Annotated in this window: 73 protein-coding genes and 2 other annotated features (1 of these 75 only partly in view); of the genes, 71 read left to right on the top strand and 2 right to left on the bottom strand. The window is 38.4% G+C overall.

Going from position 1 to position 56418, the window contains the following annotated elements:
- The 69 genes from disA to GKP30_RS18990 all read left to right on the top strand — a co-directional run.
- Positions 1-685, top strand: the 3' portion of a protein-coding gene (disA, locus tag GKP30_RS19330) for a DNA integrity scanning diadenylate cyclase DisA (protein WP_216831108.1). The gene continues 389 nt to the left of window position 1, outside the view; 685 of the gene's 1074 nt are visible here — the last part of the coding sequence; its start codon lies beyond the left edge, outside the window; it ends in the stop codon at positions 683-685.
- A gap of 214 nt (positions 686-899) precedes the next feature.
- Entirely contained in the window at positions 900-1994 is a 1095-nt protein-coding gene (locus GKP30_RS19325; protein ID WP_216831107.1) for a PIN/TRAM domain-containing protein, read from the top strand.
- Between the two features lie 37 nt (positions 1995-2031).
- Entirely contained in the window at positions 2032-2721 is a 690-nt protein-coding gene (ispD, locus tag GKP30_RS19320) for a 2-C-methyl-D-erythritol 4-phosphate cytidylyltransferase (RefSeq protein WP_216831106.1), read from the top strand.
- On the top strand, positions 2721-3206 hold the full coding sequence (gene ispF / locus GKP30_RS19315; protein WP_216831105.1) for a 2-C-methyl-D-erythritol 2,4-cyclodiphosphate synthase: 486 nt from the start codon (positions 2721-2723) through the stop codon (positions 3204-3206). Before ispD ends, ispF begins: the two co-directional genes overlap by 1 nt.
- 151 nt (positions 3207-3357) lie before the next feature.
- The gene (gene gltX, locus GKP30_RS19310) at positions 3358-4818 is read left to right on the top strand and encodes a glutamate--tRNA ligase (RefSeq protein WP_216831104.1); all 1461 of its coding nucleotides are present in this window, start codon (positions 3358-3360) and stop codon (positions 4816-4818) included.
- Between the two features lie 9 nt (positions 4819-4827).
- Positions 4828-5048, top strand: a binding site (T-box leader).
- 79 nt (positions 5049-5127) lie between these two features.
- A complete protein-coding gene (cysE, locus tag GKP30_RS19305; protein WP_216831114.1) occupies positions 5128-5784 on the top strand; it encodes a serine O-acetyltransferase in 657 nt (218 codons plus the stop codon).
- A gap of 21 nt (positions 5785-5805) precedes the next feature.
- A complete protein-coding gene (gene cysS, locus GKP30_RS19300) occupies positions 5806-7206 on the top strand; it encodes a cysteine--tRNA ligase (protein ID WP_216831103.1) in 1401 nt (466 codons plus the stop codon).
- A 4-nt stretch (positions 7207-7210) separates the two neighbouring features.
- Positions 7211-7621: a Mini-ribonuclease 3 gene (locus tag GKP30_RS19295; RefSeq protein WP_216831102.1), complete on the top strand. Its 411-nt coding sequence runs from the start codon at positions 7211-7213 to the stop codon at positions 7619-7621.
- Positions 7622-7628: 7 nt separating this feature from the next.
- Positions 7629-8384 (top strand): 23S rRNA (guanosine(2251)-2'-O)-methyltransferase RlmB, encoded by a 756-nt coding sequence (gene rlmB, locus GKP30_RS19290; protein ID WP_216831101.1) that lies wholly within the window; start codon positions 7629-7631, stop codon positions 8382-8384.
- A gap of 1 nt (position 8385) precedes the next feature.
- The gene (locus GKP30_RS19285; protein ID WP_216831100.1) at positions 8386-8898 is read left to right on the top strand and encodes an NYN domain-containing protein; all 513 of its coding nucleotides are present in this window, start codon (positions 8386-8388) and stop codon (positions 8896-8898) included.
- A gap of 75 nt (positions 8899-8973) precedes the next feature.
- Entirely contained in the window at positions 8974-9624 is a 651-nt protein-coding gene (sigH, locus tag GKP30_RS19280) for an RNA polymerase sporulation sigma factor SigH (RefSeq protein ID WP_328703184.1), read from the top strand.
- Between the two features lie 209 nt (positions 9625-9833).
- Positions 9834-9983, top strand: coding sequence for a 50S ribosomal protein L33 (gene rpmG / locus GKP30_RS19275; RefSeq protein WP_216831098.1), 150 nt, complete (start codon positions 9834-9836; stop codon positions 9981-9983).
- A 68-nt stretch (positions 9984-10051) separates the two neighbouring features.
- Positions 10052-10249 carry a preprotein translocase subunit SecE gene (gene secE, locus GKP30_RS19270; protein ID WP_216831097.1) on the top strand — a complete coding sequence of 66 codons (198 nt, stop codon included), beginning with the start codon at positions 10052-10054 and terminating at the stop codon, positions 10247-10249.
- A gap of 67 nt (positions 10250-10316) precedes the next feature.
- On the top strand, positions 10317-10853 hold the full coding sequence (nusG, locus tag GKP30_RS19265; protein ID WP_216831096.1) for a transcription termination/antitermination protein NusG: 537 nt from the start codon (positions 10317-10319) through the stop codon (positions 10851-10853).
- A 280-nt stretch (positions 10854-11133) separates the two neighbouring features.
- The gene (gene rplK, locus GKP30_RS19260) at positions 11134-11559 is read left to right on the top strand and encodes a 50S ribosomal protein L11 (protein WP_139313924.1); all 426 of its coding nucleotides are present in this window, start codon (positions 11134-11136) and stop codon (positions 11557-11559) included.
- 71 nt (positions 11560-11630) lie between these two features.
- Complete coding sequence (rplA, locus tag GKP30_RS19255; protein WP_328703185.1) at positions 11631-12371, top strand: 50S ribosomal protein L1; 741 nt, start codon at positions 11631-11633, stop codon at positions 12369-12371.
- 59 nt (positions 12372-12430) lie between these two features.
- Positions 12431-12563: a sequence feature (ribosomal protein L10 leader region), on the top strand.
- A 35-nt stretch (positions 12564-12598) separates the two neighbouring features.
- On the top strand, positions 12599-13096 hold the full coding sequence (rplJ, locus tag GKP30_RS19250) for a 50S ribosomal protein L10 (protein WP_216831094.1): 498 nt from the start codon (positions 12599-12601) through the stop codon (positions 13094-13096).
- Positions 13097-13155: 59 nt separating this feature from the next.
- Entirely contained in the window at positions 13156-13521 is a 366-nt protein-coding gene (gene rplL, locus GKP30_RS19245; RefSeq protein WP_216831093.1) for a 50S ribosomal protein L7/L12, read from the top strand.
- Positions 13522-13681: 160 nt separating this feature from the next.
- The gene (locus tag GKP30_RS19240) at positions 13682-14284 is read left to right on the top strand and encodes a class I SAM-dependent methyltransferase (protein WP_216831092.1); all 603 of its coding nucleotides are present in this window, start codon (positions 13682-13684) and stop codon (positions 14282-14284) included.
- A 245-nt stretch (positions 14285-14529) separates the two neighbouring features.
- Complete coding sequence (gene rpoB, locus GKP30_RS19235) at positions 14530-18072, top strand: DNA-directed RNA polymerase subunit beta (protein WP_216831091.1); 3543 nt, start codon at positions 14530-14532, stop codon at positions 18070-18072.
- 118 nt (positions 18073-18190) lie between these two features.
- Positions 18191-21814 carry a DNA-directed RNA polymerase subunit beta' gene (gene rpoC / locus GKP30_RS19230; protein ID WP_216831090.1) on the top strand — a complete coding sequence of 1208 codons (3624 nt, stop codon included), beginning with the start codon at positions 18191-18193 and terminating at the stop codon, positions 21812-21814.
- 88 nt (positions 21815-21902) lie between these two features.
- A complete protein-coding gene (locus GKP30_RS19225; RefSeq protein ID WP_216831089.1) occupies positions 21903-22151 on the top strand; it encodes a 50S ribosomal protein L7ae-like protein in 249 nt (82 codons plus the stop codon).
- Between the two features lie 113 nt (positions 22152-22264).
- Positions 22265-22687 (top strand): 30S ribosomal protein S12, encoded by a 423-nt coding sequence (gene rpsL, locus GKP30_RS19220; protein WP_216831088.1) that lies wholly within the window; start codon positions 22265-22267, stop codon positions 22685-22687.
- A gap of 38 nt (positions 22688-22725) precedes the next feature.
- Positions 22726-23196 (top strand): 30S ribosomal protein S7, encoded by a 471-nt coding sequence (gene rpsG / locus GKP30_RS19215; protein ID WP_216831087.1) that lies wholly within the window; start codon positions 22726-22728, stop codon positions 23194-23196.
- A 53-nt stretch (positions 23197-23249) separates the two neighbouring features.
- On the top strand, positions 23250-25328 hold the full coding sequence (gene fusA, locus GKP30_RS19210; protein WP_216831086.1) for an elongation factor G: 2079 nt from the start codon (positions 23250-23252) through the stop codon (positions 25326-25328).
- Between the two features lie 120 nt (positions 25329-25448).
- On the top strand, positions 25449-26636 hold the full coding sequence (tuf, locus tag GKP30_RS19205; RefSeq protein ID WP_216831085.1) for an elongation factor Tu: 1188 nt from the start codon (positions 25449-25451) through the stop codon (positions 26634-26636).
- Between the two features lie 674 nt (positions 26637-27310).
- On the top strand, positions 27311-27619 hold the full coding sequence (rpsJ, locus tag GKP30_RS19200; RefSeq protein WP_026673495.1) for a 30S ribosomal protein S10: 309 nt from the start codon (positions 27311-27313) through the stop codon (positions 27617-27619).
- A gap of 106 nt (positions 27620-27725) precedes the next feature.
- The gene (gene rplC, locus GKP30_RS19195) at positions 27726-28355 is read left to right on the top strand and encodes a 50S ribosomal protein L3 (RefSeq protein ID WP_216831084.1); all 630 of its coding nucleotides are present in this window, start codon (positions 27726-27728) and stop codon (positions 28353-28355) included.
- Between the two features lie 25 nt (positions 28356-28380).
- Positions 28381-29004, top strand: a complete 624-nt coding sequence (gene rplD, locus GKP30_RS19190) for a 50S ribosomal protein L4 (RefSeq protein WP_216831083.1) — start codon at positions 28381-28383, stop codon at positions 29002-29004.
- On the top strand, positions 29004-29294 hold the full coding sequence (gene rplW / locus GKP30_RS19185; protein WP_216831082.1) for a 50S ribosomal protein L23: 291 nt from the start codon (positions 29004-29006) through the stop codon (positions 29292-29294). The genes rplD and rplW overlap by 1 nt, the downstream gene beginning before the upstream one ends.
- Before the next feature lie 27 nt (positions 29295-29321).
- Positions 29322-30152 (top strand): 50S ribosomal protein L2, encoded by an 831-nt coding sequence (rplB, locus tag GKP30_RS19180; protein WP_216831081.1) that lies wholly within the window; start codon positions 29322-29324, stop codon positions 30150-30152.
- A 57-nt stretch (positions 30153-30209) separates the two neighbouring features.
- Positions 30210-30488: a 30S ribosomal protein S19 gene (rpsS, locus tag GKP30_RS19175; RefSeq protein ID WP_216831080.1), complete on the top strand. Its 279-nt coding sequence runs from the start codon at positions 30210-30212 to the stop codon at positions 30486-30488.
- 22 nt (positions 30489-30510) lie between these two features.
- Positions 30511-30855, top strand: a complete 345-nt coding sequence (rplV, locus tag GKP30_RS19170; RefSeq protein ID WP_075388590.1) for a 50S ribosomal protein L22 — start codon at positions 30511-30513, stop codon at positions 30853-30855.
- Between the two features lie 2 nt (positions 30856-30857).
- Positions 30858-31517, top strand: a complete 660-nt coding sequence (rpsC, locus tag GKP30_RS19165) for a 30S ribosomal protein S3 (RefSeq protein ID WP_216831079.1) — start codon at positions 30858-30860, stop codon at positions 31515-31517.
- Positions 31518-31519: 2 nt separating this feature from the next.
- Positions 31520-31954 carry a 50S ribosomal protein L16 gene (gene rplP, locus GKP30_RS19160; RefSeq protein ID WP_017729591.1) on the top strand — a complete coding sequence of 145 codons (435 nt, stop codon included), beginning with the start codon at positions 31520-31522 and terminating at the stop codon, positions 31952-31954.
- Positions 31944-32147, top strand: coding sequence for a 50S ribosomal protein L29 (gene rpmC / locus GKP30_RS19155; protein WP_209125354.1), 204 nt, complete (start codon positions 31944-31946; stop codon positions 32145-32147). The genes rplP and rpmC overlap by 11 nt, the downstream gene beginning before the upstream one ends.
- 21 nt (positions 32148-32168) lie before the next feature.
- Positions 32169-32429: a 30S ribosomal protein S17 gene (rpsQ, locus tag GKP30_RS19150; protein ID WP_209125323.1), complete on the top strand. Its 261-nt coding sequence runs from the start codon at positions 32169-32171 to the stop codon at positions 32427-32429.
- A gap of 35 nt (positions 32430-32464) precedes the next feature.
- The gene (gene rplN / locus GKP30_RS19145) at positions 32465-32833 is read left to right on the top strand and encodes a 50S ribosomal protein L14 (protein WP_209125324.1); all 369 of its coding nucleotides are present in this window, start codon (positions 32465-32467) and stop codon (positions 32831-32833) included.
- A gap of 38 nt (positions 32834-32871) precedes the next feature.
- Positions 32872-33183, top strand: a complete 312-nt coding sequence (gene rplX / locus GKP30_RS19140) for a 50S ribosomal protein L24 (protein WP_216831078.1) — start codon at positions 32872-32874, stop codon at positions 33181-33183.
- A 25-nt stretch (positions 33184-33208) separates the two neighbouring features.
- Positions 33209-33748 (top strand): 50S ribosomal protein L5, encoded by a 540-nt coding sequence (rplE, locus tag GKP30_RS19135; protein WP_216831077.1) that lies wholly within the window; start codon positions 33209-33211, stop codon positions 33746-33748.
- A gap of 29 nt (positions 33749-33777) precedes the next feature.
- Positions 33778-33963 (top strand): type Z 30S ribosomal protein S14, encoded by a 186-nt coding sequence (locus GKP30_RS19130; protein ID WP_216831076.1) that lies wholly within the window; start codon positions 33778-33780, stop codon positions 33961-33963.
- Between the two features lie 28 nt (positions 33964-33991).
- The gene (rpsH, locus tag GKP30_RS19125; RefSeq protein WP_209125326.1) at positions 33992-34390 is read left to right on the top strand and encodes a 30S ribosomal protein S8; all 399 of its coding nucleotides are present in this window, start codon (positions 33992-33994) and stop codon (positions 34388-34390) included.
- A gap of 30 nt (positions 34391-34420) precedes the next feature.
- The gene (gene rplF / locus GKP30_RS19120; RefSeq protein ID WP_216831075.1) at positions 34421-34957 is read left to right on the top strand and encodes a 50S ribosomal protein L6; all 537 of its coding nucleotides are present in this window, start codon (positions 34421-34423) and stop codon (positions 34955-34957) included.
- 30 nt (positions 34958-34987) lie between these two features.
- On the top strand, positions 34988-35350 hold the full coding sequence (gene rplR, locus GKP30_RS19115) for a 50S ribosomal protein L18 (RefSeq protein ID WP_216831074.1): 363 nt from the start codon (positions 34988-34990) through the stop codon (positions 35348-35350).
- A 21-nt stretch (positions 35351-35371) separates the two neighbouring features.
- Positions 35372-35869, top strand: a complete 498-nt coding sequence (rpsE, locus tag GKP30_RS19110; RefSeq protein ID WP_075388578.1) for a 30S ribosomal protein S5 — start codon at positions 35372-35374, stop codon at positions 35867-35869.
- Positions 35870-35882: 13 nt separating this feature from the next.
- A complete protein-coding gene (rpmD, locus tag GKP30_RS19105; RefSeq protein WP_216831073.1) occupies positions 35883-36071 on the top strand; it encodes a 50S ribosomal protein L30 in 189 nt (62 codons plus the stop codon).
- Positions 36072-36100: 29 nt separating this feature from the next.
- On the top strand, positions 36101-36541 hold the full coding sequence (gene rplO / locus GKP30_RS19100) for a 50S ribosomal protein L15 (protein WP_216831072.1): 441 nt from the start codon (positions 36101-36103) through the stop codon (positions 36539-36541).
- The gene (gene secY, locus GKP30_RS19095) at positions 36541-37833 is read left to right on the top strand and encodes a preprotein translocase subunit SecY (protein WP_216831071.1); all 1293 of its coding nucleotides are present in this window, start codon (positions 36541-36543) and stop codon (positions 37831-37833) included. Before rplO ends, secY begins: the two co-directional genes overlap by 1 nt.
- A 69-nt stretch (positions 37834-37902) precedes the next feature.
- The gene (locus GKP30_RS19090) at positions 37903-38556 is read left to right on the top strand and encodes an adenylate kinase (protein ID WP_216831070.1); all 654 of its coding nucleotides are present in this window, start codon (positions 37903-37905) and stop codon (positions 38554-38556) included.
- Complete coding sequence (map, locus tag GKP30_RS19085; protein WP_216831069.1) at positions 38553-39299, top strand: type I methionyl aminopeptidase; 747 nt, start codon at positions 38553-38555, stop codon at positions 39297-39299. The genes GKP30_RS19090 and map overlap by 4 nt, the downstream gene beginning before the upstream one ends.
- A gap of 18 nt (positions 39300-39317) precedes the next feature.
- The gene (locus GKP30_RS19080) at positions 39318-39623 is read left to right on the top strand and encodes a KOW domain-containing RNA-binding protein (RefSeq protein WP_216831068.1); all 306 of its coding nucleotides are present in this window, start codon (positions 39318-39320) and stop codon (positions 39621-39623) included.
- A 4-nt stretch (positions 39624-39627) separates the two neighbouring features.
- A complete protein-coding gene (gene infA, locus GKP30_RS19075) occupies positions 39628-39846 on the top strand; it encodes a translation initiation factor IF-1 (protein ID WP_003322635.1) in 219 nt (72 codons plus the stop codon).
- An 89-nt stretch (positions 39847-39935) separates the two neighbouring features.
- Positions 39936-40049: a 50S ribosomal protein L36 gene (gene rpmJ, locus GKP30_RS19070; protein ID WP_003322638.1), complete on the top strand. Its 114-nt coding sequence runs from the start codon at positions 39936-39938 to the stop codon at positions 40047-40049.
- A 22-nt stretch (positions 40050-40071) separates the two neighbouring features.
- The gene (rpsM, locus tag GKP30_RS19065; protein ID WP_216831067.1) at positions 40072-40437 is read left to right on the top strand and encodes a 30S ribosomal protein S13; all 366 of its coding nucleotides are present in this window, start codon (positions 40072-40074) and stop codon (positions 40435-40437) included.
- A gap of 21 nt (positions 40438-40458) precedes the next feature.
- Positions 40459-40851, top strand: a complete 393-nt coding sequence (gene rpsK, locus GKP30_RS19060) for a 30S ribosomal protein S11 (RefSeq protein WP_216831066.1) — start codon at positions 40459-40461, stop codon at positions 40849-40851.
- 192 nt (positions 40852-41043) lie between these two features.
- Positions 41044-41988 (top strand): DNA-directed RNA polymerase subunit alpha, encoded by a 945-nt coding sequence (locus GKP30_RS19055; RefSeq protein WP_216831065.1) that lies wholly within the window; start codon positions 41044-41046, stop codon positions 41986-41988.
- A gap of 110 nt (positions 41989-42098) precedes the next feature.
- Positions 42099-42461, top strand: a complete 363-nt coding sequence (gene rplQ / locus GKP30_RS19050; protein WP_216831064.1) for a 50S ribosomal protein L17 — start codon at positions 42099-42101, stop codon at positions 42459-42461.
- Positions 42462-42704: 243 nt separating this feature from the next.
- Positions 42705-43544, top strand: coding sequence for an energy-coupling factor transporter ATPase (locus tag GKP30_RS19045; RefSeq protein WP_216831063.1), 840 nt, complete (start codon positions 42705-42707; stop codon positions 43542-43544).
- Positions 43520-44383 (top strand): energy-coupling factor ABC transporter ATP-binding protein, encoded by an 864-nt coding sequence (locus GKP30_RS19040; protein ID WP_216831062.1) that lies wholly within the window; start codon positions 43520-43522, stop codon positions 44381-44383. The genes GKP30_RS19045 and GKP30_RS19040 overlap by 25 nt, the downstream gene beginning before the upstream one ends.
- Before the next feature lie 4 nt (positions 44384-44387).
- A complete protein-coding gene (locus GKP30_RS19035; RefSeq protein WP_216831061.1) occupies positions 44388-45185 on the top strand; it encodes an energy-coupling factor transporter transmembrane component T family protein in 798 nt (265 codons plus the stop codon).
- A 14-nt stretch (positions 45186-45199) separates the two neighbouring features.
- Positions 45200-45949: a tRNA pseudouridine(38-40) synthase TruA gene (gene truA / locus GKP30_RS19030; protein ID WP_216831060.1), complete on the top strand. Its 750-nt coding sequence runs from the start codon at positions 45200-45202 to the stop codon at positions 45947-45949.
- A 228-nt stretch (positions 45950-46177) separates the two neighbouring features.
- Positions 46178-46615: a 50S ribosomal protein L13 gene (gene rplM, locus GKP30_RS19025; protein ID WP_216831059.1), complete on the top strand. Its 438-nt coding sequence runs from the start codon at positions 46178-46180 to the stop codon at positions 46613-46615.
- Positions 46616-46635: 20 nt separating this feature from the next.
- The gene (gene rpsI / locus GKP30_RS19020; RefSeq protein WP_216831058.1) at positions 46636-47031 is read left to right on the top strand and encodes a 30S ribosomal protein S9; all 396 of its coding nucleotides are present in this window, start codon (positions 46636-46638) and stop codon (positions 47029-47031) included.
- A gap of 150 nt (positions 47032-47181) precedes the next feature.
- Positions 47182-47718: a LysM peptidoglycan-binding domain-containing protein gene (locus tag GKP30_RS19015; protein WP_236035214.1), complete on the top strand. Its 537-nt coding sequence runs from the start codon at positions 47182-47184 to the stop codon at positions 47716-47718.
- Positions 47719-48052: 334 nt separating this feature from the next.
- Positions 48053-49282, top strand: coding sequence for a S8 family peptidase (locus tag GKP30_RS19010; protein ID WP_216831057.1), 1230 nt, complete (start codon positions 48053-48055; stop codon positions 49280-49282).
- 196 nt (positions 49283-49478) lie between these two features.
- Positions 49479-50870 carry a PAS domain-containing sensor histidine kinase gene (locus tag GKP30_RS19005; protein ID WP_216831056.1) on the top strand — a complete coding sequence of 464 codons (1392 nt, stop codon included), beginning with the start codon at positions 49479-49481 and terminating at the stop codon, positions 50868-50870.
- 210 nt (positions 50871-51080) lie between these two features.
- Positions 51081-51518: a DUF2521 family protein gene (locus GKP30_RS19000; RefSeq protein ID WP_216831055.1), complete on the top strand. Its 438-nt coding sequence runs from the start codon at positions 51081-51083 to the stop codon at positions 51516-51518.
- Positions 51519-51594: 76 nt separating this feature from the next.
- Complete coding sequence (gene cwlD / locus GKP30_RS18995; protein ID WP_216831054.1) at positions 51595-52311, top strand: N-acetylmuramoyl-L-alanine amidase CwlD; 717 nt, start codon at positions 51595-51597, stop codon at positions 52309-52311.
- 82 nt (positions 52312-52393) lie between these two features.
- Entirely contained in the window at positions 52394-53440 is a 1047-nt protein-coding gene (locus GKP30_RS18990) for an Mrp/NBP35 family ATP-binding protein (protein WP_216831053.1), read from the top strand.
- A 141-nt stretch (positions 53441-53581) separates the two neighbouring features.
- Here GKP30_RS18990 and gerD read toward each other — a convergent pair whose 3' ends face one another.
- Positions 53582-54199 carry a spore germination lipoprotein GerD gene (gene gerD / locus GKP30_RS18985; RefSeq protein ID WP_216831052.1) on the bottom strand — a complete coding sequence of 206 codons (618 nt, stop codon included), beginning with the start codon at positions 54197-54199 and terminating at the stop codon, positions 53582-53584.
- Between the two features lie 145 nt (positions 54200-54344).
- On the opposite strand from gerD, the gene GKP30_RS18980 reads away from it, so the two are divergent.
- Positions 54345-54938 carry a KinB-signaling pathway activation protein gene (locus tag GKP30_RS18980; RefSeq protein WP_216831051.1) on the top strand — a complete coding sequence of 198 codons (594 nt, stop codon included), beginning with the start codon at positions 54345-54347 and terminating at the stop codon, positions 54936-54938.
- A gap of 76 nt (positions 54939-55014) precedes the next feature.
- On the opposite strand, the gene pdaB is transcribed toward GKP30_RS18980, so the two are convergent.
- Positions 55015-55773, bottom strand: a complete 759-nt coding sequence (gene pdaB, locus GKP30_RS18975) for a polysaccharide deacetylase family sporulation protein PdaB (protein WP_216831050.1) — start codon at positions 55771-55773, stop codon at positions 55015-55017.
- 126 nt (positions 55774-55899) lie between these two features.
- Between pdaB and GKP30_RS18970 the strand changes: the two genes are divergently transcribed.
- Positions 55900-56127, top strand: coding sequence for a hypothetical protein (locus GKP30_RS18970; RefSeq protein ID WP_216831049.1), 228 nt, complete (start codon positions 55900-55902; stop codon positions 56125-56127).
- Positions 56128-56418: the final 291 nt, after the last annotated feature.

The following is a 56418-nucleotide window of genomic DNA, read 5'->3' as shown; positions in this document are numbered from 1 at the left end:
CATTACATTGTACAAAGGCGAACATCAATACTCACTAAAAGATATTGGCGTGATATTAACGAAAGCAAATCAAGCCATTCAAACATTAGAAAAGTATAAAACAGTACTAGATCAAGGAATTACTAATTTAGGTGCATTGGAGTTTGAAGAGCTTGTCACTTTTCAAGAAGTCTTTCAAGTCATTCATCGCGTACAAATGGTATTACGAATTAAAAATGAAATCCTAAACTACGTGAATGAACTCGGTAGTGAAGGGCGATTAATTACAATGCAGCTGAATGAACTTGTATCAAATATTGAAAAAGAAGCGCTTCTATTAATTAAAGATTATGTGAAAGAACCAACACAAGATGCAAATGAAACGTTAAAAGATTTACAAAGGTTATCCAATGATGAGCTACTAGATGAACAACTGGTTGTTAAATTGCTAGGGTACTCAAAAAACTTTAACATTCAAGAACAAACAGTTTGTCCGAGAGGGTATCGCATTTTATACAAAATACCCCGCTTGCCAACATTAGTAATAGAAAATCTAATAGAGACTTACGGTGATTTAAGTCAAATCATGGTTGCAACAATTAAAGAATTAGATGAAGTCGAAGGTATCGGAGAAGCCCGGGCGAAAATGATTAAACATGGATTAAATCGAATTCAGGAGCAATTATTTATTGACCGTCACATTTAACACGTTTCGACAATACTACTAAGCTAGTTGTAAATTGTTGACGAATTTAGGCAGTAGAGATATAATAGATAGTTTTGAATTGACATTGAACAAGTACATCTGATACCGTTAAATGTATACTCAAAAAAATTTTATTATGTGAATTTGTGGAAAATATAGGATGATACGTTTCAAAAGAAAAAGTTTGTCTATAATAGTAAAAGGAGGTGAAATCATGCTAAAACGAATAGTTCAACTATTTTTTGTCCTAATAGGTGGGACATTAGGGTTTCTATTCATACCAGACTTAATTGAAATACTAAACTTAGGTGAACTACCACCGTGGGTTTTAAGCTCTTATGCTGGAGCCGTTTTTGGAGCAATTATTTTTTATCTTTCTACTTTTTGGTTAGCTGATTATATCGTTGGGTTGATGAGGTTGATGGAAGAGGCCATTGTCAAAGCACCGATTACAGATGTACTCTTTGGAACGATGGGACTTATTGTAGGTCTTATTGTTGCTTATTTAATTGGTATTCCGATAGATGCTATTCAAGTACCTGTGATCAGCTCGGTTTTACCGATTTTTATTACATTTTTCCTTGGTTATTTTGGTTTTCAGATTGGATTTAAAAAGCGTGATGAACTTATAAATCTTTTTTCAGTGGCCCACAAAAAAGACAAGAAGAAAGACGGAGATGTCGATAAGGAACAAAGTGGAGCAAGGATGAAGTTATTAGATACAAGTGTCATTATTGATGGTCGTATTGCTGACATTTGTAAGACAGGTTTCCTAGAAGGAACATTAATTATTCCTGAATTCGTACTTGAAGAATTGCAGCATATTGCTGATTCGTCGGATGTGTTAAAGCGAAACCGTGGACGACGTGGGTTAGATATTCTAAATAAAATCCAAAAGGAATTACCGATTAAAGTAGAAATCTATGAAGGTGATTTTGAGGAAATACAAGAAGTGGATAGTAAGTTAGTGAAACTTGCTAAATTGCTTTCAGGAATCGTAGTAACAAATGACTTTAATCTAAACAAAGTATGTGAGTTGCAAGGTGTTTCTGTTTTAAATATTAATGATTTAGCCAACGCTGTTAAGCCAGTCGTTCTCCCAGGAGAAGAACTAAATGTTCAAGTGATTAAAGATGGGAAAGAGCATAATCAAGGCGTTGCTTATCTTGATGACGGTACAATGATCGTCGTTGAAGGCGGACGAGATTACATTGGAAAGCAAATAGATGTCATCGTAACAAGTGTACTCCAAACGAGTGCAGGGAGAATGATTTTTGCCAAACCAAAATTACTTGAAAAGGCATTATAACTTTTTTATAAATTCATTAAAGTAGTGGTGAGGAGATATGAACTATTCAGTAGTTATTCCTGCTGCAGGCCAAGGGAAACGAATGAAGGCAGGCAAGAATAAACAGTTTCTGCAATTATCTAATATTCCCTTAATTATTCATACTCTTCTTGTATTTGAAAAAGATCCATGGTGTAAAGAGGTCATTTTAGTCACTAATAACGAAGAGAAAGAAATGATGATGAATTTAATCAAAGATCATGCTCTTCAAAAAGTTAATGACTTTGTTATAGGTGGATCGGAAAGACAGTTTAGTGTAGCTAATGGACTAGGCTCTATAAATGATGACACGATCGTTCTCATTCATGATGGGGCCAGACCATTTATCGAGCAATCGAAAATTCATGAGTTAGTTCTATGTGCAAAAGACACGGGAGCAGCTGTTCTAGCTGTTCCTGTAAAAGATACGATAAAAAAAGTAACTGAAAGCAAAGTCGAAGAAACGATGGAGCGTTCAAGCTTGTGGGCTGTTCAAACCCCACAAGCTTTTCGTCTGTCACTTATAAAAAAAGCACATGAACTAGCGAAAAAACAGTCTTTCCTAGGAACAGATGATGCAAGTTTAGTTGAAAATATGAATGAACCTGTTGCAATTGTTGAAGGCGATTATTTAAATATGAAGTTAACAACACCGGAAGATCTATTATTTGCAGAAGCAATTCTTGCGAGTCGAAAGGGGAAACAATAATGATAAGAGTTGGACAAGGCTTTGATGTTCATCAATTAGTAGAGGGACGGCCACTTATTATTGGTGGAATTGAAATTGACTATGAAAAAGGCTTACTCGGACATTCAGATGCAGATGTTTTGTTACATACAATTGCTGATGCTGCTTTAGGAGCAATCGGTGAGGGGGATATTGGAAGACACTTTCCTGATACAGACCCTGAATTTAAAGATGCCGATTCAGCGAAGTTGCTTGAACATGTCTGGGGCATTGTAAAAATGAAGGGTTATTCACTGGGAAATATTGATTGTACGATTATTGCCCAACAGCCAAAAATGGCGCCGCACATTTCGCGAATGAAAGAACGAATTGCCCAACTACTAGAAGGTAGTGTAGACCAAGTAAATGTAAAAGCAACGACAACAGAAAAACTTGGATTTACTGGTAGAGGAGAAGGGATTGCAGCCCAGGCAGTCATTTTACTAACGAAGACAGAGAATAAATAATATAGAAAAGGTTATGTAAGTCTCTTTTTTTCAAAGATTGTTACTTTGTGCTATTAGCCTGTTTTCTTAAAATGCTTGACCGCGTAGCGTGATTTCGTAATAATATGTTACAGAATAACTATGCGAAACGAAAGAATGGGAAGGTGTCATTATGTCAAATGAAGTACGAGTACGTTTTGCCCCAAGTCCTACAGGACATTTACATATTGGAGGAGCAAGGTCTGCTCTTTTTAACTATTTATACGCTAGAAACCAAGGCGGCAAGTTTATTTTACGTATAGAAGATACAGATCAAGCTAGAAACGTTGAAAATGCTCAAGAAAAGTTATTAGAGAGCTTAAAGTGGCTCCAGATCGATTGGGATGAAAGTGTTGATATTGGTGGTGAATACGGCCCATATAGCTGTATGGAAAGATTGGATATTTATAAAAAATATATCCAACAGTTAATTGATGAAAAGAAAGCATATTATTGTTATATGACTGAAGAAGAGCTTGAAGCGGAACGTGAAGCTCAAATTGCTCGTGGGGAAAATCCTAAATATAGTGGACGAGATCGTGATCTATCAGAAGAGCAAAGAAAATCATATGAAGAAAAGGGCTTAAAACCAGTCGTTCGTTTCCGTGTACAAGAAGGAAAGACATATGTAATTGATGATGCTGTTCGTGGTGAAGTTCGTTTTGAGTCAGAAGGCATCGGTGACTTTGTCATTGCGCGAAATGACGGGATACCAATGTATAACTTTGCGGTAGTCATTGATGATCATTTAATGAAAATTACTCATATTATTAGAGGAGAAGAGCATCTATCTAATACACCACGTCAAGCTATGCTATATGAAGCATTCGGCTGGGAATTACCGAAGTTTGCTCATGCTTCACTCATCTTAAACCCTGACCGTCAGAAAATGAGTAAACGTGACGAATCGATCATCCAATTTGTTGAGCAATACCGTGATTTAGGATATCTTCCAGAAGCGATCGTTAATTTCCTTGCTCTATTAGGTTGGTCACCTGTAGGAGAAGAAGAAGTGTTTACTAAAGAGCAGTTAATTGAGCAGTTTAGCCTAGAAAGAGTAGCGAAAGCTCCAGCTGTGTTTGATACAGATAAGTTGGCATGGATGAACAATCAGTATATGAAAGAAGCCGAATTAGATCGTGTCGTCGAACTAGCATTGCCACATTTAATTCGTGCTGGAAGATTACCAGAAAATCTGTCGTCTGATCAAACGGAATGGGCTAAGCGCCTGATTGGACTATATCAGGAACAGATGTCTTACGGAGCAGAAATCGTTGAGCTTACAGAGTTGTTTTTCAAATCAGAAATCGATTATAATGAAGAGGCAAGAACAATTTTAGCTGAAGAGCAGGTTCCTGAAGTATTACAACAATTTATTAATGAACTAGAAGAAATTGAAGTATATACTGCTGAATTTATTAATAAGGCAACAAAAGCGACACAAAAAGCAACAGGTCATAAAGGTAAAAAGTTATTTATGCCAATTCGTGTAGCGACAACAGGACAAACGCACGGACGTGATTTACCAGATACTTTAGAATTACTTGGCAAAGAATTAGTCATTCAACGTCTTAAGCAAGCATTACAATTTTAACTAAAATAAGTTAAAACGAAGACAAGGTAGAGTAGGAACAGAGCTGTCTTTTCAGAGAGAACCACCATGGCTGAAAGTGGTTTAAGATGAGTCGTTCTGAAGTTGCGCCTTCGAGTCTCTTATTGAAATTATAGTAGGTAAGAGCGGTTACGCCGTTATCGTAGTAGAGGAGAAGCAATAAACAATACATTGCTTAAACAGAGTGGAACCGCGCTAAAAGCGTCTCTGTGCAAATGCACAAAGACGCTTTTTTCTATGCGCTAGAACAATTCAGTCAACAAGGCGATGGGGGAGGAAAGTATGAGAAAGGTGTTTCAAACATTAAAAAATGATATTGATGTTGTTTTTGAACAGGATCCAGCAGCGAGAAGTCGTCTAGAAGTTATTTTTACTTATTCAGGTGTGCACGCAATATGGTCTCATCGACTGGCGCATTGGTTTTGGAAAAGGAAAATGTATTTCTTTGCACGTTCAATTTCACAAATAAGTCGTTTCTTTACTGGAATTGAGATCCATCCAGGAGCTAAAATAGGTCAGCGTCTATTTATTGACCATGGAATGGGAGTAGTTATTGGGGAAACATGTGAAATTGGTGATAATGTAACTATATATCAAGGTGTAACTTTAGGTGGAACTGGTAAAGAAAAAGGTAAGCGACACCCAACACTTGAAGATAATGTACTTATTGCTTCAGGCGCAAAGATTTTAGGATCATTTACAATAGGAGAAAATGCGAGAATTGGAGCAGGTTCTGTTGTATTAAAAGAGGTCCCTAAAAATTCTACGGTCGTTGGTATACCAGGCAAAGTAGTGCTTCAAGATGGGGTGAAAGTAAAGGGGAATTTAGATCATCACAATTTACCGGATCCAATCTCCGATAAGTTTCGTGAGTTAGAAGATCAGATTGACGCACTTCGAACTGAAATTGAATATTATAAGCGAAAACAGGTAATAGAAAAAGAATAGGATCAGGAGCTGATTAGTTCAATGACAATTACTTTATATAACACACTGACACGAAAAAAGGAAAAATTTGTGCCGATTGAAGAGGGGAAAGTAAAAATGTATGTTTGTGGTCCAACAGTCTACAATTACATTCATATCGGAAACGCAAGGCCAGCGATTGTCTTTGATGTTGTTCGCCGTTACTTTCAATATCGTGGATTTGAAGTTTCATTTATTTCAAACTTTACAGATGTAGATGACAAACTAATTCGTGCTGCCAAAGAATTAGGAGAAGATGTTCCAACCATTGCAGAAAGATTTATTCATGCCTACCATGAGGATACATGTGCATTAGGGGTAGAAAAAGCAGATCACCATCCAAGAGTGACAGAGACGATCCCAGAAATTATTGATTTTATTTCTGCTTTAATTGATAAAGGTTATGCCTACGAAGTTAATGGCGATGTCTATTACCGAACTAGAAAATTTGATGGCTACGGAAAGCTTTCTGATCAATCGATTGGAGATCTTCAATCAGGTGCTCGTATTGAGGTAGATCTTGGGAAAGAAGATCCGTTAGACTTTGCCCTCTGGAAAGCAGAAAAAGCTGATGAAATTTCTTGGGAGAGTCCGTGGGGTAAAGGTAGACCAGGTTGGCATATTGAATGTTCAGCGATGGTAAAAAAATATTTAGGAGATACGATTGATATTCATGCAGGTGGGCAAGATTTAACTTTCCCTCACCATGAAAATGAAATTGCACAATCAGAGGCATTAACTGGAAAAACAATGGCAAATTATTGGATTCATAATGGATATATTAAGATTGATAACGAAAAAATGTCGAAATCACTCGGAAACTTTGTTCTTGTACATGACATCATTCAACAACATTCGCCAGATGTCGTAAGGTTTTTTATGTTACTTGCCCACTACAGAAGTCCAATTAATTTTAGCAGTGAATTGTTAGAAAGTGCCAAGAACGGTCTGGAGCGCCTTCAAACGACAGTTGAAAACCTCAAACATCGTTTATCCGAAAGTGCAGACTTAGGAAAGGAAACTGAAACTTGGCTTGAAAAAGTCAATAGCTTTAAAGACCGTTTCATTAAAGAAATGGATGATGATTTTAACACAGCAAATGCCATCTCTGTATTGTTTGATCTTGCAAAAGAAGCGAATGTTTATTTACGTGAAGAACAAACGTCTAAGAATGTTTTAGAAGCTTTCCATAAGCATTTAACTGAATTAGGTTCAGTATTAGGGATCAAACTAGAAGTACAACAGGAATTACTAGATGAGGAAATTGAACAGTTGATTGAAGATCGTACAAATGCTCGAAAAAATCGTGATTTTGCCTTAGCAGATCAAATTAGAGATGACTTAAAAGCAAAAGGAATAATTCTTGAAGATACTCCACAAGGCGTTCGTTGGAAGAGGTCATAATTCAATGAAAATTAGTGATCATAGAATTGATGCTAAACAGTTAAATGCATTAGCACTAGCGTACATGGGTGATGCAATCTTAGACACCTATGTGCGCTACCATTTAATTGCAATTGGAAAAACAAGACCTAATAAGCTCCATCATGAAGCAACTCGTTATGTTTCAGCTAAGGCACAAGCTAAAGTAATTGGCGCGTTACTAGAAGAAAACTTTTTTACAGAAGAAGAACAGAGTGTCGTTATGAGAGGTCGTAATGCTAAATCAGGAACCATTCCTAAAAATACAGACCATAACACGTATCGATACAGTACTGCGTTCGAAGCGCTACTCGGATATCATTACCTATTAGAAAATCAAAGTCGGCTAGATGAAATCATTCAAAGGATGTTTCTTTTAATAGAAAGAGAGGGCTAGTTCGGTCATGAGTAAAGAAGTAGAATTCATTATGGGAAAAAATCCAGTTATAGAAGCACTTAAAGCAGCACACCCGATCAACAAAATTTGGATTGGTGAGGGTACTCAAAAGGGACAAGTTTCCAAGGTGCTTCAACTTGCTAAAGAAAACGGAGTTATCGTCCAACACGTGCCTAAACGAAAGCTTGAACAGCTTGTTGATTCACCTAATCATCAAGGTGTAGTTGCTTCAATTGCAGCTTATCAATATGCAGAAATGAGTGATTTATTCGCTCGCGCAAGAGAACGGAATGAAGAACCCTTTTTCTTAGTTCTCGATGAAGTGGAAGATCCACATAATTTAGGTTCCATCCTAAGGACAGCCGATGCGGCAGGAGCCCATGGTGTTATCATTCCAAAGCGGAGAGCTGTAGGGTTAACTCAAGCGGTTGCTAAAGCATCAACGGGGGCTATTCAGCATGTACCTGTTGTACGAGTAACCAACATAGCTCGGACCATGGATGAACTAAAGAAAGAGGGCTTATGGTTTGCGGGTACTGATGCCCAAGGAACAGAAGATTATAGGCAAGCAAATTTTAATATGTCGATAGGTCTAGTAATCGGAAGTGAAGGTAAAGGAATCAGTCGCCTTATAAAAGAAAAATGTGATTTTCTCGTACAGATACCAATGGTTGGTCAAGTAACGTCCTTAAACGCTTCTGTAGCGGCAAGTCTTTTAATGTATGAGGTTTACCGTCAGCGTAGTCCAATAGGCAGGGGCTAAAATGAAAGATATATTATTAGTTGATGGCTATAACATCATTGGGGCATGGCCAGAGCTAAGGGTATTAAAAAAGAAAGATTTAAACCTAGCTAGGGATCATTTAATTGAAAAAATGGCAGAGTATCAAGCCTATACAGGGATTAAAGTTATGCTTGTGTTTGATGCCCATATGGTACCTGGTGTCGGAAAAAAGTATAAAAACCATCGTATTCAAGTGATTTACACTCGTGAAAATGAAACAGCAGATGAGAGGATAGAAAAGCTGGTAAGGGAATTAAAGAACGTAGTAACACGTATTTATGTAGCAACCTCCGACTTCACCGAACAGTCTGTCATCTTCGGAAGTGGCGCCCTAAGGAAGTCTGCGCGTGAACTTCTTGTTGAATTAGAAACGGCTGAAAAAGGAATTAAAAAGGCTGTCGAACATAGTCGAAAACCAGCATCTTCGACAAAAATCTCGCTTTCAAAGGAAATGGCTGAAATTTTTGAAAAATGGCGTCGAGGCGGCTCTTGAGTGGTTGACGCTTCCAAAAAAGGTACTATATAATAATTTTATATCTAAACATCAGTCATGGTCGGAGGGATTTTTGTGAGCATTCAACTCAAGGAGACGGTAAACCCTAATATAGGACAAACTGAAGATGAATTACTAGTGGAGAAGGTTAGAGAGGGAGATAGTGCAGCATTAGAGTATTTAATTAATAAGTATAAGAACTTTGTTCGTGCAAAGGCGAGGTCTTACTTTTTAATTGGTGCTGATCACGAAGACATTGTACAGGAAGGCATGATAGGTCTATATAAAGCAATACGTGACTACAAAGAGGACAAGCTCTCTTCTTTTAAAGCATTTGCTGAATTGTGTATTACGAGACAAATTATTACAGCTATTAAAACAGCAACCCGTCAAAAACATATTCCGCTTAACTCGTATGTTTCCCTTGATAAACCATTATATGATGAAGAATCAGACCGAACGCTCCTTGATGTCATTTGCGGGACACGAGTGACTGACCCAGAAGAATTGCTCATAAACCAAGAAGAGTTTGATGATATTGAACTTAAAATGGGTGAAATTCTAAGTGAATTGGAACGAAAAGTCCTTATGTTGTATTTGGATGGTAGGTCATACCAGGAAATATCAGCTGACTTAAATCGCCATGTTAAATCGATAGATAATGCACTGCAAAGAGTAAAGAGAAAATTAGAACGATACGTAGAGTTGAAAGGCATTAGTTTATAGTAGAAAACAGGATACATAAGGTTGACTTATTTTATGTGACAAGCCTCTTAAACCATGGCTAGTAACAAGAGTTAACCTTATGTTTATTTTTTTATTTATATGTACATAATGGAAATGGACACCAAATGCTTTGTTGACACTAAAAAGCCGTTATGATAGAGTTTAAAAGAATGTAAGCATTTCTTAATTGTTTTTTTCGGAGGTACTCGATGCGGAAAAAAGCTGTACTAGCCTGTTCAGAATGTAAATCAAGAAATTATACAACAGAAAAGAGTATGCAAGATCAAGCGATCCGCATTGAAATGAAGAAGTTTTGTAAAATTTGCAAAACCCACACACTTCACCAAGAAACAAAATAAAAAGATAGCGGTCTTTTTTATTAAATAAATGGTTGCTTACTCAATGATGGGTGCTGGAGGTGTCATGATTGGCTGACCGTGAGAAAAAAAGCATTTTTAAGTTTTTACGTGAAGTAATGGCTGAATTGAAGCGAGTAACTTGGCCGACACGCAAAGAGTTGACACGTTATACGTTAGTCGTACTCGGAACAGTTGCTTTTATTTCAGTCTTTTTTGCAATAGTTGACCTAGGGATTTCAAGTTTACTCCGTTTAATACTAGGCTAAAAGTTGAACGAGTTAGTCTTGGAGTTTATCCATAGAGGAGGGAAGGACAAGTATAGTCCTAAGATGTATGGAGAAAAACTGGTATGTAGTTCACACTTATTCTGGCTATGAAAACAAAGTGAAAACCAATCTTGAAATGCGAGTAGAAACAATGGATATGACAGATAAAATTTTCCGTGTTCTTGTTCCAGTTGAAGAAGAAACTGAGATTAAGAACGGAAAAAGCAGATCTGTTACAAAGAAAGTATTCCCTGGTTATGTACTCGTTGAAATGGTTATGACTGATGATTCTTGGTATGTTGTACGAAACACTCCTGGAGTTACTGGGTTTGTAGGATCAGCGGGTGCTGGTTCTAAACCGACAGCTTTATTACCAGAAGAAGTAGAAGGTATATTGAAACAAATGGGCGTAGACGAGCCTAAAGCTGATATTGACTTTGAGATTAAAGAGTCAGTAAGAGTTATTGAAGGACCTTTCGCTAACTTTATTGGAACAATTGAAGAAATTCAAGCTGATAAGAGGAAAGTTAAGGTTCACGTCAACATGTTCGGTCGCGAAACTCCAGTTGAGTTAGAGTTTACTCAAGTTGAAAAAGTAATCTGACCGTAAGCCCTTAATGAGTCAGGGGCTTTAATTTTTCTGTAGCGTCGTCAAAGCTGGTGCTTGCGCTTTCTTTGTCTGGCTGCAGGTGTTTTTACTGATAAGTGAATTTCTTATAATCGCTAACTGGATATAAATAGTTTTTAAAAGAACTTGATATCTCAGTTTTAAAGTGATAATATTGTTTTGTTTGATATGAGTATTCAAAATTGAGATACTCATTCAATGAGTGGGAGGGTAAAAAAACCCGGTTACCACATCACGGACTAAGGAGGTGTGTCGCGTGGCTAAAAAGGTTATTAAAATGGTTAAGTTACAAATCCCAGCAGGGAAAGCAAACCCAGCACCACCAGTTGGACCTGCATTAGGACAAGCTGGAGTAAACATTATGGGCTTCTGTAAAGAATTCAATGCTCGTACTTCTGATCAAGCTGGTTTAATCATTCCGGTTGAAATTACGGTGTTTGAAGACCGTTCTTTTACATTTATCACTAAAACTCCACCTGCTGCAGTTCTTCTTAAGAAAGCAGCTGGAATTGAGTCAGGTTCTGGTGAACCAAACCGTACTAAAGTCGCAACTGTTAAGCGTGACAAGGTACGTGAAATCGCTGAGCAAAAAATGCCTGATCTAAACGCAGCTGATGTTGAAGCAGCAATGCGTATGGTTGAAGGAACAGCGAGAAGCATGGGAATCGTTATTGAAGACTAATGTTTTGTGCTTGAGGTTGCGATTAGGAGGAATCCTTACCTAACAGTATGTTAGGTTCGCAACCTTTATTAGTGGGAGGTACTACCGATAAAACCACAAACGAGGAGGAAAAGAAAGTGGCTAAACATGGAAAAAAATATCAAGAAGCTACGAAGTTAATCGATCGTGATCAAGTTTATTCTGCTGAAGAAGCAATTGAGCTTGTAAAAAAAGCATCTACTGCTAAGTTTGATGAAACAGTTGAAGTTGCTGTTCGCCTTGGCGTAGACCCTAAGAAAGCAGATCAACAAATCCGTGGAGCAGTTGTACTACCAAATGGTACAGGTAAAACTCAACGTGTATTAGTATTTGCTAAAGGTGAAAAAGCGAAAGAAGCAGAAGCAGCTGGCGCTGATTATGTTGGAGACGAAGACTACATTAACAAAATCAACCAAGGTTGGTTTGACTTTGATGTAATCGTTGCTACTCCTGACATGATGGGTCAAGTTGGTAAACTTGGTCGTGTATTAGGACCAAAAGGTTTAATGCCAAACCCTAAAACAGGAACAGTAACTTTCGAAGTTGAAAAAGCTGTTAATGAAATTAAGGCTGGTAAAGTAGAGTACCGTGTAGATAAAGCTGGAAATATCCACTGCCCAATTGGTAAAGTTTCTTTTGAAACAAATAAACTAGTTGAGAACTTAACTACAATTGTAGATACTCTAGTTAAAGTTAAACCTGCTGCAGCAAAAGGTACTTACATGAAGAACATTGCTGTTGCATCAACAATGGGTCCTGGTGTTAAAGTTAACGTAGGTTCTATTGCAAAATAAATTGTTGACAATAGTCGATTAGTAGAGTATACTTCTAAAAGTGTTCTATTAATCCATAAAGTTAATAGCTAACCATACCGTAGACAGTAGGTGCGTTAATCGCTTAATTCCCTACCGAGGTTGTCATTTATGTTATATCTATGACTAACATGACCTCCGTATGTCTACATGCGGAGGTTTTTATATTGGCTTCTGAACGGTATGAAAGAACCATAGGAGGTGTAAGAATGAGCGTACTTGCAAAAAAACAAGAGGTCGTAACTGAAATTGCTACTAAACTTCGTGATAGCAAATCAACAATAGTTGTTGACTATCGTGGACTAAATGTATCTGAAGTTACAGAACTTCGTAAACAACTTCGTGAAGCAGGCGTAGAGTTCAAAGTATATAAAAATACGATGGCGCGTCGTGCGACAGCTGAAGTAGAACTAACTGAGTTAGATGCACAACTAGTTGGACCAACAGCTATCGCTTTTGGTAATGAGGATGTTGTGGCGCCTGCAAAAATTATCAATGAGTTCGCAAAGAAACATGAAGCTCTTGAAATTAAAGCTGGTGTAATCGAAGGTCGTATTGCGACTGTTGAAGAAGTTAAAGCTTTAGCGGAACTTCCATCTCGCGAAGGTTTACTTTCTATGTTGCTTAGCGTACTTCAAGCTCCTGTTCGTAACTTCGCATTGGCTACAAAAGCTGTTGCGGATCAAAAAGAAGAACAAGGTGCATAATTGTTTCAGTAATTTAAGTTTCGGATAAAATATTAAAGATCTGATTAGGAGGATTTATCATGAGTAAAGAACAAATCTTAGAAGCAATCAAAGAAATGACTGTATTAGAATTAAATGACTTAGTAAAAGCAATCGAGGAAGAGTTTGGCGTAACTGCAGCTGCTCCTGTAGCTGTTATGGGTGGCGCTGCTGCTGGCGACGCTGCAGCTGAGCAAACAGAGTTTGACGTTATCCTTACAAGTGCTGGCGGATCTAAAATCAACGTTATCAAAGTTGTTCGTGAAATCACTGGTCTTGGCTTAAAAGAAGCTAAAGCTATGGTAGATGGCGCTCCAGCTCCAATTAAAGAAGGCGTTTCTAAAGATGAAGCTGAAGAAATGAAAGCTAAACTTGAAGACGCTGGTGCTTCTGTAGAAGTTAAGTAATTATTAAAAAACAGACTGGGTGAGGCTTAGCCGCACCCAGTTTTTTTCGTTTTTTATGACTACGAGTGTTCTTTTTTAGACCATAATTAGAGTAGGCTCTATTTTATAAAAAATGGAGATATAAAATAAAGAAGTTCTTATGAAATGTGGGGTTGTTAAGATGACCAATCATTATTATTCCGAGACTCCGAGTGTAGAAAGCAATAGAAATCGTTTTACTTTTGAGCTAAGAGGAAACGCATTACGTTTTATTTCGGATGCGGGGGTATTTTCGAAGAAGGAGATTGATTTTGGAAGTCGACTATTAATAGATGTCTTTCAATTTCCTAATGTTGAAGGTGACATTTTAGACATGGGTTGTGGGTACGGTCCAATTGGTTTAGCTTTAGCAAAAGAAAATAAGGATCTAACTGTCTACATGGCAGATATTAATGAACGGGCCGTACAGCTTTCGAAAGAAAATGCCGCTGAAAATAAAATTAGTAATGTTGAGATCTTCCAAAGTGATCTTTTTGATGCGTTTGAGAAGAATGACTTCGCTGCGATTTTAACAAATCCACCTATTCGTGCAGGGAAGGACACAGTACATCAAATCTATGAACAAGCTTACGCAAAGTTAATTTCGGGTGGGCAGTTATGGATTGTTATTCAGAAAAAGCAGGGTGCGCCATCTACCATTGAAAAGTTGAAGACGTTGTTTGATGCAGTTGAAGTTGTTGAAAAGAAAAAGGGTTATTTTATAATTCGTGCAGAAAAAAATTGACTATAACTATCAGTTGTGTTATTGTTATTTAATGCGTATAACTGCCAATTTTCAGACACATTTTCCAAAGTAAATCAAGAGAAATTTACTGTATAAAATGGAGAAGGTTGGTTATACTTATATAATCGTCGTAATGGTAGGAATTAGTTGTGATAGGATTATTATCCAACTACTCTTATAGTTCAATGGATTTGATTCATTGTACGAAGAACATTATAATAAGCGAGATTTGAGGGGTGAATCAGTTGACAGGTCAACTAGTTCAGTATGGACGCCACCGCCAACGAAGAAGCTATGCGAGAATTAAAGAAGTATTGGAATTACCAAACTTAATTGAGATTCAAACTGCTTCTTATCAATGGTTTCTTGATGAGGGTTTGCGAGAAATGTTTCAAGACATCTCACCGATTCAGGATTTTACAGGGAATCTAGTCTTAGAGTTTATTGACTACAGTTTAGGAGAACCAAAATATCCAGTAGATGAATCAAAAGAACGAGATGTTACATATGCTGCTCCTTTGCGTGTGAAGGTTCGTTTAATTAACAAGGAAACTGGTGAAGTAAAAGAGCAAGAAGTTTTTATGGGTGATTTCCCGCTAATGACAGAAACAGGTACGTTCGTAATTAATGGTGCGGAACGTGTTATTGTTTCTCAGCTTGTTCGTTCGCCAAGTGTTTATTATAGCGAAAAAATAGATAAAAACGGTAAGAAAGGATTTACTGCAACTGTTATCCCTAACCGTGGAGCGTGGTTAGAGCTTGAAACAGATGCCAAAGATATTGTGTATGTGAGAATAGATCGTACTAGGAAGATACCTGTTACGGTTCTTTTGCGTGCATTAGGTTTTGGATCTGATCAAGAGATCATTGATCTTTTAGGAGAAGATGAGTATCTACGTAATACGCTAGAAAAAGATAACACTGATGGCACGGAAAAAGCACTATTAGAAATTTATGAGCGTTTACGTCCAGGTGAACCACCGACTGTAGATAATGCGAAAAGCTTATTAGAGTCAAGGTTCTTCGATCCAAAGCGTTATGATCTAGCAAGTGTAGGTCGTTACAAAATTAACAAAAAGCTGCATATTAAAAACCGTTTATTCAATCAACGTTTAGCAGAAGCGCTTGTTGATCCAGAAACAGGGGAAATAATTGCAGACGCAGGAACAATGCTTGATCGTCGTACTCTAGATCGTATTATTCCGTATTTAGAGAACAATGTCGGCTTTAAGCAAGTTGGACTTTCTGGTGGAGTGGTTGAAGAGGGTGACGTACAACTTCAGTCAATCAAGATTTACTCTCCAGATGATCAAGAAAACGAACAGATTATTAAAGTAATTGGTAATGGTATGGTTGAACAAAGTGTGAAACACATTACACCAGCTGATATCATTGCATCTATTAACTATTTCTTTAACCTATTACATAGCGTTGGGGATACAGATGATATCGATCACTTAGGTAACCGTCGTTTAAGATCTGTAGGTGAGTTATTACAAAATCAATTCCGTATTGGTCTCTCAAGAATGGAGAGAGTAGTGCGTGAGCGTATGTCAATTCAGGACCCGAATATGATAACGCCACAAGCGTTAATTAATATCCGCCCTGTTATTGCTTCAATTAAAGAGTTCTTTGGTAGTTCACAGCTATCACAGTTCATGGATCAAACGAATCCATTAGCTGAACTAACACATAAACGTCGTTTATCTGCTTTAGGACCTGGTGGTTTAACACGTGAACGTGCAGGGTTTGAGGTTCGTGACGTTCACTACTCTCACTATGGCCGTATGTGTCCGATTGAAACACCAGAGGGACCGAACATCGGGTTAATTAACTCATTATCGAGTTATGCAAAGGTTAACGAGTTTGGATTTATGGAAACTCCATACCGCCGTGTTGATCCTGAAACTGGTAAAGTAACAGCGCAAATTGATTACTTAACAGCGGATGAAGAAGATAACTACATTGTAGCGCAAGCAAACATGAAGCTTGGTGATGATGGATCATTCCTAGATGAAAACATTATCTCTCGTTTTAAAGGGGAGAACATCGTTGTTTCTCGTGACCGTGTTGACTACATGGATGTATCGCCAAAACAAGTTGTATCTGCGGCGACTTCATGTATTCCGTTCTTAGAAAACGATGACTCAAACCGTGCACTTATGGGTGCAAACATGCAACGACAAGCCGTTCCATTACTTCGTCCTGAATCTCCGATTGTAGGTACAGGTATGGAGCACGTGTCTGCAAAGGATTCTGGGGCTGCAATCGTAGCAAAGCACCGCGGAATTGTTGAACGTGTAACAGCTCGTGAAGTTTGGGTTCGTCGTTTAGAAGAAATCGATGGAAAAGAAATCAAAGGTGACTTAGATAAATATCGCCTTCAAAAGTTTGTAAGATCTAACCAAGGAACTTGCTATAACCAAGTGCCAATTGTCGCAGAAGGAAATATCGTTGAAAAACGTGAGATCGTTGCAGATGGACCTTCTATGGAATTAGGTGAGATGGCCTTAGGTCGTAATGTGATGGTCGCATTCATGACTTGGGAAGGTTATAACTATGAGGATGCGATTATTTTAAGTGAGCGTTTAGTTAAAGACGATGTTTATACATCTGTTCATATTGAAGAATATGAGTCTGAAGCTCGTGATACGAAGCTTGGACCAGAAGAGATTACTCGTGATATTCCTAACGTTGGGGAAGATGCATTGAAAAACCTTGACGAGCGTGGAATTATTCGTGTAGGGGCTGAGGTAAAAGACGGTGATATTCTCGTTGGTAAAGTAACTCCTAAAGGGGTAACGGAACTAACTGCCGAAGAAAGACTTTTACATGCAATCTTTGGTGAAAAAGCTCGAGAGGTACGTGATACTTCATTACGTGCACCACATGGTGGAGATGGAATTGTCTTGGATGTTAAAATCTTCAACCGTGAAGATGGAGACGAATTACCACCAGGTGTTAACCAGTTAGTAAGGGTCTATATTGTTCAAAAACGTAAAATTCATGAAGGTGACAAGATGGCGGGACGCCATGGTAACAAAGGGGTTATCTCAAGAATTTTACCAGAGGAAGATATGCCTTACTTACCAGATGGTACGCCAGTTGATATCATGTTAAACCCTCTAGGGGTACCTTCTCGTATGAACATCGGACAAGTGCTTGAACTTCACATAGGTATGGCAGCACGCTACTTAGGAATTCATGTTGCATCTCCAGTATTTGATGGAGCAAGTGAAGAAGATGTTTGGGAAACTCTTGAAGAAGCTGGTATGGCACGAGATGGTAAGACAACACTATTTGATGGACGTACAGGCGAACCATTAGATAACCGTGTTTCAGTTGGAATCATGTATATGATCAAACTTGCTCACATGGTTGATGATAAACTACATGCTCGTTCTACTGGACCATACTCACTAGTAACACAACAACCACTAGGTGGTAAAGCACAATTTGGTGGACAGCGTTTTGGTGAGATGGAGGTTTGGGCACTAGAAGCATACGGTGCAGCTTATACTTTACAGGAAATCTTAACTGTTAAGTCTGATGACGTAGTTGGACGTGTTAAGACGTATGAAGCGATCGTAAAAGGTGAAAATGTCCCAGAACCAGGAGTACCAGAATCATTCAAAGTATTAATAAAAGAGCTTCAAAGTTTAGGTATGGACGTTAAGATGTTATCTAGTAACGAAGAGGAAATTGAGATGCGTGAGCTAGATGATGAAGACGAACAAGCAAATGAGAAGCTTAATTTAAATATTGAAACGACAGAATCTAATGGCTAAATAGATTAGAGGCATTAAGAGGATAACTCTTTTGGATGAAGCAAACAGCGTTGTTCATTAGAGTTGTTCTCACCATATCAACCTTAAAAACCTTAAGATGGAAAGGGAGGTTGGCCCCTTGATAGATGTAAATAACTTTGAGTTTATGAAGATTGGTCTCGCTTCGCCAAATAAGATCCGTTCTTGGTCTCGTGGGGAAGTTAAAAAACCTGAAACAATTAATTATCGTACACTCAAACCTGAAAAAGACGGCCTATTTTGTGAAAGAATTTTCGGTCCAACAAAAGACTGGGAATGTCATTGTGGTAAATATAAACGTGTACGCTACAAAGGTGTTGTTTGTGACCGTTGTGGTGTTGAAGTTACTCGTGCGAAAGTTCGCCGTGAGAGAATGGGCCATATTGAACTAGCGGCACCTGTATCTCATATTTGGTATTTTAAAGGGATTCCTAGTCGAATGGGGCTTGTCCTTGACATGTCTCCACGATCTCTAGAAGAAGTTATTTATTTTGCTTCTTATGTTGTTACAGAACCAGGAGATACTCCATTAGAGAAGAAACAGCTTCTTTCAGAAAAAGAATATCGTACATATCGTGATAAATATGGACGTTCATTCACTGCTCAAATGGGAGCAGAAGCAATTAAGAAGCTTCTTGCTGATATTGACTTAGATAAAGAAGTAGACGCTCTTAAAGAAGAGCTTGCTACTGCTCAAGGTCAACGTAGAACGAGAGCAATTAAACGTCTTGAGGTTCTTGAGGCGTTCAGGCATTCAGGTAATGAGCCATCATGGATGATCCTTGATGTACTTCCTGTTATCCCGCCAGAATTACGCCCGATGGTTCAATTAGATGGTGGACGTTTTGCGACATCAGACTTAAATGATCTTTATCGTCGTGTAATTAACCGTAATAATCGTTTAAAGCGTCTTTTAGATCTTGGTGCACCGAATATCATTGTACAAAATGAAAAACGTATGCTACAAGAAGCTGTTGATGCACTAATTGATAATGGCCGTAGAGGTCGTCCTGTTACAGGACCAGGTAACCGTCCTTTGAAATCACTTTCACATATGTTAAAAGGGAAGCAAGGACGTTTTCGTCAAAATCTATTAGGAAAACGTGTTGATTATTCAGGACGTTCCGTTATCGTTGTAGGTCCAAACTTAAAGATGTACCAGTGTGGACTTCCTAAAGAAATGGCTCTAGAGTTATTTAAGCCATTTGTTATGAAAGAATTAGTTAGTAAAGGCTTAGCGCATAACATAAAGAGTGCAAAACGTAAGGTAGAGCGTATTCAACCAGAGGTATGGGATGTTCTAGAAGAGGTTATTAGAGAGCATCCAGTTCTATTAAACCGTGCGCCTACACTTCATAGACTAGGTATTCAGGCGTTTGAACCTACTCTTGTTGAAGGTCGTGCGATTAAACTACATCCACTAGTTTGTACGGCTTATAATGCGGACTTTGATGGAGACCAAATGGCTGTTCACGTGCCGTTATCAGCTGAGGCTCAAGCTGAAGCTAGACTACTGATGTTAGCAGCACAAAACATTCTTAACCCTAAGGATGGTAAACCAGTAGTTACTCCTTCCCAAGATATGGTTTTAGGAAACTACTACCTTACATTAGAGCGTGAGGGAGCAAAGGGTGAAGGTTCAATCTTTAAAGACCCTAATGAAGCATTAATTGCTTACCAAAACGGTTACGTACATTTACACAGTCGTATTGCAATTCCAGTTGCGTCATTAAATAAAACGACGTTCTCAGAAGAGCAATATAGTATGTTGCTGCTAACGACAGTTGGGAAAATTATCTTTAATGAAATTCTTCCAGAGTCGTTCCCATATGTAAATGAACCAACTGCGAAAAATCTCGAAGAAGCTTTACCAGAAAAGTATATGGCTCCAATGACAACAAATGTAAAAGAAGTATTTGCAGAGCGTGACATTGTAGCACCTTTTAAGAAAGGTTTCTTAGGGAATATCATTGCTCAAGTATTTAAGCAGTTTAAGATTACAGAAACATCAAAAATGCTTGACCGAATGAAAGATCTAGGTTTTAGATATTCAACCAAGGCAGGTATTACAGTTGGTGTAGCTGATATCGTTGTATTAGCTGAGAAGAAAGAAATCTTAGCAAAAGCTGAAGAAAAGGTAGACCGTGTAATTAAGCAATTCCGTCGTGGTTTAATTACAGAAGAAGAAAGATACGATCGAGTTATCTCAATTTGGAGTGAAGCGAAAGATGTCATTCAAGAAAAACTAATGAAATCTTTAGATAAGCTTAACCCAATCTTCATGATGAGTGACTCTGGTGCCCGTGGTAACGCATCTAACTTCACACAGTTAGCAGGTATGCGTGGGCTAATGGCTAACCCGTCAGGTCGTATCATCGAGTTACCGATTAAATCAAGTTTCCGTGAAGGTTTAACGGTTTTAGAGTACTTCATCTCTACACATGGTGCTCGTAAAGGTCTTGCCGATACAGCATTAAAAACAGCTGACTCAGGTTATCTAACCCGACGTTTAGTTGATGTTGCACAAGATGTTATTGTACGTGAAGATGATTGTGGAACAGACCGTGGTCTTGTTGTTGGTGCAATCAAAGAAGGAACAGAAGTTATTGAGAACTTATATGATCGCCTTGTAGGGCGTTTCTCGTTCCAATCTATACGTAACCCTGAAACTGGTGGAGTTCTTATCAATAAAAATGAGTTAATTGATGAAGATATCGCGAAAGCCATTGTTGATTCAGGTGTTGAAAATGTTATAATCCGTTCTGTATTTACATGTGATACTCGACATGGAGTTTGTAAAAAATGTTACGGACGTAACTTGGCAACGGGTAGCGATGTTGAAGTCGGCGAAGCAGTCGGTATCATTGCTGCGCAATCAATTGGTGAGCCAGGAACACAGCTTACGATGCGTACCTTCCATACAGGTGGGGTAGCAGGGGACGATATCACTCAAGGTCTTCCGCGTATCCAGGAATTGTTTGAAGCTCGTAACCCTAAAGGTCAAGCGGTTATTTCTGAAATTGAAGGAACGGTTGTTTCTGTCAATGATGCTTCAGATAAACGAGAAGTTGTTGTTCAGGGTGAAATGGAAACTAGAAATTACGCAATTCCTTATGGTGCAAGAATTAAGGTTGTAGAAGGAGATCAATTAGTTCCAGGACAAAGTATCACAGAAGGTTCAATTGACCCTAAGGAGCTTTTACACGTAAAAGGTGTAAAGGGTGTTCAAGAATACTTGCTTCGTGAAGTGCAAAAGGTTTACCGTATGCAAGGGGTAGAAATTGGTGATAAACACGTAGAAGTAATGGTTCGTCAGATGTTAAGAAAAATTAGAGTTGTAGATAACGGTGAAACGGCTGTTCTACCAGGAGCTCTAATTGATATTCACCAATTTAATGATGAAAACGAAAAAGTACTTCTTGAAGGAGAGCGACCTGCAACTGGACGCCCTGTGTTACTAGGTATTACCAAAGCATCATTAGAAACAGAATCGTTCCTATCAGCAGCATCATTCCAAGAGACAACAAGAGTATTAACCGATGCAGCAATCAAAGGTAAGAGAGATGAGTTATTAGGTCTTAAGGAAAATGTAATTATTGGTAAACTAGTACCAGCAGGAACTGGTATGACGCGTTATCGCAACCTTAAAATCATTTCTGAACACGATAAACAAGAAGAAATAGACCACCTAGAACCAATGGAAGAAGTTGCAACTCAAGAATAAATTATAAATCTGGTTGACATCGTAATTTGAGAGTGATATTATATCGTAGTGTGCCTGAGAAACCTGTAGCTTTGGAGGATTAAAAGAGATGTCTTATGAAAAAGTGACACAGGCAGAAAATGTTGTCATAGGTACTAAACAAACTATCAAAGCTCTCGAACAAGGGAACGCAATAGAGGTCATCATAGCCAATGACGCTGAGGCTAGAGTAGTTACTAAAGTACAATTGCTAGCACAGAAAAAAGGCGTACCGATAACAGTAGTTGATTCCATGAAGAAACTTGGAAAAGTTTGTGGAATTGATGTTGGAGCTGCCACTGTAACACTGACAAAGTAATAACGTTTTTGCCAACGTGATGTCGATCGCTTGGCAAAAACTTTACTTTTGTTCTAGAATGAACCACCAGGATCAGTGGTCTTAACAATTTCTTTACGAAAGGAGGAAAAAAGATGCCTACTATTAATCAGCTTATCCGTAAAGGACGTCAAGCGAAAGTTAAGAAGTCAGACTCACCTGCATTAAACAAAGGTTATAACAGCTTTATTAAAGCTCAAACTAACCAGTCTTCACCGCAAAAACGTGGTGTTTGTACTCGTGTAGGGACAATGACACCGAAGAAGCCAAACTCGGCTCTTCGTAAATATGCTCGTGTACGTTTAACGAACGGTATCGAGGTTACTGCTTATATCCCAGGTATCGGACACAACTTACAAGAGCACAGTGTTGTTCTTATTCGTGGTGGACGTGTAAAAGACTTACCAGGGGTACGTTATCACATCGTACGTGGTGCTCTTGACACAGCAGGAGTACAAAACCGTATGCAAGGTCGTTCTAAGTATGGAACTAAACGCCCTAAAGAAGCTAAGAAATAATAAAACTATAGGTTTACAAGACGAAAGGAGGGGAAATAATGCCTCGTAAAGGACCAGTAGCAAAGAGAGATGTTTTACCAGATCCTCTTTATAATTCAAAATTAGTAACTCGCCTTATCAACCGTATCATGGTTGACGGTAAGAAAGGTGTTGCTGAAAGCATCCTTTATAACGCTTTTGAATTAGTAAAAGAGCGTAGCGGAAATGACCCTATGGAAGTTTTCGATCAAGCGTTAAAAAATATCATGCCAGTTCTTGAAGTTAAAGCACGCCGTGTAGGTGGAGCTAACTACCAAGTACCTATCGAAGTTAAACCAGAGCGTCGTACTACGTTAGGACTTCGTTGGTTAGTAAACTATGCTCGTCTTCGTGGAGAAAAAACGATGGAAGAGCGTTTAGCTAACGAAATCCTTGATGCAGCAAACAACACTGGTGCATCAGTTAAGAAACGTGAAGACACTCATAAGATGGCTGAAGCTAACAAAGCGTTCGCTCACTATCGTTGGTAAGATCAAAAAAACTATTCTAAAAATCATTCGAAGAATGAAAGGAGAAATACATTATGGCAAGAGAGTTCTCCTTAAAGAATACACGTAATATCGGCATCATGGCTCACATTGATGCCGGTAAAACTACAACAACGGAACGTATCTTATTCTACACTGGACGTATTCATAAAATTGGTGAAACTCATGAAGGTGCATCACAGATGGACTGGATGGAGCAGGAGCAAGAGCGTGGTATCACTATCACATCTGCTGCAACAACTGCTCAATGGAAAGGTCACCGTGTAAACATTATTGATACTCCAGGTCACGTAGACTTTACAGTAGAAGTAGAACGTTCTTTACGTGTATTAGACGGAGCTGTAGCAGTACTAGATGCTCAATCAGGTGTTGAACCACAAACGGAAACTGTTTGGAGACAAGCAACGACATACGGCGTACCTCGTATTGTTTTTGTTAACAAAATGGACAAAACAGGTGCCGACTTCTTATATTCAGTAGGAACTATCCATGACCGCCTAGGTGCAAAAGCTTCTCCTATCCAATTACCAATTGGTGCAGAAGATGAGTTTCATGGAATTATCGATTTAATCGACATGGTTGCTTACTTCTATGAGGATGATCTTGGTACTCGTACGGATGCGAAAGAAATTCCAGAAGAGTATAAAGAGAAGGCTCAGGAATTACACGAGCAACTAGTTGAAGCTGCTGCTGAATTAGATGAAGAATTAATGATGAAGTACTTAGAAGGCGAAGAGTTAACGAAGGAAGAAATCAAAGCTGCAATCCGTAAAGGTGTTTGTAACGTAGAATTCTTCCCAGTACTTTGTGGCTCAGCATTCAAGAACAAAGGTGTTCAGTTAGTACTAGACGCTGTTCTAGACTATCTTCCATCACCACTTGATGTACCAGCTATCAAAGGTACTTTACCTGATACAGAAGAAGAAACAACTCGTGAGTCTAGTGACGAAGGTCCATTCGCAGCATTAGCTTTCAAAGTTATGACTGACCCTTATGTTGGTAAGTTAACTTTCTTCCGTGTGTACTCAGGTACAATTAACTCTGGTTCTTATGTTGTTAACTCAACTAAAGGAAAACGTGAGCGTATCGGACGTATCCTACAAATGCATGCGAACAGTCGTGAAGAGATTGCAACTGTTTATGCAGGAGATATCGCTGCTGCTGTAGGTTTAAAAGATACAACAACTGGTGATACTCTTTGTGATGAAAAGAATCAAGTTATCTTAGAATCTATGGAGTTCCCAGAGCCAGTTATCTCACTATCTGTTGAACCTAAATCTAAGTCTGACCAAGATAAAATGGGTATGGCTTTAGCGAAACTTGCTGAAGAAGATCCAACATTTAGAACACATACTAATGAAGAAACTGGCCAAACGATTATCGCTGGTATGGGTGAGCTTCACCTAGACATCATCGTAGATCGTATGCGTCGTGAATTCAAAGTTGAAGCAAATGTTGGTGCTCCTCAAGTATCTTACCGTGAAACAATCCGCAAAGCGGCTAAAGTTGAAGGTAAGTTCGTACGTCAGTCTGGTGGACGTGGACAATATGGTCACGTTTGGATTGAATTCGAACCACTTGAAGAGGGTGCAGGATTCCAATTCGAAAACAAGATTGTTGGTGGTGTAGTTCCACGTGAATACATTCCAGCAGTACAAAATGGTATCGAAGAATCGTTGCAAAACGGAATGCTTGCAGGGTTCCCACTATTAGACTTAAAAGCAACTATCTTTGATGGTTCATACCATGATGTTGACTCTAATGAGATGGCGTTTAAGATTGCTGGTTCAATGGCATTAAAGAACGCGAAATCTCATTGTGCTCCGGTACTTTTAGAGCCAATGATGAAAGTTGAAGTTGTTGTCCCTGAAGAGTATATGGGAGACATTATGGGTGACGTAACATCTCGTCGTGGACGCGTGGAAGGTATGGAAGCTCGTGGTAATGCACAAGTTGTTCGTGCTATGGTTCCACTTGCTGAAATGTTTGGTTATGCAACATCTCTACGTTCACGTACACAAGGTAGAGGTAACTATACAATGCACTTTGATCACTATGAAGAAGTACCAAAGAGCATTTCTGAAGAAATCATTAAGAAACAAACTGGACAATAATATTCAGTAATTATTGTTTCTCTAATGAGTTTATTGTAAGCTAAGAAAGGTGATAATATATGGGTATTTCGCCTTTCTTATCCATAATAATTGAAACGTATTTAAGGGAGGAAAAGTAAAATGGGAAAAGCTAAATTTGACCGTTCGAAAACACATGCTAACATTGGTACAATCGGACACGTTGACCATGGTAAAACTACATTAACAGCTGCTATTACAACTGCTTTAGCTAAAAAAGGTGGAGCAGAGGCTCGTGCATATGATCAAATCGATGGAGCTCCAGAAGAGCGTGAGCGTGGAATCACAATCTCAACTGCACACGTTGAGTATGAAACTGATACACGTCACTATGCACACGTTGACTGCCCAGGACATGCTGACTACGTTAAAAACATGATCACTGGTGCGGCACAAATGGACGGAGCTATCTTAGTAGTATCTGCTGCTGATGGCCCAATGCCACAAACTCGTGAGCACATCTTACTTTCTCGTCAAGTAGGTGTTCCTTACATCGTTGTATTCTTAAACAAATGCGACATGGTTGACGACGAAGAGCTACTTGAATTAGTAGAAATGGAAGTTCGTGACCTTCTTAACGAGTATGACTTCCCTGGTGATGATGTACCAGTTATCCAAGGTTCTGCTCTTAAAGCTCTTGAAGGAGACGAAGCTTGGGAAGCAAAAATCTATGAGCTTATGGACGCTGTAGATTCTTACATCCCAACTCCAGAGCGTGACAACGAAAAGCCATTCATGATGCCAGTTGAGGACGTATTCTCAATCACTGGTCGTGGTACAGTTGCTACAGGACGTGTTGAGCGTGGACAAGTTAAAGTTGGTGAAGAAATCGAAATCATCGGACTTGCTGAAGAGCCAAGCAAAACTACAGTAACTGGAGTTGAAATGTTCCGTAAGCTTCTTGACTATGCTGAAGCTGGTGACAACATTGGTGCACTTCTTCGTGGTGTATCTCGTGATGATATCCAACGTGGTCAAGTACTTGCTAAGCCTGGTACAATCACTCCACACACTAAGTTCAAAGCAGAAGTTTATGTACTTTCTAAAGAAGAGGGTGGACGTCATACTCCATTCTTCACAAACTACCGTCCGCAGTTCTACTTCCGTACAACTGACGTAACTGGTATTTGTAACCTTCCTGAAGGTGTAGAAATGGTTATGCCTGGTGACAACATCGAAATGACTGTTGAACTAATTGCACCAATCGCGATTGAAGAAGGAACAAAGTTCTCAATCCGTGAAGGTGGACGTACAGTTGGAGCTGGCGTTGTAGCTTCAATCCAAGAGTAATCATAAATCATAAGAAGTTCCTTGATATCAAGGAACTTCTTTTTTGTTGGCATGGTGCAAACTCTAGATATAATTCCCGAAATGGTGAAAGTAGCAATTAACATAATTGAAAGTGATCACTTAAAACAAATTTTTTAAAAGTAGTTTAATGAGTCAGAGGCATATATATATATCATTTATCATTTATTCCGAAAGGTCTAGTTGTTTTTCTTTTTATTACAATTTCTATAGGAAGCGTCGTTGAGGAAGAAGAACGGAGTATACGAGTTGGAGTAATATCAGTTATCAAAAGGTTGTTCCAGTGGATAAAAAGGTTTTGGAAAAGTTAAATTACATTATCCAATAATAATGCATACTATTTGTTTAAAGTGCAAAATGAACGGTATTTATTTGTGTAAGTATAAATATTAAGTGTTTGATAATAATGGAAGCTATATAGTTAAATACATGACTTGAATTTATAGCAATTAATATATATAATAGTAAAAGTGTGATCAACAGAAAAATGTTCTTGCATTTTACTTTTCAATTATATATAATATTGAATGTTGGTCTGTGACAGCGATGATGCGAAAGGTTGCTGACACACCCGGCCCCATTGCCATGGCAGGGTGTGAGGAAATTTTCGCGGAGTATGTCTGTTTATTAAAATGGACGATAAAGGAGGGGCTTAAATGGCAAAACAAAAAATTCGCATCCGTCTTAAAGCTTACGATCATAGAATCCTTGATCAATCAGCAGAAAAAATTGTTGACACAGCGAAGCGTTCTGGTGCTAATGTATCTGGACCAATCCCGCTTCCAACTGAAAAGAGTGTTTACACAATTCTTCGTGCGGTACACAAGTATAAAGATTCTCGTGAGCAATTCGAAATGCGCACGCATAAGCGTTTAATCGATATTGTTAACCCAACACCACAAACTGTTGATGCATTAATGAGATTAGACCTGCCATCAGGCGTTGATATCGAAATCAAACTTTAATATTAACATATGTAAAGTTTGAGAGGTTCATTAATACTTTTCGTAATTTTAACTATAAAATAATGGCAAAAAAATATATAAAGTGAAAACACAGGAGGTGTGACTAATGACCAAAGGAATCTTAGGGAAGAAAATCGGTATGACTCAAGTGTTTGCAGAAAACGGTGATGTAATTCCTGTAACTGTAATTGAAGTTACTCCGAACGTTGTTCTTCAAAAGAAAACTGTAGAAAACGATGGATATGAAGCTATTCAATTAGGTTTTGATGATCAAAAAGCTAACCGTGTGATTAAGCCTGAAAAAGGACACGCTGAAAAAGCAAACACAGCACCTAAGCGCTTCGTGAAAGAAATTCGCAACGTAGATCTTGCTACGTTTGAAGTTGGTCAAGAAGTCAAGGCAGATACATTTAACGTAGGTGACGTAGTAGACGTAACAGGAACTTCAAAAGGGAAAGGTTTCCAAGGTGCAATTAAGCGCCACAACCAATCTCGTGGACCTATGTCTCACGGTTCTCGTTACCACCGTCGCCCTGGTTCAATGGGTCCTGTAGCTCCTAACCGAGTATTTAAAGGTAAAGCTTTACCTGGACGTATGGGTGGAGAGCAAATTACAGTGCAAAATTTAGAAATCGTTAAAGTTGATACAGATCGTAATCTTCTATTAGTTAAAGGTAATGTACCAGGAGCTAAAAAGAGCTACGTAACTGTTAAAAGTGCGGTTAAAAACGACTAACGTTTAATGGAAAGGAGGACACATCATGCCTAAAGTAGCATTATTTAATCAATCCGGCTCTCAAGTTGGGGATATTGAATTATCTGATGCAGTATTTGGTATCGAACCAAATGAGCATGTTCTACATGACGCAGTAGTCATGCAACAAGCATCTTTACGTCAAGGTACTCATAAGACAAAAGGACGTTCTGAAGTACGCGGCGGCGGTAGAAAGCCATGGCGCCAAAAGGGAACTGGACGCGCTCGTCAAGGGTCAATCCGTTCACCACAATGGGTAGGTGGAGGAGTAGTATTCGGTCCAACACCACGTGATTACGGTTATAAATTACCTAAAAAAGTACGCCGTTTAGCAATCAAGTCAGCTCTTTCTAGTAAGGTTAAAGCTGCTGAGATTGTTGTTTTAGAAGAATTAGCATTAAACGCACCAAAAACAAAAGAAATGGTTTCGATCTTATCTAACTTATCAGTAGATCGTAAAGCATTAATTGTAACTGCTGACTACAATGATGCTGTAGCATTATCTGCTCGTAACATTCCAGGTGTAACATTTGTTTCTGCTGAAGGAGTAAATGTACTTGATGTTCTTAAGCACGATAAGCTAATCATTACTAAAGGTGCAGTTGAAAAGGTAGAGGAGGTGCTAGCGTAATGTCAAACGCACGTGATATCATCAAGCGCCCCGTAATTACAGAACGTTCAACTGATTTAATGTCTGAAAAGAAATACACGTTTGAAGTAGACACTCGCGCGAACAAAACTGAAATTAAAAGTGCTATTGAAGAAATCTTTGGTGTAAAAGTTCAAAAGGTAGCTACAATGAACTACAAAGGTAAATTCAAGCGTTTCGGTCGTCACGCAGGTTATACTGCAAAACGCAAAAAAGCAATCGTTACATTAACACCAGATAGCAAAGAATTAGAATTCTTTGAAGGTGTATAAGTTTAACAGAGAAGGAGGGAAATCAAGATGGCGATTAAAAAGTATAAACCGACCAGTGCTGGTCGTCGTGGAATGTCAGTCCTAGATTTTTCTGAAATCACTACTGACAAACCAGAAAAGTCACTATTAGCGCCTTTACACAATAAAGGTGGTCGTAACAACCAAGGTAAACTAACTGTACGTCATCAAGGTGGCGGACACAAACGTAAGTATCGTATTATCGACTTCAAACGCAACAAAGATGGTATTCCAGGCCGCGTTGCTACAATCGAGTACGATCCAAACCGTACAGCTAATATCGCATTAATCAATTATGCTGATGGTGAGAAGCGTTATATTATCGCACCAAAAGGTTTAAAAGTTGGAATGACAATTGAGTCTGGTGCAAATGCAGATATTAAAGTAGGGAACGCACTTCCTCTAATTAATATCCCTGTCGGTTCTGTAATTCACAATATCGAATTAAAGCCTGGTAAAGGTGCACAATTAGTACGTTCTGCTGGAGCAGAAGCTCAACTTCTTGGTAAAGAAGGAGACTACGTATTAGTTCGTTTAAAATCAGGTGAAACACGTTATATCCTATCTACTTGTCGTGCAACAATCGGTTCTGTAGGAAACGATGAGCATGAACTAGTTAACATTGGTAAAGCAGGTCGCTCTCGTTGGTTAGGTAAACGCCCAACTGTACGTGGATCTGTTATGAACCCTAACGATCACCCACACGGTGGTGGTGAAGGTCGTGCTCCAATCGGACGTAAATCACCAATGTCTCCATGGGGTAAACCAACACTTGGTTACAAAACACGTAAGAAAAACAAGAGTTCAGATAAGTACATTGTACGTCGTCGCAAAAAATAACGGGGTTGTTTCACGGTTCATTAGAACCGTGGATCAATCACGAAGGGAGGTTTATTCATGGGCCGTAGTTTAAAAAAGGGACCTTTCGTCGATGATCATTTAATGAAGAAGGTCGAAGTTATGAACGAAAACAATGAGAAAAAGGTTATCAAAACTTGGTCTCGTCGTTCAACTATTTTCCCTGAGTTTATCGGGCATACAATTGCAGTTTACGATGGTCGTAAACATGTTCCAGTATATGTTTCAGAAGACATGGTCGGACACAAACTAGGTGAATTCGCACCTACACGTTCGTACAAAGGTCATGCTGCTGATGATAAGAAAACAAGACGTTAATTAAGAGGGGAGGTCCTTGACAATGCAACAAGCTAAAGCTGTAGCTAAACAAGTTCGTGTGGCTCCTCGAAAAGTTCGTCTAGTTGTGGACTTAATCCGAGGTAAGCAAGTCGGTGAAGCAATCGCTATCCTACGCCATACACCAAAAGCTGCTTCTCCAATTGTAGAAAAGCTTTTAAATTCTGCAATCGCAAACGCAGAACACAATTATGAAATGGAACCAAATAACTTATTCATTAAAGAAGTATTCGTAGATGAGGGCGTAACATTGAAACGCTTCCGTCCACGTGCTATGGGACGTGCTAGCCGAATTAACAAGCGCACAAGTCACATTACAATCGTTGTTTCAGAAAAGAAGGAGGGATAAGCGTGGGTCAAAAAGTCAATCCGGTAGGACTTCGTGTCGGTGTCATCCGTGACTGGGAGTCAAGATGGTACGCTGAAAAGGACTATGCAGACTTACTACACGAAGATATTAAAATTCGTGAGTATATCGAAAAACGTTTAAAAGATGCTTCTGTATCTAAGATCGAAATCGAACGTGCTGCTAACCGTGTAAATGTAACTGTTCATACGGCTAAGCCTGGTATGGTTATCGGTAAAGGTGGATCTGAAGTAGAAGCACTTCGTAAAGCTTTAAATGAACTAACTGGTAAAAGAGTTCATATTAATATCTTTGAAATTAAAAATGCTGATTTAGATGCTAAATTAGTAGCTGAAAACATTGCTCGTCAATTAGAGAATCGTATTTCTTTCCGTCGTGCAATGAAGCAAGCACTACAACGTACTATGCGTGCAGGTGCAAAAGGAATTAAAACACAAGTGTCAGGTCGTCTAGGCGGCGCAGATATCGCTCGTGGTGAACACTATAGCGAAGGTACTGTTCCACTTCACACTCTTCGTGCAGACATCGATTATGGAACTGCAGAAGCAGATACAACTTACGGTAAATTAGGAGTTAAGATCTGGATTTATCGTGGTGAAGTCCTTCCAACGAAAGGAACGAAAAAAGAGGAAGGGGGCAAATAATTATGTTATTGCCAAAACGTGTAAAATACCGTCGTGAACACCGTGGTAAGATGCGTGGTCGTGCAAAAGGCGGAACGGAAGTTCATTTTGGTGAATATGGTTTACAAGCGCTAGAAGCTTCATGGATTACTAACCGTCAAATCGAAGCTGCGCGTATTGCTATGACACGTTACATGAAACGTGGCGGTAAAGTTTGGATTAAAATTTTCCCTTCTAAACCATACACTGCAAAACCTTTAGAGGTTCGAATGGGTTCTGGTAAAGGTGCTCCTGAAGGATGGGTAGCAGTAGTTAAACCAGGGAAGATTATGTTTGAGATTTCTGGAGTTTCTGAAGAGGTAGCACGTGAAGCATTACGTTTAGCTTCTCATAAGTTACCTGTTAAATGTAAATTTGTAAAACGCGAAGAAGTGGGTGGTGACGCAAATGAAAGCTAATGATCTTCGTAACCTAACGACATCTGAAATTGAACAAAAAACGAAGTCACTTAAAGAAGAATTATTCAACCTTCGCTTTCAATTAGCGACTGGCCAGTTGGATAATCCAACCCGCATTCGTGAAGTTCGTAAGGCGATCGCTCGTGCAAAGACTGTTTTGCGTGAGAGAGAACTTGGGATTAACAACGGCTAATTTGAGAGGAGGTTTGCTTAAATGGAACGCAACCAACGCAAAGTGTACATCGGACGCGTAGTTTCAGATAAGATGGATAAAACAATTACTGTTCTTGTTGAGACATACAAGAAAGATCGTTTATACGGAAAGCGCGTAAAGTACTCTAAAAAGTTCAAGGCCCATGATGAAGAAAACACAGCTAAAGTTGGCGATATTGTTAAGATTATGGAAACTCGTCCATTATCTAAAGACAAACGCTTCCGTTTAGTAGAAGTAGTAGAAGAAGCAGTTATTATCTAACTCATTCTTTTTAACCTGAAGGGAGGTAAGATCGTATGATTCAACAGGAGAGTCGTTTAAAAGTTGCTGACAACTCTGGAGCTCGTGAAGTTCTATGTATTAAAGTTTTAGGTGGTTCTGGCCGTAAAACTGCAAACGTCGGTGACATTATCGTTTGTTCTGTAAAACAAGCAACACCAGGCGGCGTTGTCAAGAAAGGTGACGTTGTTAAGGCGGTAATCGTTCGCTCTAAGAGCGGCGTACGTCGTACAGACGGATCTTACATTAAATTTGATGAAAACGCAGCGGTAATTGTACGTGATGACAAAGGTCCTCGTGGAACTCGTATCTTCGGACCAGTTGCACGTGAGCTTCGTGAAAAGCAATTTATGAAAATCGTTTCTTTAGCTCCGGAAGTACTATAATATACATCATCCCTTTTATAAGGAGGTGCGATGATTACATGCACGTTAAAAAAGGCGACACAGTAAAAGTGATCTCTGGTAAAGATAAAGGTAAACAAGGCGTTATTTTAGAAGCATACCCTAAGAAAGACCGTGTACTTGTTGAAGGTGTTAACATTGTTAAAAAACATGCTAAACCTTCTCAAGATAACCCACAGGGTGGAATTGTAAGCAAAGAGGCTGCAATCCATGTTTCTAACGTAATGATTATTGACCCTAAAACGGGCGAGCCAACACGTATTGGCTATAAAGTAGAAGATGGTAAAAAAGTACGTATTGCGAAAAAATCTGGCGAAGCACTAGATAAGTAGTCAGTGTTGAAAGGAGGTCAATCGTATGACTCGTTTAAAAGAGAAGTATAACAGTGAGATCGTATCTTCTTTAGTTGAGAAATTTAACTACCCATCAGTTATGGGTGTACCTAAAGTAGAAAAAATCGTCATTAACATGGGTGTTGGTGACGCTGTTGCTAACCCTAAAGCTTTAGACAAGGCAGTTGAAGAGTTAACTCAAATTGCTGGTCAAAAGCCATTAATCACAAAAGCAAAGAAATCAATCGCAGGATTTAAGTTACGTGAGGGCATGCCAATCGGTGCGAAGGTAACACTACGCGGTGAGCGCATGTACGAATTCTTAGATAAATTAATTTCAGTTTCATTACCACGTGTACGTGACTTCCGTGGAGTTTCTAAAAAAGCTTTCGACGGTCGTGGAAACTATACACTAGGTGTGAAAGAGCAATTAATCTTCCCTGAAATTGAGTATGATAAAGTTGATAAAGTACGTGGTATGGATATCGTTATTGTAACGACTGCAAACACGGATGAAGAAGCTCGTGAGTTATTAACACAAATGGGCATGCCATTCCAAAAATAATCGGCTAAAGCCGAAGAGGAGGAAAAACTTTGGCGAAGAAATCAATGATCGCAAAACAGAAACGCGAGCAGAAGTATAAAGTACAAGAATATACTCGCTGCGAGCGTTGCGGACGTCCGCACTCTGTAATGAGAAAGTTTAAATTATGCCGTATTTGCTTTAGAGAACTTGCTTATAAAGGTCAAATTCCTGGCGTTAAAAAAGCTAGCTGGTAAACCCTTAAATGGGAAGGAGGTAATATAGATGGTCATGACAGATCCTGTTGCAGATTTGCTAACTCGCATCCGTAATGCGAACGTAGTTCGTCACGAGAAATTAGAAGTACCTGCTTCTAATATCAAAAAACAAATCGCTGAAATCTTAAAGCGTGAAGGTTTCATCCGTGACTTTGAATATATCGAAGATAACAAACAAGGTGTGATTCGTATCTTCTTAAAATACGGTGCAAACAACGAGCGAGTAATTACTGGATTAAAACGTATTAGTAAGCCTGGTCTTCGTGTATACGCAAAAGCTACGGAAGTACCCCGTGTTTTAGGCGGATTAGGTATTGCTATCGTTTCAACATCTAAAGGTATTATGACGGATAAAGATGCACGTCAACAACAAGTAGGCGGAGAAGTACTAGCTTACGTTTGGTAATCATTAAAGGTAAGATTGGAGGTGTAAGATATGTCACGTATTGGTAAGAAACCAATTGAAGTTCCAAGTGGAGTAACAGTTACTCTTAACAACAACGTAATTACGGTTAAAGGCCCTAAAGGTGAACTTAGCCGTAATGTACACCCAGAAATGGATGTAAAAGTAGAGGAGAACCAAATCGTTATCGAACGTCCAAGTGATAACAAGGAACACCGCTCTTTACACGGAACAACTCGTAGTATCATCAGTAACATGGTTGAAGGTGTAACAAAAGGATACGAAAAAGGATTAGAGTTAATCGGGGTAGGTTACCGTGCAACAAAATCTGGTTCAAAATTAGTATTAAATGTTGGTTACTCTCACCCAGTAGAAATCGAGCCTGAGCAAGGTATCGAAATCGAAGTTCCTTCAAATACAAAAGTACTTGTAAAAGGTATCGATAAAGAGCGTGTTGGTGCTATCGCAGCTAACATTCGTTCTGTACGTTTACCTGAGCCTTATAAAGGAAAAGGAATCCGTTATGAAGGTGAATATGTACGTCGTAAAGAAGGTAAAACTGGTAAATAATAAATAGTTAACGGAAAGGAATGACGTTCAATGATTACGAAGCCTGACAAAAATTTGTCGCGTAAGAAAAGACATGCTCACGTTCGTCGCACGATCACAGGTACTCCTGAACGTCCACGTTTAAATGTTTTCCGTTCTTCTAAACACATTTACGCACAGCTAATTGATGATGTGAACGGCGTAACATTAGCTTCTGCGTCAAGTTTAGATAAAGAACTTAACTTAGAGAACGGTGGAAATAAAGAAGCAGCTAAAGCTGTTGGAGAACTTGTAGCTAAACGTGCTGTTGAAAAAGGGCACACTACTATCGTATTTGACCGTGGTGGTTACTTATATCACGGACGTGTTCAAGTATTAGCTGATGCAGCTCGTGAAGCTGGATTACAATTTTAATGTAAAAAGGAGGGAAACTAAATGCGTATCGATGCAAATACGTTGGAGCTTGAAGAAAAAGTTGTTGCCGTTAACCGTGTAGCTAAAGTAGTAAAAGGTGGACGTCGTTTCCGCTTTGCTGCATTAGTAGTTGTTGGTGATAAAAACGGACATGTCGGCTTTGGAATGGGTAAAGCTCAAGAAGTTCCTGAAGCAATTCGTAAAGCAATTGAAGATGCAAAGAAGAACTTAATTGAAGTACCAGTTGTTGGTACAACAATTCCACATGAGATCTTAGGTCACTTCGGTGCAGGACGAGTATTATTGAAACCAGCATCAGAGGGTACTGGAGTTATCGCTGGTGGACCTGTACGTGCAGTACTTGAGCTTGCTGGTGTAGGCGATATTTTATCAAAATCATTAGGATCAAATAATCCTATTAATATGGTTCGTGCAACTATTGAAGGTCTTAAAGAACTTAAGCGCGCTGAAGAGGTTGCTAAATTACGTGGTAAATCAGTAGAAGAACTGCTAGGATAAGGAGGGAAAAGACGTGGCTAAAAAGTTAGAGATTACCCTCACTAGAAGCATTATCGGTCGTCCTGAGGACCAACGTATTACTGTAAAAACTTTAGGCTTACGCAAGATGCACCAAACTGTAGTACAACAAGATAACGCTGCTATTCGTGGTATGGTTAACAAAGTATCACACTTAGTAACAGTTAAAGAAATCGATGCGTAATTGAAACTTACTTAAGAGGAGGTGGCAACATGAAACTTCATGAGTTGAAGCCTGCAGAAGGTTCTCGTAAAGTACGTAACCGCGTCGGACGTGGTATCGGAAGTGGTAACGGAAAAACAGCTGGTCGTGGACATAAAGGACAAAACGCACGTTCAGGTGGTGGTGTTCGTCCAGGATTTGAAGGTGGACAAAATCCTATTTTCCGTCGTTTACCAAAACGTGGATTTACAAACCCAACTCGCAAAGAGTTTACAATTGTAAATCTTGAGACATTAAACCGTTTTGATGCAGGAACTGAAGTTACACCTGAGTTATTAATCGAAACTGGTGTAGTTAAGAACGTTAAGGATGGTATTAAGATCCTTGGTAACGGCAAGCTTGAGAAGCAACTTACAGTGAAAGCCAATAAGTTTTCTGCTACAGCTGTAGAAGCGATCGAAGCTGCTGGCGGAAAAACTGAGGTGATTTAATGTTCCGGACGATCTCCAACATTATGCGCGTAGGTGACTTAAGACGAAAGGTTATCTTTACTCTATTAATGCTTATTGTATTTCGAATTGGTACATTTATTCCTGTACCTGGTTCGAACAAAGATGTATTAAATTTCTATGATCAAGCGAATGCGTTCGGGTTTTTAAATACATTTGGTGGTGGAGCATTAGGTAACTTTTCGATTTTTGCAATGGGAATTATGCCGTATATCACCGCATCCATCGTTGTTCAATTACTTCAAATGGATGTAGTGCCTAAGTTTGCAGAATGGGCAAAACAGGGTGAAGCAGGTCGTCGGAAATTGGCTCAAGTCACTCGATATGGAACAATTGTGTTAGGTTTTATACAAGCACTAGGAATGTCAATCGGATTTAATACGATATTCCCAGGATTAATCCCTAACCCAACTGTTCCTACCTATCTATTTATTGCACTCGTACTTACGGCTGGAACGGCATTTTTAATGTGGCTTGGTGAACAAATTACTGCTAAAGGTGTTGGAAACGGTATTTCCATTATCATCTTTGCTGGTATAGCGGCTGGTATCCCAAATGCAGTTAACCAAATCTATGCTTTACAAATTCAGGAAGCTGGTGAGCAACTGTTTTTAAGCATCGTTACAGTATTACTTCTACTTCTAGCTGTCCTTGCTGTAGTTGTAGGAGTGATCTATGTTCAACAGGCATTGCGTAAAATTCCAGTTCAATATGCTAAGCGTCTTGTTGGAAGAAGTCCTGTTGGAGGACAATCAACTCATCTACCGTTAAAGGTAAATGCAGCTGGGGTTATTCCTGTAATTTTTGCTTTATCACTATTTATGTTTCCACCGACGATTGCTGGTTTCTTTGGTGGAGAAAACACGATAGCTCGCTGGGTAACTACAATTTTTGATATAAATAACCCGTACGGCATGGTACTATATGCATTGCTCATTATTGGATTTACTTATTTCTATACGTTTATACAGGTTAATCCAGAGCAATTAGCGGAAAATCTAAAAAAACAAGGCGGTTATATCCCTGGTATACGCCCAGGTAGGACGACACAGGAATATATTACTCGTATCCTGTATCGACTGACACTAGTTGGAGCACTGTTCTTAGCTGTTGTCTCAATTATTCCAGTGTTCTTTACAGCGTTTATGGGATTACCTCCTGCGATTCAAATTGGCGGAACTGGATTATTAATTGTCGTTGGTGTAGCATTAGATACGATGAAACAAATCGAGAGTCAGTTAATTAAACGTCATTACAAAGGATTCATAAAGTAACTAGAAACTAAGGGAAAATAGGTTTCCCTTAGTGTTATAGTTATCAATTCGGTAATGGAGGGGAAGAAAATGAATTTAATATTAATGGGGCTTCCGGGTGCTGGTAAAGGTACTCAAGCAGAAAGAATTGTTGAGAACTATGGAATTCCGCATATCTCCACAGGAGATATGTTCCGTGCTGCGATTAAGAACGAAACTGAACTAGGTATGAAAGCAAAGTCTTTTATGGATGCAGGTGAATTAGTACCTGATGAAGTAACAATCGGTATCGTTCGTGAACGTTTAAGCCAAGCAGATTGTGAAAAAGGATTTCTATTAGATGGGTTTCCGCGTACTGTTGCTCAAGCAGAAGCATTAGATGGTATGCTGACATCTTTAGAAAAGAAAATTGATTTTGTTATTAATATTGACGTTCCAGAAAACGTGCTTATGGATAGACTTACGGGAAGAAGAGTTTCACCGACATCAGGGAGAACATATCATGTTATATTCAATCCTCCAAAGGTTGAAGGAATCTGTGACGTTGATGGTAGCCAATTGATTCAAAGAGATGATGATAAACCAGAAACAGTAAAGAAACGCCTTGAAGTTAATATTAAACAAAGTAAACCACTTCTTGATTTCTATCAAGAAAAAGGAGTACTTCGTGATATCGACGGGTTACAAGAGATTGGGCAAGTGTTTGTAAACATTGACCAACTTCTGAAAGGAATAAATGCATGATTATTTGTAAGACTGAACGTGAGATCGCCATTATGCGCGAGGCGGGTAAGATCGTTGCCCTCACACATCAGGAGCTGAAAAAGCATATCCAACCTGGTATTACTACCAAGGAATTAGATAACATTGCCGAGAAATTGATTCGTTCCTATGATGCGGTACCATCCTTTAAAGGCTACAATGGGTTTACAGGTAGTATCTGTGCTTCAGTAAATGAAGAGTTGGTTCATGGTATACCAGGGAAACGTGTTCTCAAGGCTGGAGATATTATTAGTATTGATATAGGTGCTCAATACAATGGATATCATGGCGATTCTGCATGGACATATGCTGTCGGTGAAATTGCTGAAAGTGATCAAAAGTTAATGGATGTCACTGAAACATCTTTATACAAAGGGTTAGAGGAAGCTAAACCAGGAGAAAGACTTTCGAATATATCCCATGCGATACAAACTTATGTTGAAGCACATGGATATTCAGTAGTAAGAGAATATGTTGGTCATGGTGTTGGTCAAAACCTTCACGAGGATCCGCAAATTCCACACTATGGTCCTCCAGGGAAAGGCCCTCGTCTAAAACCTGGTATGGTCCTTGCAATTGAGCCAATGGTCAACGCTGGTACTCGTTACGTACGAACACTAGCGGATAATTGGACTGTGGTAACTACCGATAAGAAGAACTGTGCACATTTTGAGCATACGATTGCTATCACAGAAACTGGGTATGAAATATTGACTAAAGTGTAATTATGAAGGTGATGGAAGATGAAAGATCCTGATTCGCAGCCAGTTATTGGACAGATCGTTGAAGTAATAAGAGGTCGTGATCGGGAACGGTTTTGTGTAGTAATTAGCATTATTGATCATCGCTTTGTTTACATTGCTGATGGTGATAGTCGCAAATACGACAAAGCTAAAAAGAAGAACGTCCAACACCTAAGAGTCATAGATTATGTCTCAGATGAAGTGAAAAATAGCATTAATGAAACTGGTCGTGTTACCAATGCCAAGCTGCGGTTTGCGATACAAAAGTTCTTAGAACAATATCATTTACTGAAGGAAGGAGAGTAAATTCATGGCGAAAGAGGATGTAATTGAAGTTGAAGGTACCGTTATTGAGCCACTACCAAATGCAATGTTCCGTGTCGAATTAGAAAATGGTCATAAAGTATTGGCTCATGTATCAGGTAAAATTCGTATGCACTTTATCCGCATCTTACCAGGTGATAAAGTGACTGTTGAATTATCTCCATATGATTTAACGCGTGGCCGAATCACATATCGTTATAAATAATCCTTAGGTATTTGTCGGTTTAGATATAGTTTGCTATGCTCAAATGAGAGCTTGATACGAGCACTCCGTAATATAAGGAGGTAAATATAATGAAGGTCAGACCATCAGTTAAGCCAATCTGCGAAAAATGTAAAGTTATTCGTAGAAAAGGTACAGTTATGGTAATTTGTGAAAACCCTAAGCATAAACAAAAACAAGGTTAATAACAAGGAGGTGCTTTAATACATGGCACGTATTGCAGGTGTTGACATTCCTCGTGATAAACGAGTTGTAGTGTCTTTAACATACATCTACGGAATCGGAAGAAAGCTTTCTTCAGAGATCCTAGAAAAAGCTGGTGTATCAGAAGATACTCGAGTTCGTGATTTAACAGAAGATGAGTTAGGTAAAATTCGTGAAATGATGGATGCTTATCTAGTAGAAGGAGATCTTCGTCGTGAAATCTCTTTAAACATCAAGCGTCTAATCGAAATTGGTTGTTACCGTGGTATTCGTCACCGTCGTGGTTTACCAGTTCGCGGTCAAAATACGAAAAACAATGCACGTACACGTAAAGGTCCACGTCGTACAGTAGCTAATAAGAAAAAATAGTAAAGGAGGTAGGTTAAAAACATGGCTAAGAAGACTAATCAACGTACTAAACGTCGTCAACGTAAAAATGTTGAGAGTGGTGTAGCTCACATTAAATCAACATTTAACAATACGATTGTTACGATTACTGATGTACATGGAAATGCAATTTCATGGGCTAGTGCTGGAAACCTAGGATTTAAAGGTTCACGTAAATCTACTCCATTTGCTGCACAAATGGCTGCTGAAGCTGCTGGTAAAACAGCAATGGAAAATGGCATGAAAACGATCGAAGTAACTGTTAAAGGTCCTGGTGCAGGTCGTGAAGCAGCTATTCGTTCTCTACAAGCAGTAGGTTTAGAAGTTAGCATGATCCGTGACGTTACGCCTGTTCCTCATAATGGTTGCCGTCCACCAAAACGTCGTAGAGTGTAATAAAAGAAATCCAATTTCTTGTATAGATTTCCTAAAAGTGTTAATAATGGTTAAGACGAGATTTTCCCTATGAAACGGTTCTTGCTTTTATTAACTATGGTAATGCGTATGGGAACTGCCTAATGGGGAATTCCGGTTAGGCAATCCTTACGGGTCAACCGGAGTTCGACGTTTTGAAGGAGGGTTTGTTGAATGATTGAAATAGAAAAGCCAAATATTGAAACGATTGAAGTTAGCGAAGATGCTAAATACGGGAAGTTCGTAGTTGAGCCACTTGAGCGTGGATATGGAACAACTTTAGGGAACTCCTTACGTCGTATCCTCTTATCCTCTTTACCAGGAGCTGCTGTAACAAGCGTACAGATTGACGGCGTGTTACATGAATTTTCTACGATCGAAGGTGTAGTAGAAGATGTAACCACGATTATCCTTAGCTTGAAACAACTTGCTCTTAAAATCTACTCGGATGAAGAGAAGGTTTTAGAAATTGATACACAAGGTGAAGGTGTTGTTACAGCAGGTGATTTAACACATGATAGTGATGTAGACGTATTAAACCCTGATCTTCACATCGCTACATTATCTAAAGGGGCTAGACTACATATGCGTTTAACAGCTAAACGTGGACGTGGTTATGTTCCTGCAGAAGATAATAAGTCTGAAGATCAACCAATTGGAGTTATCCCAATTGACTCGATCTACACACCTGTATCTCGAGTGAATTATCAAGTGGAAAATACCCGTGTGGGTCAAATTACCAACTATGACAAACTCACCTTAGATGTATGGACAGATGGAAGCATCCGTCCTGAAGAAGCAGTATCTTTAGGTGCGAAGATCCTAACTGAGCACTTAAATATTTTTGTCGGTCTTACTGACCAAGCACAAAATGCTGAAATTATGGTTGAAAAAGAAGAAGATCAAAAAGAAAAAGTTCTTGAAATGACGATTGAAGAACTTGACCTTTCTGTTCGCTCTTACAACTGCTTAAAGCGTGCTGGTATTAATACTGTTCAAGAATTAACACAAAAAACAGAAGAAGACATGATGAAAGTACGTAATCTTGGACGTAAATCTCTAGAAGAGGTTCAAGAAAAGCTTGCTGAATTAGGCTTAGGTCTTCGTAAAGAAGAATAGGTTCTAATAGGGAACGCTAGTGCTGTTCTCTGTTTTTCTTGTGTTTTACCATAAATCGTCGTGCCTGTTTAGGCAAAACATATAAGTGTTACAAAGGAGGGAAAACAGACATGGCATATGCAAAATTAGGTCGTGATAGTGCTGGTCGTAAAGCATTATTCCGTGATTTAGTTACTGATTTAATCATCAATGAGAGAATTGAAACAACAGAAGCAAAAGCTAAAGAACTTCGCCCAATCATTGAAAAGATGATTACTCTTGGTAAACGTGGTGACCTTCACGCGCGTCGTCAAGTAGCATCTTTCGTACGTCGTGAAGTAGCTAATGAAGAGACAGGTGAAGATGCGATTCAAAAGCTTTTCGCTGACATCGCTCCTCGTTATGAAGAGCGTCAAGGTGGATATACTCGTATTCTTAAAGTAGGTCCTCGCCGTGGTGATGGTGCACCAATGGCAATTATTGAGTTAGTTTAATTTCTGATACATCATATATATTTGACGACAAAGGGCGTGACAGGTTGTGAGCATTTTGCTCTAACTCACAGCCCTTTTTTATACGTTAACGTAGAAATTGGTAGCAAAAAGTAGAATCGACGTGGTCACCAATTTTGGAACAAAGTAAAAGTGCAACTACGCCACTGTCTTCGTCTATTAGACTCGCCAATTGGCGGGTTTTTCTTTATATTTACAGCTTTTATTAAGATAGGGTGATTGTTCATGTTCGATCCAATTGAAATTAAGGACCTTTCTTATAAGTATGATGCGTTAGGTGAGAAAGTATTAAAGAATATTTCATTAACCGTAAAAAAGGGAGAATGGGTAGCCATAATAGGTCATAATGGATCTGGTAAATCCACTCTTTCACGTTTTTTAAATGGATTGCTCGTTCCCGAAATAGGTACAGTACTCATTAATGGGTTAGACACAAGGGATACTGAGAAGATGTGGGAAATTCGTAAGAACGTTGGTCTCGTCTTTCAAAATCCAGAAAATCAATTAGTAGGAACGACAGTAAAAGATGATATTGCTTTCGGTCTTGAAAATAATGGGGTACCTAAAGTCGAGATGGAAGGTAGAATACAAAAGAGTGCCATAAAGGTTGGAATTGGTCATCTTTTAGGTGAGGAGCCTCATCGGCTTTCAGGTGGACAGAAGCAAAGGTTAGCCATTGCTGGGATTATTGCCATCCAACCATCAGTTATTGTCCTAGATGAGTCTACATCGATGTTAGATCCACAAGGAAGAAAAGAAGTATTACAGACCGTCTTGCATTTAAGAGAGACAGAGAATATGACTGTCATTTCGATTACTCATGATCTTAATGAAGCATCACTAGCAGATCGGGTACTTGTCATGAATCAAGGTGAAATTGTTCGTGAAGGAAGCCCTAGCGAAATACTTACTGATGAAATGTTTATGAAAGATCAAAGTCTCGATGTACCTTTTGCAGTAAAATTACAGCAACAGCTGATGGAAAAGGGCATTCCTTTAAACACAGTTACTTTGTCTATGGACGGTCTAGTGGAGGAACTATGGAAATTAAAGTCGAACAGTTAGGACATACGTATATGCAAGGAACCCCTTTTGAAAAGGAAGTTCTTAAACAAGTTTCGTTTACGGTACCGACTGGCTCATATACTGCAGTTATCGGCCATACAGGGTCAGGGAAGTCGACGTTAATTCAACACTTGAATGGTTTATTAAAACCAACTGAAGGTCGTCTACAAATTGGCGAGAAAGAGATTATTGCCAATCAAAAAACGAAAGACTTAAAGTCTCTTCGAAAAAATGTGGGGCTTGTTTTTCAATATCCTGAACATCAACTGTTTGAAGAGACGGTTGAAAAAGATATTATCTTTGGGCCGTTAAATTTTGGTGTTCCTGAAAAGAGAGCAAAAGAACGTGCGAAAATGCTTATGCCTCTTGTAGGTTTGTCTGAAGACTTTCTAAAGCGGTCACCCTTTGAATTAAGCGGCGGTCAAAAGCGGAGAGTTGCTATAGCAGGTGTGCTTGCTCTAGAGCCTAAGGTGCTTGTACTTGATGAGCCGACTGCAGGGCTAGACCCTAAAGGTCAACGTGAGATTATGGATATGTTTTATCGTTTACATCAAGAGAAACAATTAACAACGATTTTAGTTACACACCATATGGAAGATGCCGCACTGTTTGCTGATCAAATAGTTGTCATGAATCAAGGTGAAATTGCCATCAAAGGTAAACCAGTTGAAATTTTTGCAAATCTTAAACAACTTCAAACGATAGGCTTAGATGTACCAGAGACACTAACTCTAATGTATAAGATGGAAGAAGTTTTTGGCCAACAGATGCCACGAGATTTATTTACTGTTGATCAAGTTGCACAATTTATTAAGCAGTTTATGCTCGAAAAAAGGTGACGCTATGTTCCAACATATATTAATAGGGCAATATGTCCAAGCAAATTCAATTCTACACCGTCTTGACCCACGAGCGAAGCTGTTAGCAGTTTTTTTACTTGTTATTGTGGTTTTCTTCGCTAATAGCTGGTTATCATATGCAGTGATTATTAGTTTTTGTCTAGTAACAATCCTTTTATCAAGGGTACCGATTAAATTTATATATAAAGGCCTAAAACCTATCTTATTACTTGTTCTCATCACTGTTATCATTCATTTATTGTTAAACAAAGAAGGGCAGCTTGTGTTTGAATGGGGGCCGATTAAGATCTATGAATCAGGAATTACCCAAGGTGTGTTTATAGCAATAAGGCTGCTTGTTTTAGTTATCTTTACTTCCCTTTTAACGTTAACGACAAAACCGATGGATTTAACGGATGGATTAGAAAGTATATTATCGCCATTTAAACGATTTGGATTGCCAGCCCATGAGTTAGCGTTAATGATGTCTATATCACTTCGCTTTATACCGACATTGCTGCAAGAAACAGAAAAGATTGCAAAAGCACAAATGGCACGAGGAGTCGACTTTTCAAGTGGTCCACTCAAAGATCGCATGAAAGCTTTTATTCCTCTACTTATCCCGTTATTTATTAGTTCGTTTAAGCGTGCGGAAGATTTAGCCTTAGCGATGGAAGCGAGAGGCTATCGTGGTGGAGAAGGTCGAACGAAGCTACGTCAGCTCTGTTGGTCATTCCGGGATACAGCTATTGTCATCGTAGTTCTTAGCTTTGGGGTGGGATTATTCTTTTTAAGAGTCTAAGGTGAGGTGAGTCAATGCGACGATATAAATGTATCATCTCGTATGATGGTACCGCGTTTTCTGGGTTTCAAATACAACCTAAAGCAAGGACAGTCCAAGGAGAGTTACAAAAGGCCCTAAGAAAAATTCATAAGAATGAAGACGTTCAAGTGCATGGGTCTGGCCGAACAGATGCATCTGTTCACGCTGTTGGACAAGTTATTCACTTTGACACACCGCTCTTGATTCCAACCGAAAAATGGGGACGAGCACTGTCTGCAAACCTACCAAATGATATTGTAGTGCAAGAAGTAGTGGAAGTAGAACAAGACTTTCATGCACGTTTTCATGTAGTGCGAAAAGAGTATCGATACAGAGTGCTAACGAGTAAGATGCCTGACGTTTTTCGTCGTCACTATACGTACCATTACCCGCAAGAGCTTCAATTAGCTGAAATGAACAAGGCTGCAGCTGCTCTTTTAGGTACACATGATTTTACGTCTTTTTGTTCCGCAGGCACACCTGTTGTAGATAAAGTTCGAACCATTTTTCATTTAGAAATTATGCAGCAAGAAGATGAGCTCATTTTTAAGATTATTGGCAACGGCTTTCTCTATAACATGGTCAGGATTATTGTTGGAACCCTTTTAGAAGTCGGAGTAGGTAAACGCAGCGCAGAAGATATGAATGATCTTATTTTGGCCAAAGACCGGGCAGTTACTGGTAAAACAGCTCCTGGACACGGATTATACTTATGGAAAGTTGATTATCAGGATGAGGTATGATTTACTTTTTTTCTGTATATAAAGATGATAGGTATAAATTTTTTTCAAAACAACTCATCCCCGTGTAACAAGTTGTTGACATTAGTGAATATATATTATAAGATGTTAGATGGTATTTCTAAATGAAACCCACTAGCCCCGGGTTGTTTAGGCTTGTTATTATAGACAATGCATTACCATAAAAAATGAAACTAAAATTTATGAAAGCTTTAAATAGGAGGGAAAATCATGCGTACAACATTTATGGCAAAGCCAAATGAAGTTGAACGTAAATGGTATGTTGTTGATGCAGAAGGCCAAACATTAGGTCGTCTTTCAAGTGAAGTTGCCTCTATCCTTCGTGGTAAACATAAACCAATCTTTACACCGAATGTAGATACAGGTGATCACGTAATCATCATCAATGCATCTAAAATCGTTCTTACAGGGAAAAAATTACAGGACAAAATCTACTACCGTCACACGAATCACCCAGGTGGTCTTAAGCAAACGACTGCTGGCGAAATGCTTCAAAACAAGCCAGAGCGTATGTTAGAGCTTGCTATTAAAGGCATGCTTCCAAAGAACACACTTGGTCGTAAACAAGGTATGAAGTTACACGTTTACGCTGGTAGCGAACATAAGCACCAAGCACAAAAACCAGAAGTTCTTGAGCTTCGTGGTTAATTAATAAGGAGGGTATTACTTTGGCACAAGTACAATATTATGGTACAGGTCGCCGTAAGCACTCTGTTGCACGTGTTCGTTTAGTGCCAGGCGACGGTCGTATCGTTATTAATAATCGTGAATTTAATGAGTACTTTGGAAACAAAGAAGTTTTAAAATTAATTATTGAACAACCATTACAAGAAACAGGAGCAGTTGGACAATACGATGTTATTGTTAACGTTACTGGTGGTGGTTATACTGGACAAGCGGGAGCAATCCGTCACGGTGTTTCACGCGCACTTTTAGAAGTTGATCCAGAATACCGTGCACCATTAAAAAGCGCTGGTTTCTTAACTCGTGATGCTCGTATGAAAGAGCGTAAAAAATACGGTCTTAAAGCAGCACGTCGTGCACCTCAGTTCTCAAAACGTTAATATATCTACGTTTCAAGGCTCTCAAGCAAATTGCTTGGGGGTCTTTTTTGTATGTCCAGAATATGTACGATAGCCTTCCTATATTTACCTGTTAAAAGGTTGGAATAATCTAATATTCATTTTGCAATCTAATAGAGATAACTTATAAAAATGAAGTTTTCATTTGATCGAAAAATGATAAAAAAGCTTATATTTAGTATGATTATTATTATTTTTATGAGTATATCCCCTCATTATGCAGATGCCCAAAATCACAGTAATCTTTATGATGTGAAATCTGGTGATACTCTATGGCGCATAGCGAATAGATACAATACTTCTATAGAGAATTTAAAACTATCAAATGGATTACAGTCGGATTTGATATATGTTGGCCAGCGATTATTTGTTCCGATGGCGTATAAAGTTGTTTCTGGATATACTCTTTGGAAGCTTTCTAGAGAATACAATTCAACAGTACAAGCAATAAAAACGGCAAATGGACTTACATCAGATATAATATATATAGGACAAAAAATAAAAATTCCTCCGAAAAAATTAACCATGCAAGGACAGTATGTTTTAATGACAAAAGAGGAATTTAGGAGCTGGTTATTTAACCATATATTTACTCGAAAAATTAGTATAATTCAACAACGCCACACATGGAGACCGATTACGATCGTTTTAATGGGGCTATTCTTTTAAAACTTGTCCAGGCACTGGTTTCTTTGGTGGAAATACGACAACTAGTGCTAAAAATAATTTTTATCCACTAGTATCACGTAAAATTAATGAAATTAAAAGAACAATGGATTAAAAAGAACAATGATCCATATACTTACGTTTCAGGCTCTCACGCATTTATGCATGAGGGTCTTTTTATGTTTAAATTATGTCTGGTGTTTGAAAATATTTTGAATTATTCTCTTTTTAAAAAATTCTGCATCATGTTTATAAGCTTCCTAGTACAGCTACCGCTTCGTACATCATCTTTTTTGAATAAATTATTATTAGCTTGTCAAAAAAGGAGTTGATGTTCATGGCTACAACGAAGCAGCTAATAGTCTGCTTTAAGCCTGGTACGAGAAGGTCTAGTTGTTTAAGTATCCACAAAGAGATAAAAGCAGAGCTTGTTAATGAGATCAAAGAAATTGGCATACATGTTGTTACTGTTCCTGAAAACCAGTTATCATCGTGTCTTTCAAAATATAATTCCTCACAAGTTGTTCAGTTTGTGGAGGAGGACCACTTAATACAGGTTGAACCAATTACTAGTACGACAGAGTTTTCTTCATTGGAAGAAGGGGGTTCAAGTATTTCAACGAACGACCCGCTATTGGAAAAGCAGTGGGGTCTAGCGAACGTTAATGCCCAAGGTGCGTGGGATCTGGCACGTATTTCTCCAATCTCAGCAAAGATTGCCATTCTCGACACTGGTGTCAACCGTAATCATCAAGACTTGAGGGGGAAGATAATTCATTATGCGAATTTCTCAAGCTCCCCAACAGTAGATGATGTTCATGGTCATGGGACTCATGTGGCAGGAATTGCTGCAGCAAGAACGAACAATAAAAATGGAATTGCGGGGATGAGCTATAATTCGGCTGGTATTATGAATATAAAAGTCATGGGAGATACAGGCGGAGGGACGCTCAGCAATGTCGCCCAAGGAATTATTTACGCTACAAATCAAGGAGCACATGTCATCAACTTGAGCTTAGGTGGGACAGTAAGCAACGAGACGCTAAGAAGTGCGGTCGATTATGCATATAACAACGGAGTATTACTAGTTGGTGCTGCTGGCAATAACTCCTCAAACATCGAACATTATCCAGCGGCCTATAATCAAGTACTTGCAGTAGCTGCCACGAATCAAAGTAACGAGCTTGCACCATTCTCCAACTATGGTTCATGGGTAGAGGTAGCTGCACCAGGTCAAGACATTTTGTCGACTTTCCCTGGAGATTCAGGAGATTTAATGACGGGGTATAGGGTTGCATCGGGAACGTCACAAGCTGCACCTTTTATTAGCGGTCTAGCAGGATTGATTAAGGCGACAAATCCAATGTTGACTAATAAGCAAATCAGATCGATCATTCAACGTGCTGCAACCCAATCCGTTTCAGGAGAAACAATTCAATTTGGAAGAATTGATGCCAGGAGAGCAATCCAGCTTGCTCGAAATACTGCAAGTAGTCAACTGCGACGACCAAACACCCCTCCTTTATGGTTGAATACTTCATTAGTTGGCCCATTGTACAGAAGTTGAAAGATTTTTAAATGATATATCTACGGATAGATAAACTTATAAGAGCACCTGAGTGAATTTAGGTGCTTTTTTTAAACGGTCAATTAGTTTAAATAAATGATTAATTAAATAGTAAAAGGGTTTATAAGAAAGTTAGAGAAGTATGTAGTATTAAAAAATCTGACTGCTTCAAGCAATGTGTGGAGGCCAAAATGAAATGAATATAACTCAATTAGATACTTTCGATATTTTAGATAAAATTACGGATGGCTTTTATGCATTAGACTCTAACTGGAACTTTATTTACTTAAACAGTGAAGCAGAGAAAATATTAAATCGTTCAAAAGAGAAGCTGTTAGGGAAATGTGTGTGGGATGAATTTGCCGATGCAATAGATTTACCGATGTATACCCATTACCTATCAGCTATGGAGAGTCAACAATCTGTCAACTTTGATTTTTATTATCCTTCGATGAAACAATGGTTTGACGTTCGAGCTTATCCATCTTCTGAGGGGTTATCAGTTTATTTTCTAGACATTACCGACTTAAAGAGGAAGAACATTCAAAGAGACCAGCATTATCAATCCCTTTTTACAAATAATTTAGATGCAGTTTACTCATTTGATCTAGCTGGAAGATACATGAGTGTGAATAAGGCTTTAGAAAAATTATCGGGTTATAGCGAAGAAGACTTAGTGAATCAATCGTTTTATTCTTTTGTGGTAGAAGAAGATATTCAAAAAGCCATTTATTACTTTGGTGAGGCAGTTAGGGGTACACCTCAAACCTTTAATTGTAAGGTAAATCATAAAAATGGAAGAGTTATTCATTGTAAGATGACAAATATCCCTATAACAGTAGAAGATAAAATAACAGGTATTTACGGTATTTGTAAAGATATTACATTGCAAAAAGCAGCTGAGGAAAGTATTGAGAAAGCAGAGAAATTATCATTGGTGGGGCAGTTATCTGCGTCAATAGCACATGAAATTAGAAATCCTTTAACAACGCTGAAAGGTTTCTTGCAGTTAATACAAGCACAAGAAGAAATTAATCCTGTCCATATTGAAATTTTACTAAGTGAAATGGAACGTATCGAATTAATTACGAGTGAATTATTGCTGTTAGCAAAGCCTCAAGCTGTAGAATTAGGGGAAGAAAATATAAAAGAGACATTAAATGATGTGATTACATTACTACAATCACAAGCGCTTATGAAAAATATTGACATTGTATTTGAATATGATCATGTTGATGCTATTAGTTGTGTAAACAATCAAGTGAAGCAAGTTTTTATTAACCTAATAAAAAATGCAATTGAAGCGATGTCAGATGGAGGAGTAATAAAGGTAGTCCTCTTTGATTTCAGCCAAGATACCGTCTTAATAGAAATTGTTGATCAAGGGTGCGGTATTTCAAAAGAATTAGCCCCTAATATTGGTTTGCCTTTCTACTCAACGAAAGAGAAAGGTACAGGGTTAGGAATGGTAACTACATACAAAATTATTAATGATCATGGTGGTAAAATTGATTTTGAAAGTACATCAGGTGAAGGAACAACCTTTAGAGTTTATTTACCGAAGAAAATGGAAAAGGTAATGAATTAATCTAAGATCATTAAAAATTATTCTTACGTAAAAATAGTGGTTGTTAAGATCCGTGCTCATATAGACATGGATCTTTTTTAAACTACTTGATGAAAATTTTGCTTAAACCAGGACTTGTCACTAAATTGGATAAATTCAACGGTATTTCCATCGCATGAGGTTTATTGAATATCTTGATACTAATGAAAAAGGTATTGAGGAGAGGTTCAAATGACAGTTATTACGACATTTTCTGAAAAACAGCGTGAGAAGCGATGGAAGTTTGAACGAAAAGTCTTAAGACAATTATCATTGAATGATTTGAAAAAGGACGCACAGCAGCATTTTGAACCTTTGTTTCCGTTTCATTTTCAATATGAGCCATTTTTAATTGACCCCATTATTGATGCAGCTATTGATTCATTTTTGATTGGGGCTGAATTTAGTCGATTTGGATTCTATGGCGAAGCATTACGAGATGTGAGGTTTCGCTGTGAAGATGAGATTAGGGATATTTATACACAGTTATTTTATATACTCGAAGGTTGGTATACCTACAGAGATATTGGTTTAGATTCGTTATATTTAGCTGTAGAAGAATTTGTTGAAAAATGGTGGGAAAAAGGTTTTACAGAAGGAACGAAGCGTTATAGAATGCGCCTGCATTAATCTAGACAAGTTTCTGTTCATATTTTCCTCCTTGTCCAAATATAAATAAAGGGAAGAGGACGTAGGAGGGACTGGAATGAAAAAGTGGATAAAAGGGGGCGGCTTCGCTCTTGCGGTTGTTGGATTACTTTTTATTGTACAGTATCAATTTATTAGTGATGACTCATGGTCAACTTGGCAACTCCCTTTGTCAGGAAAAGTAATTATACTTGATCCAGGACACGGTGGACCAGATGGTGGTGCAATGTCTAAAGCAGGATTACTTGAGAAAGATGTAACGTTAGAAATAGCACTCGATCTTAGAGATTATTTACAGGAAGCTGGGGCTCTTGTCCTTATGACAAGAGAAGAGGATAAGGATTTAGCAGACAAGGACGTTAAAAAAATACGACATCGAAAAGTTCAAGATTTAAAAAGAAGAGTTGAATTAATTAATGGTTCGGATGGAGATATGTTCGTTAGTATCCACCTTAACGCTATACCATCACCGAAATGGAAAGGTGCTCAGACCTTTTATAACCGAACAATAGAAGAAAATGAGTATATTGCAAAATTTGTTCAAGATGAGATTCGACGTAATCTAGAAAATACCCATAGAGTCGCGAAGCCAATTGGGAATGTATATTTAATAAAACAAGCGATAACTCCAGGTGTACTAGTGGAAGTTGGTTTCTTGTCTAATCCAGAAGAAGCTCAGTTACTGGAGAGCGAAAAATATCAACAAAAAGTTGCTGCATCGATTTACCAAGGTATTCTTCGATATTACTCTGAAGAGCCAGTTCCTGCATCCTAGTAGCCGTAAGCGTTAAACAACGTATTCCTAAGACGAGTTATGCTATACTAAATATATCTACATAAAAAGGATGGTGTACTCGTTGTTAACAGAAGAAAAAGTATTAAGTGCATTAAAAACAGTGATCGATCCATTTTTAAATAAGTCCATTGTTGAAGCTGATGCCATTCGTGAAATTAAAATCAAGGATAATCATGTAAGTTTAAAAGTTGCCATTGCGAAAACAGGGACAGCAGAGCAAATGCAACTTCAACAACAGATGGTTAATGTATTAAAATCAGCTGGTGCAGAGTCGGTGGGACTTCGCTTTGAAAATCTTACTGAACAGGAAATGCAACAACGTGGTGGAGTTCAACAAAAACAGGCTCCTTCACTTCTTACCTCAAAAAATACAACGTTTATTGCTGTGACAAGTGGTAAAGGTGGAGTAGGTAAATCAACAGTTTCTGTAAACTTGGCTACAACACTAGCTCGACTAGGGAAAAAGGTTGGAATTATAGATGCTGATATTTATGGATTCAGTGTCCCTGATATGATGGGAGTAGAGGAGAGACCTAAAGTCATTGCAGAACGCATTTACCCAGTAGAGCGTTTTGGTGTAAAGGTCATTTCGATGGGCTTCTTCGTTGAAGATAATGCACCTGTCATCTGGAGAGGACCGATGTTAGGTAAAATGCTTAACAACTTCTTTAGTGAAGTAGAATGGGGTGAGCTAGATTACCTTATTTTAGACTTGCCTCCGGGAACTGGAGATGTTGCTTTAGATGTTCATACAATGCTACCGACCTCTAAAGAGATTATCGTTACAACACCACATGCTACAGCGGCCTTTGTTGCGGCACGTGCTGGAGCAATGGCAATTAAAACAAACCATGAAATTATCGGTGTAGTAGAAAACATGTCTTATTTTGAAAGTAAAGTAACTGGCGAAAAAGAGTATGTCTTTGGAACAGGTGGAGGAGAACGTCTAGCTGAAGAATTAAAGACAGAAGTGTTAGGACAAATTCCTTTAGGTCAACCAGAGATTAATAAAGACGATTTTGCACCGTCGATTTATGATGAAAATCATCCGATCGGAAAAATCTATAACGAAATTGCCAAACGTGTTATTGATAAAGTACAAAGATAATGAAAAAGCAGTCCCACTTAATATTTGTGGGACTGCCTTTTTATGTTGGTAAAAACTAATAGGTGCTGGCTTAGACTTCGCTTTTCTCCTTGCGATTAGTGAGATTAATCGATTTAACTAATGAAGAAGAGTCATTTTCTGTTATGATCCGCCGCCGCCTTCACCTTCTTGTTCTTGCTGTTCTTGTTTCTCAGCTTCTTTTTGTAGTTGTTCTGCGGTCACTTTTCCTAATATTTGGTTCACTTTAGCTACAAAGAACGGGCTTTCAAAAGCTTCTGCCATAATGGTCATGACTTGTTGTCGGTATTCTTTTGTTTTCATTAAGTCTAATGCTGCTCTTTCCATTTCTGGGTCTTTTAAGATATCCATCATCATGTCTTGATATTCTGGGTCCTTCATAAGAGCTTTAAGCATTTCTTCCGTTTCCTTCTTTAAACTTTCCGCTAGTGCTTGGGCAAATTCAGGTTCTTGCATTGTATCTTCCCAGAAAGCTCTAGCTTGTTCAGAAGTTAAGGTTCTTTGGATCGTGTCTTTTACAAAAGCTTGTTCCATAATAAGGTGTTGTTGAACTTCTTCATCAGTTACAGCTTCTGCAATTGCTTTCTTGCCTTCATCCGTTTGTAGCATATCAACCATCATCTTTTTTGTACTTTCGTAATCAGGCTGTGTCGTGTTGCCACCGCCTTCAGCTGTTGCGCAACCAGAAATAACTAAGATGAAAATTGATTGGAGTAGGATGAGTTTGTATATTCTCCCCATAAATCTCTTCCTTTCGCTCATTTTGTCATTAATATGCAATATTTCTACAAATTTTATGCGTATCTTCAAGGCATTATCTAGATTTTTTACAAAGTGATTGGTACAATCAATAGAGCATGATTAGAAAGATGGAGGAGCGTTCATCGTGAATAGCCGAAAAGTTGTTTATTTGTTTTTTACATCACTATTAGTTGGTAGTATTAGTGGTGCAATAGTTGGGGTTGCTCTTGACTGGTCCGTGTATACGAATGAAGGAGCAATGAATTTCATTTTTGGATTACTTTGGTTGTTAGGGATCAGTGCTGCTTTTAGTATAATCAGTCAAATGGGTTTCTTCGCTTATTTAACAGTGCATCGATTAGGATTAGGCTTATTTAAATCAGCTAAATTATGGAACAAAGTACAGGTTGTCGTTATTGCCTTTGTTATTTTTGATTTAATATATCTGCGTTATCTTGCTTTTGCACAAGAAGGTGAAACGGTATTCAATTATGTTCTTATGCCGTTACTTCTTTTAATCTACGGTATTATTATTGCGTATATAAAAGCTAAAGATACGAATGAAGGTGCATTTATTCCAGCATTATTCTTTATAGTCGTTGTTACTACTATTGAATGGGTTCCTGCGTTAACAGTTAATGATCCAAAATGGTTATGGATTTATTTTGCGCCATTAATTACAGCTAATACTTGGCAATTACTAATTTTACACAGACTACAAGGTAATCAAGCAAAATAGTAAAAAGAGAAACAGTCGGACAAATCGTCCAACTGTTTCTTTTTTTTAGCTTGGTAAAGCATATTGTCGAATTTCATTACTTGATTTCTTTGCTTTTGGTTGTTGTGCTTGCAATTAATTCACTGACCGTTGTAAATTTGTATCCGTTCCCTTTTAACTGGTCAAGAATGACCGGTAATGCCTTATGTGTTTGTTTTGCGGAGTCAGATGCATGCATCAGTATAACATCTCCTTTACTTGCCCCTTTAACAGTTGTTTCGACAATTTTATCTACACCTGGGTTTTCCCAGTCGTTTGAGTTAACACTCCAGTGTGCAATCGAATAATCGAGTTTATCAGCAATGTTAAGGACTCTTTTATCAAATTGTCCATGAGGTGGTCTTAGCAAGACTGGTTTCTTTCCTGTTAGGTCAGTTAATACTTGACCACTACGTCGGATGTCCTTTTTGATTTTATCGTCATCCCATGCAGGGTAACTTTCATACTGGTACCCATGATTTCCGACTTCATGTCCATCATCAATAATGCGTTTTACGATATCAGGGTGTCGTTCAGCCCATGCTCCCGAAAGAAAAAAGGTAGCTTGAACATTTTTATCTTTTAATATATCAAGGATGGGTAAAGCTCTTTGATCACCCCAACTTATATTAAACGATAAAGCCATAACTTTCTCATCTGTTTTTGCTTTGTAAAAAGCTTGAGGTCCATCAGAGGTTGAGAAAACCATCATTTCATTACGTTCTACAAATAAAATGCCAGCAGTAAAGAAAGCAGCAACAATTATAATTGATAATTGCTTTATTTTTTTTCCATTCAACACAAAAAAGAACTTCATCAAACCCCTCCCTGTCCAATTCTCTAAAATAACTGTATGCATTTACGGACAAGATATGAATAAAATTCCTGATTTTAGAAAACAATTTTAAAACAGATTCAAATTTATTGGCAGAGGTGGAAGAAAATGCTTGGATTTTTATTGAACATGAAAGAAGTACAAGAAGTAGAGTATCTATTAAAGAGAGAGATGGAGGAGTTACTTCTTGATTTAACAGATCCAAGAATAGATAACGTCGTAAAAAAAGCGATGGAAGAGAAGTACCAAATTATTTTTGGAATATATCGTAGAGTTGCATCACCGAAAGAATGTACTAAATATATAAGAACATCTCAGTATAAACACCTAAATTAGATGATAATACTACCTCGTGGAAATTGTAACGTTGTTAGTATTACATGAGGTAGTAATTATTTTTCAAGAAGATGTTGACGAAAGAAAATGGACATGCTATAGTATTTCTTACGCACTGATGCAACAAACTATTCGAGTTCAACTCATAAATAAATGTGTTGACATTGAAAATGTATCGTGTTAAGATTTAAAAGTCGCCATTGAGGCGGGAACAAAAAAGTTCTTTGAAAACTGAACAAAAAGCCAAGCGAAATAAAGAGATACATGATATCTCGTCAATGTTTTAAGAAA

The organism is Alkalihalobacterium elongatum, from assembly GCF_019024285.1.
Classification (GTDB): domain Bacteria; phylum Bacillota; class Bacilli; order Bacillales; family Bacillaceae_F; genus Alkalihalobacterium; species Alkalihalobacterium elongatum.
This window is presented reverse-complemented; position numbering and strand designations above follow the sequence as displayed.

Bases quoted from the DNA above. Each gene is read 5' to 3' on its own strand.
- GKP30_RS19285 (WP_216831100.1), top strand. From the start codon at position 8,386: ATGAAAGATATATTATTAGTTGATGGCTATAACATCATTGGGGCATGG.
- rplR (WP_216831074.1), top strand. From the start codon at position 34,988: ATGATTACGAAGCCTGACAAAAATTTGTCGCGTAAGAAAAGACATGCT.
- rplO (WP_216831072.1), top strand. From the start codon at position 36,101: ATGAAACTTCATGAGTTGAAGCCTGCAGAAGGTTCTCGTAAAGTACGT.
- rpsH (WP_209125326.1), top strand. From the start codon at position 33,992: ATGGTCATGACAGATCCTGTTGCAGATTTGCTAACTCGCATCCGTAAT.
- GKP30_RS19035 (WP_216831061.1), top strand. From the start codon at position 44,388: ATGTTCCAACATATATTAATAGGGCAATATGTCCAAGCAAATTCAATT.
- rpsL (WP_216831088.1), top strand. From the start codon at position 22,265: ATGCCTACTATTAATCAGCTTATCCGTAAAGGACGTCAAGCGAAAGTT.
- rplW (WP_216831082.1), top strand. From the start codon at position 29,004: ATGTCAAACGCACGTGATATCATCAAGCGCCCCGTAATTACAGAACGT.
- GKP30_RS19045 (WP_216831063.1), top strand. From the start codon at position 42,705: ATGTTCGATCCAATTGAAATTAAGGACCTTTCTTATAAGTATGATGCG.
- secY (WP_216831071.1), top strand. From the start codon at position 36,541: ATGTTCCGGACGATCTCCAACATTATGCGCGTAGGTGACTTAAGACGA.
- rpmG (WP_216831098.1), top strand. From the start codon at position 9,834: ATGCGGAAAAAAGCTGTACTAGCCTGTTCAGAATGTAAATCAAGAAAT.
- rplV (WP_075388590.1), top strand. From the start codon at position 30,511: ATGCAACAAGCTAAAGCTGTAGCTAAACAAGTTCGTGTGGCTCCTCGA.
- GKP30_RS19000 (WP_216831055.1), top strand. From the start codon at position 51,081: ATGACAGTTATTACGACATTTTCTGAAAAACAGCGTGAGAAGCGATGG.
- gerD (WP_216831052.1), bottom strand. From the start codon at position 54,199: ATGGGGAGAATATACAAACTCATCCTACTCCAATCAATTTTCATCTTA.
- GKP30_RS19005 (WP_216831056.1), top strand. From the start codon at position 49,479: ATGAATATAACTCAATTAGATACTTTCGATATTTTAGATAAAATTACG.
- fusA (WP_216831086.1), top strand. From the start codon at position 23,250: ATGGCAAGAGAGTTCTCCTTAAAGAATACACGTAATATCGGCATCATG.
- ispF (WP_216831105.1), top strand. From the start codon at position 2,721: ATGATAAGAGTTGGACAAGGCTTTGATGTTCATCAATTAGTAGAGGGA.
- GKP30_RS18970 (WP_216831049.1), top strand. From the start codon at position 55,900: ATGCTTGGATTTTTATTGAACATGAAAGAAGTACAAGAAGTAGAGTAT.
- rplC (WP_216831084.1), top strand. From the start codon at position 27,726: ATGACCAAAGGAATCTTAGGGAAGAAAATCGGTATGACTCAAGTGTTT.
- gltX (WP_216831104.1), top strand. From the start codon at position 3,358: ATGTCAAATGAAGTACGAGTACGTTTTGCCCCAAGTCCTACAGGACAT.
- rplJ (WP_216831094.1), top strand. From the start codon at position 12,599: ATGAGCGTACTTGCAAAAAAACAAGAGGTCGTAACTGAAATTGCTACT.
- GKP30_RS19090 (WP_216831070.1), top strand. From the start codon at position 37,903: ATGAATTTAATATTAATGGGGCTTCCGGGTGCTGGTAAAGGTACTCAA.
- GKP30_RS19225 (WP_216831089.1), top strand. From the start codon at position 21,903: ATGTCTTATGAAAAAGTGACACAGGCAGAAAATGTTGTCATAGGTACT.
- GKP30_RS19295 (WP_216831102.1), top strand. From the start codon at position 7,211: ATGAAAATTAGTGATCATAGAATTGATGCTAAACAGTTAAATGCATTA.
- rpmJ (WP_003322638.1), top strand. From the start codon at position 39,936: ATGAAGGTCAGACCATCAGTTAAGCCAATCTGCGAAAAATGTAAAGTT.
- GKP30_RS19015 (WP_236035214.1), top strand. From the start codon at position 47,182: ATGAAGTTTTCATTTGATCGAAAAATGATAAAAAAGCTTATATTTAGT.
- rpsJ (WP_026673495.1), top strand. From the start codon at position 27,311: ATGGCAAAACAAAAAATTCGCATCCGTCTTAAAGCTTACGATCATAGA.
- truA (WP_216831060.1), top strand. From the start codon at position 45,200: ATGCGACGATATAAATGTATCATCTCGTATGATGGTACCGCGTTTTCT.
- rplM (WP_216831059.1), top strand. From the start codon at position 46,178: ATGCGTACAACATTTATGGCAAAGCCAAATGAAGTTGAACGTAAATGG.
- cwlD (WP_216831054.1), top strand. From the start codon at position 51,595: ATGAAAAAGTGGATAAAAGGGGGCGGCTTCGCTCTTGCGGTTGTTGGA.
- GKP30_RS19325 (WP_216831107.1), top strand. From the start codon at position 900: ATGCTAAAACGAATAGTTCAACTATTTTTTGTCCTAATAGGTGGGACA.
- ispD (WP_216831106.1), top strand. From the start codon at position 2,032: ATGAACTATTCAGTAGTTATTCCTGCTGCAGGCCAAGGGAAACGAATG.
- rplF (WP_216831075.1), top strand. From the start codon at position 34,421: ATGTCACGTATTGGTAAGAAACCAATTGAAGTTCCAAGTGGAGTAACA.
- GKP30_RS19240 (WP_216831092.1), top strand. From the start codon at position 13,682: ATGACCAATCATTATTATTCCGAGACTCCGAGTGTAGAAAGCAATAGA.
- GKP30_RS19055 (WP_216831065.1), top strand. From the start codon at position 41,044: ATGATTGAAATAGAAAAGCCAAATATTGAAACGATTGAAGTTAGCGAA.
- rplP (WP_017729591.1), top strand. From the start codon at position 31,520: ATGTTATTGCCAAAACGTGTAAAATACCGTCGTGAACACCGTGGTAAG.
- pdaB (WP_216831050.1), bottom strand. From the start codon at position 55,773: ATGAAGTTCTTTTTTGTGTTGAATGGAAAAAAAATAAAGCAATTATCA.
- rpsM (WP_216831067.1), top strand. From the start codon at position 40,072: ATGGCACGTATTGCAGGTGTTGACATTCCTCGTGATAAACGAGTTGTA.
- map (WP_216831069.1), top strand. From the start codon at position 38,553: ATGATTATTTGTAAGACTGAACGTGAGATCGCCATTATGCGCGAGGCG.
- rpsS (WP_216831080.1), top strand. From the start codon at position 30,210: ATGGGCCGTAGTTTAAAAAAGGGACCTTTCGTCGATGATCATTTAATG.
- tuf (WP_216831085.1), top strand. From the start codon at position 25,449: ATGGGAAAAGCTAAATTTGACCGTTCGAAAACACATGCTAACATTGGT.
- rpsG (WP_216831087.1), top strand. From the start codon at position 22,726: ATGCCTCGTAAAGGACCAGTAGCAAAGAGAGATGTTTTACCAGATCCT.
- GKP30_RS19010 (WP_216831057.1), top strand. From the start codon at position 48,053: ATGGCTACAACGAAGCAGCTAATAGTCTGCTTTAAGCCTGGTACGAGA.
- rplL (WP_216831093.1), top strand. From the start codon at position 13,156: ATGAGTAAAGAACAAATCTTAGAAGCAATCAAAGAAATGACTGTATTA.
- rpsQ (WP_209125323.1), top strand. From the start codon at position 32,169: ATGGAACGCAACCAACGCAAAGTGTACATCGGACGCGTAGTTTCAGAT.
- rplD (WP_216831083.1), top strand. From the start codon at position 28,381: ATGCCTAAAGTAGCATTATTTAATCAATCCGGCTCTCAAGTTGGGGAT.
- nusG (WP_216831096.1), top strand. From the start codon at position 10,317: ATGGAGAAAAACTGGTATGTAGTTCACACTTATTCTGGCTATGAAAAC.
- rplB (WP_216831081.1), top strand. From the start codon at position 29,322: ATGGCGATTAAAAAGTATAAACCGACCAGTGCTGGTCGTCGTGGAATG.
- rplE (WP_216831077.1), top strand. From the start codon at position 33,209: ATGACTCGTTTAAAAGAGAAGTATAACAGTGAGATCGTATCTTCTTTA.
- rpmC (WP_209125354.1), top strand. From the start codon at position 31,944: ATGAAAGCTAATGATCTTCGTAACCTAACGACATCTGAAATTGAACAA.
- GKP30_RS19040 (WP_216831062.1), top strand. From the start codon at position 43,520: ATGGAAATTAAAGTCGAACAGTTAGGACATACGTATATGCAAGGAACC.
- infA (WP_003322635.1), top strand. From the start codon at position 39,628: ATGGCGAAAGAGGATGTAATTGAAGTTGAAGGTACCGTTATTGAGCCA.
- rpsK (WP_216831066.1), top strand. From the start codon at position 40,459: ATGGCTAAGAAGACTAATCAACGTACTAAACGTCGTCAACGTAAAAAT.
- rplN (WP_209125324.1), top strand. From the start codon at position 32,465: ATGATTCAACAGGAGAGTCGTTTAAAAGTTGCTGACAACTCTGGAGCT.
- rplX (WP_216831078.1), top strand. From the start codon at position 32,872: ATGCACGTTAAAAAAGGCGACACAGTAAAAGTGATCTCTGGTAAAGAT.
- rlmB (WP_216831101.1), top strand. From the start codon at position 7,629: ATGAGTAAAGAAGTAGAATTCATTATGGGAAAAAATCCAGTTATAGAA.
- GKP30_RS19080 (WP_216831068.1), top strand. From the start codon at position 39,318: ATGAAAGATCCTGATTCGCAGCCAGTTATTGGACAGATCGTTGAAGTA.
- rplQ (WP_216831064.1), top strand. From the start codon at position 42,099: ATGGCATATGCAAAATTAGGTCGTGATAGTGCTGGTCGTAAAGCATTA.
- rpsE (WP_075388578.1), top strand. From the start codon at position 35,372: ATGCGTATCGATGCAAATACGTTGGAGCTTGAAGAAAAAGTTGTTGCC.
- cysS (WP_216831103.1), top strand. From the start codon at position 5,806: ATGACAATTACTTTATATAACACACTGACACGAAAAAAGGAAAAATTT.